Origin of the sequence: Heliomicrobium undosum, from assembly GCF_009877425.1 — a bacterium.
Taxonomy (GTDB): Bacteria; Bacillota; Desulfitobacteriia; order Heliobacteriales; family Heliobacteriaceae; genus Heliomicrobium; species Heliomicrobium undosum.
The window spans coordinates 1-57,671 of record NZ_WXEY01000002.1; the positions used below are offsets into that span (position 1 = coordinate 1).

The 57,671-nt window shown below is 59.7% G+C and carries 56 protein-coding genes and 1 riboswitch (1 of these 57 running past the window's edge); of the genes, 52 read left to right on the forward strand and 4 right to left on the reverse strand.

Translation table 11 applies throughout. The features are described 5' to 3' along the window. Positions 1-125: 125 nt before the first annotated feature. Positions 126-1,151 carry a polysaccharide deacetylase family protein gene (locus GTO91_RS02025; protein ID WP_161254144.1) on the forward strand — a complete coding sequence of 342 codons (1,026 nt, stop codon included), beginning with the start codon at positions 126-128 and terminating at the stop codon, positions 1,149-1,151. 65 nt (positions 1,152-1,216) lie between these two features. Further along, positions 1,217-1,438 (forward strand): hypothetical protein, encoded by a 222-nt coding sequence (locus GTO91_RS02030; RefSeq protein ID WP_161254147.1) that lies wholly within the window; start codon positions 1,217-1,219, stop codon positions 1,436-1,438. A 48-nt stretch (positions 1,439-1,486) separates the two neighbouring features. On the opposite strand, the gene GTO91_RS02035 is transcribed toward GTO91_RS02030, so the two are convergent. After that, on the reverse strand, positions 1,487-3,073 hold the full coding sequence (locus GTO91_RS02035; protein WP_161254150.1) for an S-layer homology domain-containing protein: 1,587 nt from the start codon (positions 3,071-3,073) through the stop codon (positions 1,487-1,489). Between the two features lie 64 nt (positions 3,074-3,137). Between GTO91_RS02035 and GTO91_RS02040 the strand changes: the two genes are divergently transcribed. Continuing rightward, a complete protein-coding gene (locus GTO91_RS02040) occupies positions 3,138-4,322 on the forward strand; it encodes a PP2C family protein-serine/threonine phosphatase (RefSeq protein WP_161254152.1) in 1,185 nt (394 codons plus the stop codon). Positions 4,323-4,494: 172 nt separating this feature from the next. Here the strand turns inward: GTO91_RS02040 and GTO91_RS02045 are convergent, their stop codons facing one another. Then, complete coding sequence (locus GTO91_RS02045; protein WP_161254155.1) at positions 4,495-5,244, reverse strand: hypothetical protein; 750 nt, start codon at positions 5,242-5,244, stop codon at positions 4,495-4,497. 196 nt (positions 5,245-5,440) lie between these two features. On the opposite strand from GTO91_RS02045, the gene GTO91_RS02050 reads away from it, so the two are divergent. The 31 genes from GTO91_RS02050 to GTO91_RS02205 all read left to right on the forward strand — a co-directional run bounded on the left by GTO91_RS02050 (position 5,441) and on the right by GTO91_RS02205 (position 37,045). Continuing rightward, positions 5,441-6,079: a GNAT family N-acetyltransferase gene (locus GTO91_RS02050; protein WP_235918929.1), complete on the forward strand. Its 639-nt coding sequence runs from the start codon at positions 5,441-5,443 to the stop codon at positions 6,077-6,079. A 17-nt stretch (positions 6,080-6,096) separates the two neighbouring features. Continuing rightward, positions 6,097-6,735, forward strand: a complete 639-nt coding sequence (locus GTO91_RS02055) for a CBS and ACT domain-containing protein (RefSeq protein ID WP_161254162.1) — start codon at positions 6,097-6,099, stop codon at positions 6,733-6,735. 2 nt (positions 6,736-6,737) lie between these two features. Continuing rightward, positions 6,738-7,910 (forward strand): acetoin utilization protein AcuC, encoded by a 1,173-nt coding sequence (locus tag GTO91_RS02060; protein WP_161254165.1) that lies wholly within the window; start codon positions 6,738-6,740, stop codon positions 7,908-7,910. A 103-nt stretch (positions 7,911-8,013) separates the two neighbouring features. Then, positions 8,014-10,041, forward strand: a complete 2,028-nt coding sequence (locus tag GTO91_RS02065) for a YgiQ family radical SAM protein (protein ID WP_161254168.1) — start codon at positions 8,014-8,016, stop codon at positions 10,039-10,041. A gap of 116 nt (positions 10,042-10,157) precedes the next feature. After that, positions 10,158-11,540 carry a 30S ribosomal protein S12 methylthiotransferase RimO gene (gene rimO / locus GTO91_RS02070; protein ID WP_161254171.1) on the forward strand — a complete coding sequence of 461 codons (1,383 nt, stop codon included), beginning with the start codon at positions 10,158-10,160 and terminating at the stop codon, positions 11,538-11,540. Continuing rightward, positions 11,524-12,075, forward strand: a complete 552-nt coding sequence (gene pgsA / locus GTO91_RS02075) for a CDP-diacylglycerol--glycerol-3-phosphate 3-phosphatidyltransferase (protein ID WP_161254174.1) — start codon at positions 11,524-11,526, stop codon at positions 12,073-12,075. The genes rimO and pgsA overlap by 17 nt, the downstream gene beginning before the upstream one ends. Before the next feature lie 160 nt (positions 12,076-12,235). Then, positions 12,236-12,760, forward strand: a complete 525-nt coding sequence (locus tag GTO91_RS02080) for a hypothetical protein (protein WP_161254179.1) — start codon at positions 12,236-12,238, stop codon at positions 12,758-12,760. Beyond that, positions 12,757-14,262: an AAA family ATPase gene (locus GTO91_RS02085; protein ID WP_161254182.1), complete on the forward strand. Its 1,506-nt coding sequence runs from the start codon at positions 12,757-12,759 to the stop codon at positions 14,260-14,262. The genes GTO91_RS02080 and GTO91_RS02085 overlap by 4 nt, the downstream gene beginning before the upstream one ends. A gap of 827 nt (positions 14,263-15,089) precedes the next feature. After that, the gene (locus GTO91_RS02095) at positions 15,090-16,364 is read left to right on the forward strand and encodes a competence/damage-inducible protein A (RefSeq protein WP_161254185.1); all 1,275 of its coding nucleotides are present in this window, start codon (positions 15,090-15,092) and stop codon (positions 16,362-16,364) included. Positions 16,365-16,472: 108 nt separating this feature from the next. Further along, positions 16,473-18,095 carry a DEAD/DEAH box helicase gene (locus GTO91_RS02100; protein WP_161254188.1) on the forward strand — a complete coding sequence of 541 codons (1,623 nt, stop codon included), beginning with the start codon at positions 16,473-16,475 and terminating at the stop codon, positions 18,093-18,095. Between the two features lie 62 nt (positions 18,096-18,157). Further along, on the forward strand, positions 18,158-18,916 hold the full coding sequence (locus GTO91_RS02105) for a DUF881 domain-containing protein (RefSeq protein ID WP_161254191.1): 759 nt from the start codon (positions 18,158-18,160) through the stop codon (positions 18,914-18,916). Then, a complete protein-coding gene (locus GTO91_RS18325) occupies positions 18,913-19,959 on the forward strand; it encodes a DUF881 domain-containing protein (RefSeq protein WP_161254194.1) in 1,047 nt (348 codons plus the stop codon). The genes GTO91_RS02105 and GTO91_RS18325 overlap by 4 nt, the downstream gene beginning before the upstream one ends. A gap of 51 nt (positions 19,960-20,010) precedes the next feature. Beyond that, complete coding sequence (thpR, locus tag GTO91_RS02115; protein WP_161254197.1) at positions 20,011-20,409, forward strand: RNA 2',3'-cyclic phosphodiesterase; 399 nt, start codon at positions 20,011-20,013, stop codon at positions 20,407-20,409. Between the two features lie 102 nt (positions 20,410-20,511). Then, a complete protein-coding gene (gene recA / locus GTO91_RS02120) occupies positions 20,512-21,552 on the forward strand; it encodes a recombinase RecA (RefSeq protein WP_161254200.1) in 1,041 nt (346 codons plus the stop codon). After that, a complete protein-coding gene (locus GTO91_RS02125; protein ID WP_161254202.1) occupies positions 21,549-22,154 on the forward strand; it encodes a regulatory protein RecX in 606 nt (201 codons plus the stop codon). Before recA ends, GTO91_RS02125 begins: the two co-directional genes overlap by 4 nt. A gap of 370 nt (positions 22,155-22,524) precedes the next feature. Then, entirely contained in the window at positions 22,525-24,054 is a 1,530-nt protein-coding gene (gene rny / locus GTO91_RS02130; RefSeq protein WP_161254206.1) for a ribonuclease Y, read from the forward strand. 146 nt (positions 24,055-24,200) lie between these two features. Continuing rightward, positions 24,201-24,722, forward strand: a complete 522-nt coding sequence (locus GTO91_RS02135; RefSeq protein ID WP_161254209.1) for a hypothetical protein — start codon at positions 24,201-24,203, stop codon at positions 24,720-24,722. Positions 24,723-24,851: 129 nt separating this feature from the next. Next, positions 24,852-25,634 carry a TIGR00282 family metallophosphoesterase gene (locus tag GTO91_RS02140; RefSeq protein ID WP_161254212.1) on the forward strand — a complete coding sequence of 261 codons (783 nt, stop codon included), beginning with the start codon at positions 24,852-24,854 and terminating at the stop codon, positions 25,632-25,634. A 215-nt stretch (positions 25,635-25,849) separates the two neighbouring features. Beyond that, positions 25,850-26,110, forward strand: a complete 261-nt coding sequence (gene spoVS, locus GTO91_RS02145) for a stage V sporulation protein SpoVS (protein ID WP_012283429.1) — start codon at positions 25,850-25,852, stop codon at positions 26,108-26,110. 146 nt (positions 26,111-26,256) lie between these two features. Further along, a complete protein-coding gene (locus GTO91_RS02150) occupies positions 26,257-27,219 on the forward strand; it encodes a dipeptidase (RefSeq protein ID WP_161254215.1) in 963 nt (320 codons plus the stop codon). 309 nt (positions 27,220-27,528) lie between these two features. Beyond that, positions 27,529-28,710: an LL-diaminopimelate aminotransferase gene (locus GTO91_RS02155; RefSeq protein ID WP_161254218.1), complete on the forward strand. Its 1,182-nt coding sequence runs from the start codon at positions 27,529-27,531 to the stop codon at positions 28,708-28,710. Between the two features lie 101 nt (positions 28,711-28,811). After that, positions 28,812-29,087 (forward strand): hypothetical protein, encoded by a 276-nt coding sequence (locus GTO91_RS02160; RefSeq protein WP_161254221.1) that lies wholly within the window; start codon positions 28,812-28,814, stop codon positions 29,085-29,087. Positions 29,088-29,100: 13 nt separating this feature from the next. After that, a riboswitch (cobalamin riboswitch) is annotated at positions 29,101-29,272 on the forward strand. A gap of 106 nt (positions 29,273-29,378) precedes the next feature. Beyond that, the gene (gene cbiD / locus GTO91_RS02165; protein WP_161254224.1) at positions 29,379-30,590 is read left to right on the forward strand and encodes a cobalt-precorrin-5B (C(1))-methyltransferase CbiD; all 1,212 of its coding nucleotides are present in this window, start codon (positions 29,379-29,381) and stop codon (positions 30,588-30,590) included. After that, entirely contained in the window at positions 30,503-31,837 is a 1,335-nt protein-coding gene (cbiE, locus tag GTO91_RS02170) for a precorrin-6y C5,15-methyltransferase (decarboxylating) subunit CbiE (RefSeq protein WP_161254227.1), read from the forward strand. Before cbiD ends, cbiE begins: the two co-directional genes overlap by 88 nt. Beyond that, positions 31,838-32,554 (forward strand): precorrin-2 C(20)-methyltransferase, encoded by a 717-nt coding sequence (cobI, locus tag GTO91_RS02175; RefSeq protein WP_161254230.1) that lies wholly within the window; start codon positions 31,838-31,840, stop codon positions 32,552-32,554. Beyond that, positions 32,551-33,318: a precorrin-4 C(11)-methyltransferase gene (gene cobM, locus GTO91_RS02180; protein ID WP_161254231.1), complete on the forward strand. Its 768-nt coding sequence runs from the start codon at positions 32,551-32,553 to the stop codon at positions 33,316-33,318. The genes cobI and cobM overlap by 4 nt, the downstream gene beginning before the upstream one ends. Then, complete coding sequence (locus GTO91_RS02185; protein ID WP_161254233.1) at positions 33,315-34,478, forward strand: cobalt-precorrin 5A hydrolase; 1,164 nt, start codon at positions 33,315-33,317, stop codon at positions 34,476-34,478. The genes cobM and GTO91_RS02185 overlap by 4 nt, the downstream gene beginning before the upstream one ends. Beyond that, positions 34,475-35,164 (forward strand): precorrin-3B C(17)-methyltransferase, encoded by a 690-nt coding sequence (cobJ, locus tag GTO91_RS02190; protein WP_235919002.1) that lies wholly within the window; start codon positions 34,475-34,477, stop codon positions 35,162-35,164. Before GTO91_RS02185 ends, cobJ begins: the two co-directional genes overlap by 4 nt. Continuing rightward, a complete protein-coding gene (cobK, locus tag GTO91_RS02195) occupies positions 35,161-36,012 on the forward strand; it encodes a precorrin-6A reductase (protein WP_161254237.1) in 852 nt (283 codons plus the stop codon). Before cobJ ends, cobK begins: the two co-directional genes overlap by 4 nt. A 47-nt stretch (positions 36,013-36,059) precedes the next feature. Further along, positions 36,060-36,425: a sirohydrochlorin chelatase gene (locus GTO91_RS02200; protein WP_161254240.1), complete on the forward strand. Its 366-nt coding sequence runs from the start codon at positions 36,060-36,062 to the stop codon at positions 36,423-36,425. Further along, a complete protein-coding gene (locus GTO91_RS02205) occupies positions 36,425-37,045 on the forward strand; it encodes a precorrin-8X methylmutase (protein ID WP_161254242.1) in 621 nt (206 codons plus the stop codon). Before GTO91_RS02200 ends, GTO91_RS02205 begins: the two co-directional genes overlap by 1 nt. Positions 37,046-37,080: 35 nt before the next feature. On the opposite strand, the gene GTO91_RS02210 is transcribed toward GTO91_RS02205, so the two are convergent. Further along, entirely contained in the window at positions 37,081-37,641 is a 561-nt protein-coding gene (locus GTO91_RS02210; RefSeq protein ID WP_161254245.1) for an HDIG domain-containing metalloprotein, read from the reverse strand. A gap of 34 nt (positions 37,642-37,675) precedes the next feature. Between GTO91_RS02210 and cobU the strand changes: the two genes are divergently transcribed. The 12 genes from cobU (at position 37,676) to GTO91_RS02270 (ending at position 49,211) form a co-directional block, all read left to right on the forward strand. Further along, positions 37,676-38,251, forward strand: a complete 576-nt coding sequence (cobU, locus tag GTO91_RS02215) for a bifunctional adenosylcobinamide kinase/adenosylcobinamide-phosphate guanylyltransferase (RefSeq protein WP_161254248.1) — start codon at positions 37,676-37,678, stop codon at positions 38,249-38,251. Positions 38,252-38,371: 120 nt separating this feature from the next. After that, positions 38,372-40,000 carry a cobyric acid synthase gene (locus GTO91_RS02220; RefSeq protein WP_161254251.1) on the forward strand — a complete coding sequence of 543 codons (1,629 nt, stop codon included), beginning with the start codon at positions 38,372-38,374 and terminating at the stop codon, positions 39,998-40,000. 7 nt (positions 40,001-40,007) lie between these two features. Then, positions 40,008-41,093, forward strand: a complete 1,086-nt coding sequence (cbiB, locus tag GTO91_RS02225) for an adenosylcobinamide-phosphate synthase CbiB (protein ID WP_161254254.1) — start codon at positions 40,008-40,010, stop codon at positions 41,091-41,093. Beyond that, a complete protein-coding gene (locus tag GTO91_RS02230) occupies positions 41,093-42,637 on the forward strand; it encodes a cobyrinate a,c-diamide synthase (RefSeq protein ID WP_161254258.1) in 1,545 nt (514 codons plus the stop codon). Before cbiB ends, GTO91_RS02230 begins: the two co-directional genes overlap by 1 nt. Further along, positions 42,634-43,206, forward strand: coding sequence for a cob(I)yrinic acid a,c-diamide adenosyltransferase (locus tag GTO91_RS02235; RefSeq protein ID WP_161254262.1), 573 nt, complete (start codon positions 42,634-42,636; stop codon positions 43,204-43,206). Before GTO91_RS02230 ends, GTO91_RS02235 begins: the two co-directional genes overlap by 4 nt. Positions 43,207-43,269: 63 nt before the next feature. Next, positions 43,270-44,325, forward strand: a complete 1,056-nt coding sequence (cobT, locus tag GTO91_RS02240; RefSeq protein WP_161254265.1) for a nicotinate-nucleotide--dimethylbenzimidazole phosphoribosyltransferase — start codon at positions 43,270-43,272, stop codon at positions 44,323-44,325. A 1-nt stretch (position 44,326) separates the two neighbouring features. Beyond that, on the forward strand, positions 44,327-45,196 hold the full coding sequence (locus GTO91_RS02245) for an adenosylcobinamide-GDP ribazoletransferase (RefSeq protein ID WP_161254268.1): 870 nt from the start codon (positions 44,327-44,329) through the stop codon (positions 45,194-45,196). Positions 45,197-45,322: 126 nt separating this feature from the next. Beyond that, the gene (locus tag GTO91_RS02250) at positions 45,323-46,240 is read left to right on the forward strand and encodes a GHMP family kinase ATP-binding protein (RefSeq protein WP_161254271.1); all 918 of its coding nucleotides are present in this window, start codon (positions 45,323-45,325) and stop codon (positions 46,238-46,240) included. After that, positions 46,237-47,361 (forward strand): pyridoxal phosphate-dependent aminotransferase, encoded by a 1,125-nt coding sequence (locus GTO91_RS02255; RefSeq protein WP_161254274.1) that lies wholly within the window; start codon positions 46,237-46,239, stop codon positions 47,359-47,361. The genes GTO91_RS02250 and GTO91_RS02255 overlap by 4 nt, the downstream gene beginning before the upstream one ends. Then, positions 47,358-47,999 (forward strand): alpha-ribazole phosphatase, encoded by a 642-nt coding sequence (gene cobC / locus GTO91_RS02260; RefSeq protein WP_161254278.1) that lies wholly within the window; start codon positions 47,358-47,360, stop codon positions 47,997-47,999. The genes GTO91_RS02255 and cobC overlap by 4 nt, the downstream gene beginning before the upstream one ends. A 31-nt stretch (positions 48,000-48,030) precedes the next feature. Next, positions 48,031-48,327, forward strand: coding sequence for a DUF1232 domain-containing protein (locus GTO91_RS18330; RefSeq protein ID WP_161254282.1), 297 nt, complete (start codon positions 48,031-48,033; stop codon positions 48,325-48,327). Positions 48,328-48,455: 128 nt separating this feature from the next. Then, positions 48,456-49,211 carry an AAA family ATPase gene (locus tag GTO91_RS02270; RefSeq protein WP_161254283.1) on the forward strand — a complete coding sequence of 252 codons (756 nt, stop codon included), beginning with the start codon at positions 48,456-48,458 and terminating at the stop codon, positions 49,209-49,211. A 16-nt stretch (positions 49,212-49,227) separates the two neighbouring features. Here the strand turns inward: GTO91_RS02270 and GTO91_RS02275 are convergent, their stop codons facing one another. After that, the gene (locus GTO91_RS02275) at positions 49,228-51,540 is read right to left on the reverse strand and encodes a copper amine oxidase N-terminal domain-containing protein (protein WP_161254286.1); all 2,313 of its coding nucleotides are present in this window, start codon (positions 51,538-51,540) and stop codon (positions 49,228-49,230) included. A 444-nt stretch (positions 51,541-51,984) separates the two neighbouring features. On the opposite strand from GTO91_RS02275, the gene guaB reads away from it, so the two are divergent. The 6 genes from guaB to GTO91_RS02305 form a co-directional block, all read left to right on the forward strand. Further along, the gene (gene guaB, locus GTO91_RS02280) at positions 51,985-53,442 is read left to right on the forward strand and encodes an IMP dehydrogenase (protein WP_161254289.1); all 1,458 of its coding nucleotides are present in this window, start codon (positions 51,985-51,987) and stop codon (positions 53,440-53,442) included. Positions 53,443-53,467: 25 nt separating this feature from the next. Further along, on the forward strand, positions 53,468-53,920 hold the full coding sequence (locus GTO91_RS02285; protein WP_161254293.1) for a hypothetical protein: 453 nt from the start codon (positions 53,468-53,470) through the stop codon (positions 53,918-53,920). After that, positions 53,917-54,732 (forward strand): Cof-type HAD-IIB family hydrolase, encoded by an 816-nt coding sequence (locus tag GTO91_RS02290; protein ID WP_161254297.1) that lies wholly within the window; start codon positions 53,917-53,919, stop codon positions 54,730-54,732. Before GTO91_RS02285 ends, GTO91_RS02290 begins: the two co-directional genes overlap by 4 nt. A gap of 202 nt (positions 54,733-54,934) precedes the next feature. Further along, positions 54,935-56,044: a ParM/StbA family protein gene (locus tag GTO91_RS02295; protein ID WP_161254300.1), complete on the forward strand. Its 1,110-nt coding sequence runs from the start codon at positions 54,935-54,937 to the stop codon at positions 56,042-56,044. Then, entirely contained in the window at positions 56,041-56,397 is a 357-nt protein-coding gene (locus GTO91_RS02300; protein ID WP_161254303.1) for a hypothetical protein, read from the forward strand. The genes GTO91_RS02295 and GTO91_RS02300 overlap by 4 nt, the downstream gene beginning before the upstream one ends. 12 nt (positions 56,398-56,409) lie before the next feature. Continuing rightward, positions 56,410-57,671 carry the 5' portion of a ribonuclease J gene (locus tag GTO91_RS02305; RefSeq protein ID WP_235918934.1) on the forward strand. The gene runs 706 nt beyond the window's last position, so 1,262 of the gene's 1,968 nt are visible here — the first part of the coding sequence; its start codon is at positions 56,410-56,412; the stop codon falls past the right edge of the window.

Sequence of the window (57,671 nt, forward strand, 5' to 3'; positions counted from 1 at the left end):
GTAGATGAACAGGTGTTGAAAGAGACACCTGTTTTTGTTTTTTATGGCAATATCATACCGTAAGGTTGAGTGGAATTATCGAGCAGAATAAACTATAATCAGTGATGGGGAAAGGGGTCGAATTTGTGGAGCATAAAATGCGGGATTTAGGGATTCCGCTCATGAAATTATTCATGTTGTCTTTTGCCTTTTTCTTCCTCATTCAAACAGGGATGTATATTAGTCAATTGTCCCCCGAGAAAAGAAGTCAACTGGCGATGAACATATTTCCCTGGCTCTTTGCCGATGAGGTTGTAGCCATGGCTGGTGAAGTGAATTACCCCATTGATGATGTGGGTTTGACACAGGGCATCATCTTTGCGGAGCAACAGCACCCCCCTGAAAGTTACCAATCTGTCGCTCCCCCTTCCGGAGCGCCTATGACCACACAGTCGGAGGATGTAACTGAAAAAGGGGAGCAGAAACCCGGCGGCGAAAGGCTTTTGTCTACTATTGCGCCGGTGACTCCCATTTCTGCTTCTGTGGCGGGGGCCAAGCAATCAGGCAAGGTAGCGTACTTGACTTTCGATGATGGCCCGAGTGACATTACACCGCAGGTCCTCGATATTTTGGACAAATATAAGGTACAAGCCACCTTCTTTGTCATCGGCGGCCAAGCGGATGCCCGCCCTGATCTCATCCGTAGGATTCGATCGGAAGGGCATCTGATCGGGAATCACACCTACTCCCATCGGTATCGCCAGATCTATTCCAGTCCAACGGCCTTTATCCAGGACTTGCAGCAAGCGGAAGAGGTTCTTAACCGGTTGCTTGACGAACGCCCAAAACATGTTCGAGCCCCCGGTGGCACAAGAGGCAACATGTCTGCCGAATTGATCAAACGGTTGACGGAGCAAGGCTATGTGCTTCATGATTGGAATGTCGACTCCAGGGATACAGCGGCGCCTGTGGTCAGCGCAGAGTCCATCCATGGGCAGGTTATGCGGCAAGTGGTCGACAAGGAAAACGCCGTCATCCTCTTCCACGACGGCCCCGGAAAAATCACGTTGCCGGTGGCTCTCCCCGCTATTATTGAAGAACTGAAGAAGCAAGGCTTTGCCTTCAAATCGCTGGAACATATTGCAAGACCGGTCGTCATGTATCAACACTGATAGGTAAGGAATGCAGGGACCTTTGCGAGGGATAATAGACAAAAGAAGCAGAGGGGGCTGTGATGTTGGAAAAGGAACCTGTCGGTAAAAGGTTTGGAAAAAGGGAATCTGACGTCTGGAACGAAGTGAGCCATGAGCTGTCAGCTAAGGATGATCGAAAAGCGGAAGCCTACTGGCGCGAGGTGGCGGAGAACGGTCCCTCGACAGATGTCGCGCCTTTTGTGCAGGGAACCAACACGGGTAGCCCCAAGCGCCTTCATCCGGACAGAAAAACAGGAGACCACTAAGAACAAGCTGGAAGCGTCGAGAGGAAAATGACGCTTCCAGCTTGTTTCTTAGTATAAACTGATCACCGGCTGGGTTCGCTGGATTAAGACAGCCAGTTGAGCCCGTGTCATCGATTGATCCGGTTGGAACGATCCATCATTGAAACCGGTCAACCAGCCGCGGGAGGTCAGGGCGGCGATGGCCTGCGCTGCATAGTGTTGTGACGGCACATCCCAAAAGCGGGAGGACGAGGAGACGTTTTGAATCGAATAAGCTCGTTGCAGCAGGAGCGCCAGTTCGGCACGTGTCATCGTTTCATTGGGGGCAAAGAGACCATCTCCGCGTCCCTTGATCAGGCCGGCTTTCACAGCGCGGGCGATGGCGTCCTTGGCCCAGTAATCGTTGGGTATATCGCGGAAAGAGACGGATGATCCGGCTGGCAATTTCAGGTGGCGGGCGATCAGTTGCACTGCTTCCGCCCGGGTGATCTTCCGTTCCGGGTCAAAAGTACCGTCGGGAGAGCCGGAGAGCAGGCCTTGCTTGACCAGTTCACTGATTTCCTTGGCGGCCCAATGATTCCGCGTGTCCGAGAATTTCAATTCCTGTAGCCATGGTTGAAAGCTGTCCCAGAGTTGAGTGTCTTCCAGGCCGAGGCGCCAGGCGGCTACACCAGCCAGGTCATAGACATGGACAAGCCGCATCTTGGCCTGCAACGACGCTGTGTTATCCAGCCAGAGCTCGTTTTGACCGTTCGTTCCCGTATAACGCAGCCGAAAAGCGCCTTGCGCCGCAATCCATTCAATGGGCGCCCGATTTTCTGCCGAAAGGCGAAGGGCGCGATCATAGCCGACACCGTTGCCATTTTTCCCATTCACCCAATGGCGGCCATAGAAAGGGATACCAAGGATCAGTTTTTCCGGCGGGATCGTCGACACCATGTAGCGGGCTACATTATCCACCCAGCCGATGGACGCCACCGGACCCGGTTGGGACGTGGACCAGTGTTCGTCGTAGGCCATGACGATTACCTTGTCGACGATCGATCCGATGGCCCTGTAGTCATAGGCGTCCGCCCAGTCGCCCGTATTGGCCCGGGTGGCAGGGGCTACGGCCACGGAGAGCGTTTTGCCTTTTGCGTGGAGAGGACCGGCCAGGGCCTGTAAAAAAGACACATAGGCGCTTCGCTTTCCGACACTGAAATTTTCAAGGTCGATATTGAGACCGTCGGCGCCCGTCTGATTGACGAAGGCAACTAGTTCATTGACCAGAGAGGTCATCCGTTCCGGTGACAGCGCCGCATCTCCGGCAACCCAATCAAAGTTGTTGGTCAAAAAAGGAGCGCCCTTTAAGCCGCGGTCGTGGAGCCACTGCAGCAGTTCCGGATCTGCTTTTGTGGTTAAGCGGCCCTCCTTGTCCACCTCCAGCCACGGTAAAAAGACGCCGTTGATATTCCCCCGGCTCTTGGTCAACTGTTGCTGGTAGGCGGAGCGATTGCCGGCATAGAGGTAGACATATGCTTCTTTGGCCCCCTTCGGCGCCCACGATTCGTTTGCCAAAAGACGATCGGGTCCGACAAACGGCAGCAGGGGAGATAAAAAAGCGAGGAGCGTCAGGGAGAAACAGAGGAAGCCGATGAGCCAAGCGCGTGTTCTCATGGCGAACCTCCCGTAGAATGTGATATAATGCTAGAAGGAATTGCCTTTCAAGGAGGGCATATTGGTGTTTGAAGAAACCTGGGAATCGAGCGCCCAGATTCTGGTCGTGGATGATGTTGTGACCAACGTGGAACTGATGCGGTTGCAGTTGACCCGGGCCGGTTACCAGGTGCTTACCGCCTTTAACGGGGAGCAAGCGCTTGAATCCATAAAAAGGACATTGCCCGACCTGATCCTGCTGGACGTGATGATGCCGGGGATGAATGGCTTTGAGGTTTGCGCGAAGCTGAAAGAGGATCCCCATACGCAACTGATTCCCGTGGTTTTGGTCACCGCCCTTCATGAAGTGGAAGACCGGATTAAAGGGATCGAAGCCGGCGCCGACGATTTTATCAGCAAACCCTTTAACCGAGTGGAACTGCTGACGCGCGTCAAATCGCTGCTGCGCATTCGCAAGTTATACCGCCAATTGGAGAAGAGCTACCGGGAGATCGAATCGAAGAACGCGATTCTCACAGAAGAGTTGAGAATGGCTCGCCACGTTCAACAGCACCTCCTGCCGACGGGATATCCCTCCATGGAACGGTTGGCCTTTGAGGTGACCTATCGACCCACCATCGAGATCGGCGGCGATTTCTACGACTTTATCACCGTCAACAAAGACGAGGTTGGCGTTTTTGTTTCTGATGTTTCCGGTCACGGTGTTTCGGCGGCCATGTTGACCATGGTGATCAGCACGATGATGCGGTCCATCACCCAAGAAACCCTGGCGCCGGGACAGGTGCTTGACCGGTTGAACCTGCAGTTCGGGAAAATGGTGGAGGGCGAACTGACAGGCACCTTTGTCACGGCCTTCTCGCTGCTGGTCAATGAAGCGACCGGCAGGGTTCATTACGCCAACGCCGGCCATCCTAGCCCGCTCTTGTTGCGCGGTGACAGTGACGAAGTGGAAAAACTCGACACGGACGGTTTTCCTTTAGGCCTTTTTGATACGGCCGAGTATGAGTCGAGAGAGGTTGACATCCTGCCGGGCGACAAACTGGTCTTGTATACAGACGGCATCTATGACGTGGTCAACGAGCGCAAAGAGTGTTTCGGGTTCAGTCGCTTTGTGGCCCTCGTGAAAGAACTCCGTTATTTGCCGGCTAAAAAAATGGCTGAAGCGATCATGGCCCGTATCAGCGCTTTCGCCCAGCAGATGCCCCAACCGGACGACATCTGCCTCGTGGTCATTGAACATTTGAGGTGATGGACGATAAGGCCGGTCGGGTTGAACCGGACAGGATTGTATGTAGTACAGTTGATTCGTACAGGACTGCTTTTTTTTGACCTTTTTTTACACAGTAAAAAGTGGCAAACCCTTTGCTGGCGGGTATGCCACTTTCCTGTCAGGCCTGTCGATTGGTGATAACATAAGGGTTCTACCGGCTCGTTCCTCCTGGACTTTGACTGGAAACGCCCTGAGCCTGTCCTTTGGCAGCCGGGGCAGCCTTGGAAGTCGATCCTGTTCCTTTACTGCCGCCGGCAGCAGGGCTGGCGGTCGCAGGCGCCGATGCGCCGTTTCCCGAAGGTGTCGCCGATGGGGGAGCAGGAGATAGGTTGGCTGCCGGCGCGGCGAGGGCTTCAATGTGGCCCAGGGTCCGCGTTTTCTCGCCATACTGGAAGACGACGGGATCTTTCCACTGAAAGGACTTCCATTCTCCGCCCGCAGGCGAAGAGAATGCGACGATCTGATCGTTGATTTCCAGCCGGATTTCGACAGAATCGCCTGATTCCATGCCTTTCAGGTATTTTCCCTCCCCGAAGGCGGGGTAAGCGGCGTCGTAGTAGGCGTAATAGGCGTCCAACGACTTGACGGTGACCCCTGCAGTCTCCGCCAGGAAGAGGACGACGAGGCTGAGCAGGATCGCTTTTAACCGCCAGTACCCGCTGTCGTTCATGGGAGGACGCTCAGCCGCCAACTGATAGGTGACGCGAAAGGCCAGCACGGTGACAGAGGCGCTGAAGGCCAGGAAAAAGGCCCAGGTTAAATCCCGGTAGTAGCGTCCGGCGATGGTTTCCCAGTAGGTGGGAGGAGTGGATAGCTCCCAGTGGATATAGCCGTAGAAGCAAAGGGCGACAGCGGCGGCAAGGAGCCACCCGCCGGAAAGCAGCCCCAGGAGCAAACGCAAAGGATCTTTTACCTTTACCCGTCGCCGGGTACGATTTCGAGTCCCCGATGACCGAGTTCGACGATGCAGTCGAATTCACCCCCGTAACGATTTGGATTATCGACAATTGTCTTGTTATTCCTTCGCTACCCTGATAAAAACTCCTGCTTCGTGAGTCTATGACAGCGGGAGACGATGAATGTGGAAGGTGGGGGTTATGATTACGGCAGTCAATGTGCTGCGTACGCCGCGCATCATCCAGACGGAGCGGGGGAATGTGACCATATTTGGTCCCGTCACCGCCGAGGAGGTTCTACGTTATGCCTTGGATGAGGGGCTGAGCGCCTTTCGTCCGCCAAAGGAACAGCAGAAAGCGTTGGCGGAGATCGCGGTGTTGCCGGAGGGACAGGTGATCGTCGCCATTCATGATGAACGGATCATTGGCTATGTGACCTTTCACCGTCCGGAAGAGTTCGAGCGATGGGCCCATAATCAGGTTCCCGGCATGCTCGAATTGGGCGCCATTGAGACGAGCAAGCAGTGGCGGGGCCTGCATATCAGCAGCCACCTGCTGGAGGTCGCCTTCGGCGGAGGCGCCCTGGATGCCTATGTGATCATTGCTACGGAGTATTACTGGCACTGGGACTTGAAAGGCACCGGTCTTTCGGTGTGGGAATATCAGAAGTTTCTTGAAAGTCTCTTCAACCGGGTTGGTCTGCGCCGGGTGGGCACCGATGAACCGGATATCCTCGCCCATCCGGCCAACATGCTGATGGCCCGCGTCGGCCCGTTGGTTCCCCAGGATACGGTGCTGCTGTTCGAGGAATCGCTCTATCAAAACCGGTGGATGTTTTGACGGGAGGCGTTGTTCAGATGCTCGTTGAGGATATCATGATCCGTCAGGTCCATGTGGTCGGGCCGGAAACGACGGTCCTGGAGGCGCTGACTCTGGCGGAGCGAAAGCGTGTGCGCCATCTGCCGGTTGTGGACGAGGGCCGGTTGCTCGGGATCATTTCCGATCGGGACCTGCGGGATGTGAAGCCCTCAATTTTGGAAGCGGATAATCTGGAGATTCTCTCTACCACCCGGGTCAAGGATATCGTACATACATCCATCATCACCGTCCACCCTCTCGATGCCATTGAAGACGCAGCGAAAATGCTCTATGACCACCGGATCGGTTGTCTGCCTGTTGTGCAGGCCGGGAAACTGGTGGGGATCATCACCACCACCGATCTGCTGCATGCCATCGTCGATATGATGGGCATGGGGCAACCTGGATCGTATCTGGAGGTCGAGGTGCCCGATCGCCCCGGCGCGCTGCTCGATATCGCCAGGATCATGAAAGCCCACGGCGTGAACATCATCAGTACTTTTGTGAACCCTGCTCGGCAGCGGAGCAGCCGGGTCATCGCCCTGCGCATCGCCACCTTTGATCCCCGGCAAATCATTCAGGAGATTGGAGAGGCCGGTTATGCCGTGGTATTCCCGATGGCGTTAAAGGGGGAATAGGCATGGGAAGACCGCCTCTTTTGATTTACTCGCCGGATTTCCACACCTACCGGTTTGGGCCCGAACACCCTTTCAACCCCTTACGGATCGAGGTGACCGTCGATCTGATCCGCCGTTGCGGGCTGATCACGCCTACGCAGATCGTGCCGCCGGAAGCTTGCACCCGTGAGGAATTGCGTCCGGTCCATTCGGAAGCCTTGCTGGACGCCATCGAAGGCGCCGGGGAAGGCAGGCTTCTTCCGGAGCAACTGCGTCCCTTCGGCTTAGGCGATGACGATACACCTGCCTTTCCCGGCATGGGAGAGGCCACCCGCCTTGTGGCCGGTGCGACCCTGCAAGGGGCGAGGCTGATCATGGAAGGGAAAGCGGACCATGTCTTCCAGATCGCCGGGGGACTGCATCACGGTCACCGCAACCGGGCCTCCGGGTTTTGTGTCGTCAATGACGCCGCCGTTGCCATCTCCTTTTTGCAGCGGCGCTATGGCATAAAAGTGGCTTACATCGATACCGATGCCCACCACGGTGACGGTGTCCAGTCGATCTTTTACGATGATCCGACGGTGCTGACCATCTCGATCCATGAGACGGGCCGCTACCTTTTCCCGGGAACAGGCCACGTGGAGGAGCGGGGACGTTTTGACGGCTACGGTTTTTCCATCAACCTTCCCCTGGAGGCATACACGGAGGACGATTCCTTCATCGATCTCTACGAGCGCGCCGTAGCGCCGCTGATCGAGGCGTTTCAGCCGGACCTGCTGATCACCCAGAACGGCTGTGACGCCCATTACCTCGATCCCCTGACCCATCTGGCGCTGACGACGCGCAGTTTTGAAGCCGTGCCCCGGCTGGCCCACCGCCTCGCCCATACCTACTGTCAGGGACGCTGGCTGGCGCTGGGCGGCGGCGGCTACGACCACTGGCGGGTCGTTCCCCGGGCTTGGTCGTTGCTTTGGGCCGAGATGAACGAATGTTCGCCGGCAGAAGAGATCCCCAAGGACTGGCAGATGCGCTGGCAGTCGCAAAGCCCCGTATCCTTGCCGTCTCGGATGCGCGATGAGCCGGGCGAGTATCCGCCTATCCCGCGTCGGGCGATCATTGAGGACAAAAATCGGGTCACTTTGCAGCGGGCGATGCGGGACGCCGTGGATCTGATCCGCGCGCATAACGTGCCGTGAGACCCCTTGCATTGAAAAGGGTTTCATAGTTTTTGCTCGCCTTTTCAGACAGGCGATAATACCCTTTGGGTAGACTACCAGGGAAGGGAGGTTGTTGGTTCCTATGGCAGCGCCTTTTTTACCGCTTTCCAAAGCAGAGATGAACGAACTCGGTTGGGACGCCTGCGACTTCATCCTGGTTACCGGTGACGCCTATGTCGATCACCCCAGCTTCGGGGCAGCCATCATCGGTCGAGTCCTCGAGAACCGGGGATACCGGATCGGCATCATCAGCCAGCCTGACTGGCGGGACGCCCGGTCCTTCAAGGTCTTGGGACGCCCGCGGCTGGCCTGGCTGGTGACGGCTGGCAACCTCGATTCCATGGTCAATCACTACACAGCGGCAAAGAAGCGCCGCTCTGAAGACGCCTACTCGCCGGGCGGCCGCGCCGGTTTGCGGCCTGACCGGGCTAGCCTGGTCTACGCCCACCGTTGCCGGGAGGCTTACAAAGAACCGCCGATCATCCTCGGCGGGATTGAGGCCAGCCTGCGCCGCTTTGCCCACTACGACTACTGGGAAGACAAGGTCCGCCGTTCCGTGCTGGTTGACGCCAAAGCCGACCTGCTCGTCTTCGGCATGGGTGAGGAGCCGATCACAGCCTTAGCGGAAGAACTGTCCCGGCGGCGCTCAGGGGAGGAATTCGCGCACCCTCTGGGCGCCAAGACGACGGGCGTCTGCTACCTTACATCTGATCTTGCCGCTATCCCGGGCGAAGAGCCGATCGTGCTCCCCAGCTTCGACGAGGTGGCCGGCGATAAATGGGCCTATGCAAAGGCTTTTCAGGTCCAGGAGCGGGAGCAAAACCCTGTCGACGGGAAGACGCTCGCGCAGCCCCATGGGGAACTGTTCCTGGTACAGAACCGCCCCGCCCGCCCGCTGACGACCCAAGAGATGGACGCCACCTACGATCTTCCCTTCGCGCGGCAGCCCCATCCGACATATAAAGGTATGGGAGGCGTACCTGCGCTGGAAGAGGTGGAATTCAGCCTCACCGCCCAGCGGGGCTGTTTTGGCGGCTGCTCCTTCTGCGCCCTCACCTTCCACCAGGGGCGGATCATCCAGGGGCGCAGCCACGAATCCCTCGTTCGCGAGGCCCGGCAGTTGCTCCGATCCCCCCGCTTCAAGGGCTATATCCACGATGTGGGCGGTCCGACAGCCAACTTCCGCCGCCCTGCCTGCAAGAAGCAGGGGAAGGCCGGCGCCTGTCGCGACCGCCAGTGCCTCCATCCTAAACCCTGCCCCAATCTGGAGGTCGATCACAGCGACCTGCTCGACCTGTTGCGCAAGTTGCGCGCACTGGAAGGGGTCAAGAAGGTATTCATCCGTTCGGGTTTGCGTTTTGACTACCTGATGGCCGACAAGCCGGCCCGCCGGCGCGAGTTTTTAAAAGAGCTCTGTGAGCACCATGTGAGCGGCCAACTGAAGGTGGCGCCGGAGCACGCCTCTCCAAAAGTGCTCCGACAGATGGGAAAGCCCGGCATCGATGTCTATGAGGCTTTTAAAAAGGAATATGAACAGGCCAACAAGGAACTGGGCAAGGAGCAATACCTGGTCCCCTATCTGGTGTCGAGCCATCCCGGTTCCGATATCCATGAGGCCATCGAACTGGCCGAGCGGCTTCGCGACTGGGGCTGCCATCCCGAGCAGGTGCAGGACTTCATTCCCACGCCGGGCAGCCTGTCCACCTGCATCTACTACACGGGCATCGACCCGCGGACGATGGAACCGGTCTATGTGCCCCGTTCGCCGAAGGAAAAAGCCCGCCAGCGGGCGCTCCTGCAGTACCGCCGTCCCGAGAACTATCCCCAGATTTACCAGGCGCTGCGCGCCGCCGGGAGGATGGACCTGGTCGGACACGGCCCGGGCGCCCTGATCCGGCCGCCCCGCCCTGGTATGAGCGATGGGCGGGAAGACGACAGGGGCCCGGCGCGCAAAGGGAGGCGTGAACCGGCAGGGAAAAAGGGGCCGGCCGGCGCTGTTCAAGGGACCGGCAGAGCGGTGGGCAAGACCGCCGGTAAACCAGCCGGCAAGAGGACTGGAAAAGCGACTGGCGGCGTGTCCGGAAAAAGCCGCCGGCAAGGGCGCCAGTAAAATGCGCAGGAATGGGTAGCGGATAGGCGGCAGGCGAAAGGGCGCTCGTTTTGACATCGCTGCTGCCTTCCGTTATACTAATAAATTAGCGAGCGAGCATCATCTTCAGCGCGGGGATGGATGGCGCGCTATTTCTTTTGCGGGGAAGGACGGAAGCGATTTTGATGATGAAGGTACACATCACCAGCTTGGGCTGCGCAAAAAACCGTGTCGACACGGAAGTGATGATGGGGTTGCTGCGTGAGGCCGGCTATGAATTGACACAACGGGAAGAAGACGCCCACGTCCTGCTGGTCAACACCTGCGGCTTCATCCTCCCCGCCAAGGAAGAGTCGATCCAGACCATCCTTGAACTGGCCCGGTACAAAGAGACGGGCCGGTGCCGGGCGTTGCTGGTGGCGGGCTGCCTGCCCCAGGGTTATGCGGGCGAACTGGCGGCAGAACTGCCTGAGGTGGACGCCTTTTTCGGCCCCGGCGACGTGCCGCGCGTGACGTCCATCGTCGCCGATGCGTTACAGGGCAAGCGCTCTCTTGAAGTGGGAAAACCAGAGTTTCTCTATGACCATACGATGCCTCGGGTGCTCTCGACCCCTTTTCATTACGCCTATGTGAAGATCGCCGACGGCTGCGACAACCGCTGCGGCTATTGCGCCATACCGGACTTGCGCGGCCGCTTTCGTTCGCGCAGCGAGGAATCGATCATCGAGGAAACGCGATCCCTCGCCGATCGGGGTATCCAGGAGGCATTGCTGATCGCCCAGGATACGACTCGCTACGGCGTCGACCGCTATGGCGAGTTCCGCCTGCCGCAACTGATCGGCAAATTGGCGCCTATCGAAGGCTTGCGCTGGATCCGGCTGATGTACTGCTATCCCTCGCACTTTACGCCCGAACTGATCGAGGCGATGGCTGCCGAGCCCAAGGTCTGCCGCTATGTGGATTTGCCGCTGCAGCATGCTGACGACGAACTTCTGCGGTCCATGAACCGTCACGCCAGCGTCGGCGAGATCCGCCGGCTGATTCTGACCCTGCGGGAGCGCCTCCCAGGGCTGGCCATCCGCTCCTCCTTTATCGTCGGCCTGCCTGGGGAGACGGAGGAGAAGTTTCAGCACCTCCTCGATTTCCTGGCCGAGATGCGCTTCGACCGGGTCGGTGTATTTACATACTCCCGGGAAGAGAATACGCCGGCAGGGAAGCTCGCCGATCAGGTGCCCGAAGAGGTCAAAGAGGAACGCTATCACCGGGCCATGGCCTTGCAACAGGAGATTTCCTTGTCGATTCAACAGGAGTGGGTAGGTAAAACGCTGGAGGTTCTCGTCGAGGAAGAGGTCGCTCCCGGGCTCTACCGGGGACGCAGCGAGCGGGAGGCGCCGGAGGTCGACGGTCACATCGAGTTCAAAGGGCGCTACCGGATGATAGGTGAGTGGGCGAACGTCCGAATCACTGCCGCCAGCCACTACGACCTGATGGGGGAAGCGATCGATGAACCTGGCGAATAAGGTTACCTTGACAAGGATCCTCTTTGTCCCCCTCTTCATGGTCATCCTATTCATCCCAGAGGTGCCCTACCGGGAGTTTGTGGCTGCTGCCGTATTCATCCTGGCCGCTGTCACCGACGGTTTAGACGGCTATATCGCCCGGTCGAGAAAACAGATCACCCGTCTCGGCACTTTTCTCGATCCCTTGGCCGACAAGCTGCTGGTCACAGCGGCGTTGATCTCCCTTGTGCAGTTGGGAAAGCTGTCGGCCTGGGTGGCCGTGATCATCATTGGCCGGGAATTCGCTGTCACTGGGCTGCGGGCCATCGTGGCGGCGGAAGGCCATACCGTCGCGGCCAGCAAGCTGGGCAAGCTAAAGACCGTCTTTCAGATCATCACCATCGTGGCCATGTTGATCGATGAGGTGCTCAGCTTCGTCGTACCGTTGCCCATTACAGATATCATCCTCTATTTGACCGTCTTCTTTACCCTCTGGTCGGGCGTCGATTATTTCGTAAAAGCGAAGAAGTATCTGAAAAACCGCATGGAAGCGTAAGTTTCCAGCGGTTTTCGTGTATCTGCCCGTCCGCTTCGCGTTCCCACCCGTTCCCTAATGAAAAGGCCAAACAAAAAGCGTATAATCATCATACGAATGGTGCAAATAGGGGCCTGAAAAGGGTCCCTTGTTTTTTCTGGGGGAAGGGGAGGATGCGAGGATGAAAGGGATTAAACCGCTGTGGGTGGCGGTTTTTGCTGCCGTCGCCCTGGCGCTGCTCTGGGGCGCCGAATCGGCGTACAGCCGTTTTGGCGTGGAACAGCCGTTGAAACAAGCGATCGCCGCTGTGGCGCCAGGCGCTGTCGTAGAAAACCACAGCGAAGACACTGGAAAAAGGGTCGTCGAGGTCTCTCCGGTGCTGGTCAGCGACCTGGGAGAGGCTCATCGCCAGTTGAACAAGGTCGTCCGGCAGCACCTGGGGCCGCAGGCGCAGGTTCGGTTGACTGACAACCCTGACGAGGCGAGCCGGAAACTCTGGGAACAGTTGCAGTTCCCTCTCTTTCAGGGGATTGACACGGGCAACTATACGGAGATGAAAAAACAGGTCGACGCGATCGGAGCTGGAGCTGCCCCGGTTCAGGCAGACATTACGATTGACGACGAGAATGTGTACCTACGGATCGTCAACGGCGATCATTACCTCTACCGGATCGTGCCGCGGGAAAAGGGAGGTGACCGGCGATGAACCGATCCGACATCCTGCAGTACTGGAAAGAAGCGCTCCTCGGTTTCGGCGTCGCCCTGGCCGTCTTCCTTTCCTATCGTTTGATGAACCCGTTGCCGCTGTTCATCGCTTTGTCGAGCGGGTTTTTGGCTTACTTTCTCCTGGAACGACAGGGGATGGGGCAGGGCGGCGGGCTAGGCGATTACGTTGCGCCATCGGCCTTCTCTTTTGATGACATCGGCGGACAAGCCGTGGCCAAGCGTGAATTGATCGAGGCCCTCGATTTTATGGTTCACAGCGCCGCCACGGCAGAGTTGGGCATCCGTCCCTTGAAAGGCATCCTGCTCTGCGGACCGCCAGGCACGGGGAAAACCCTGCTGGCGAAGGCGGCCGCCGCCTATACCGATAGTGTGTACCTCACCTGCTCCGGCAGCGACTTCATCGAAGTCTACGCGGGTGTCGGCGCCGGCCGTGTCCGCAGCCTCTTCAAGCGGGCGCGGGAACAGGCGAAAAAGCTGGGAAAAAGCGGCGCCATCATCTTCATCGATGAGATCGATGTTCTCGGGGCCAAGCGCGGCGGCGACCGGGGCCACCTGGAGTATGAACAGACCTTGAACGCCCTGCTCGTCGAAATGGACGGGCTGAAAGCGGACGACCCGATCCGGGTGCTTCTGATGGGCGCCACCAACCGGCCCGACCTGCTTGACGCTGCCCTGATGCGGCCGGGCCGTTTTGACCGCCAGATCCAGGTGGACCTGCCTGACCGGGAGGGGCGCAAGCATATCCTGCAGATTCACATGCGCAACAAGCCGATGGCGACTGATGTCGATCTGGAAGCTGTCGCCCGGGAGACGATCGGCTTTTCCGGCGCCCAGTTGGAGAGCGTGGCCAACGAAGCGGCCATCCTCGCCCTGCGGGCCGGGGACAAGGAGATCAACGGCGACCAGTTGAAGAATTCCATCGAAAAGGTGCTCATCGGCGAAGCGGGCGACCGCAAGGCCATTGAGGAAGAACTGTGGCGCGTCTCCGTTCACGAGACGGCCCATGCCCTCTTGAGCGAGTGGGAACGGCCCGGTTCTGTCGCCCGCCTGACCATCTCGCCGCGGGGACGCGCCCTTGGCTATCTGCGCCAGGTGCCGCCGGAAGAGAAGGTGCTGGACACCTACAGCGACATGATCGGCGGCATCCGTGTCGCCCTGGCCGGTCTGGCGGCGGAGCAGTTGGTCTTCGGCGAAGGCTCCTCCGGCGCCCGCCAGGACCTGCACAACGCTTCCCAGTTGGCCCTCCGGATCATCCTGTCCGGCCTCTCTGACTTGGGGCCGGTCGACGGCAACGAGATCCCGGAGACGGTCCGTTTCCGCGAACTCGGCCGGATCATGAAGCAGGAGCAGGAGTTCGTCGCCGAGGCGCTGCGTCTGCACCGGGACCTCCTGGAGGGCATTGCCCGCCGCTTGCGCGAGAAGGAGACCTTCTCCGGAGAGGAGTTCCGGAATCAGATGAGCGAACTGGCGAAGACGGCGTAGAAACCAAGATAAGCCCGATCCGGCTGACGGATCGGGCTTTTTTCTGCGCTCACAGCATGGGGGACTAGGGCTAGTCGTTTCTCGCTCGAACTATATTCCAGATATCCCGGGTCAGGAAGCTTTCTTCCACATGACCCTCCATCTCCAGAAACATCTTGTAGGGGACGCTGAACGAGAGAATATCCTTGTCCACCTGTTTTCTGGCCGAAACGTCTAAAAGACCGAGTAATTGGCCAACACGACCAAGGCGGTGAGTTGATCCGGCGTGATCAGAAAGACGACCACCGCTGGCGTCTCGCCGGCTTTGAGGTTTTCTAAGGGCTTAATGTAATATATTCCGTAGGTGTGTCGTAATAGGGGAGATTGTCGGCAAAAGATTTCGCGAATTCCGGGCTTTGCTTATAGGCTTCGCCATGAAGGAGGGCAGGCATATTTTTCACCATGTTTTTTGCCAACTCGGTGTTGCAAAACGACGGGTTTCCCACAGATAAAAAATTTTCGATGCCGCCGGGAAACCGGGTATAGGTGTTGCCGAAACCCAGTCCTGCGCCACCGCCGATACACCCGTAGCATAGCGCCTGTCCATGTCAACATATTTGTTTTTCGGGAGGGATTACGTATGGGGCGTGGAATTGACAAGGGCCGCAGGCTCATCCCAGGCACTCTTCCCCAAAGCGTGTGAAAAAGATATAATTGGAAAAGGAACGGGTAAATAATAAAGGAAGCGTTCAGGATCGCCTTATTCCAGCAGAAAAAGGCTCGGAACGCCTCCTTAAACGTTCCTTTTTCGCGCCCCTCCGTTGAAAAAGCTTGATGGGGGTGTTATCATGATAAGCGCCGAAATCGTGTCCACTGGAACGGAACTGCTGCTGGGTCAATCGTTAAACACCAATGCCCAGTACTTGGCCGAGCGTCTGGCCGGGCTGGGCGTTTATTGCTTTTTCCAGACGACGGTGGGAGATAACCCCGTGCGGATCCGGAGTGTCATCGAAAAGGCCCTCGAACGGGCTGATCTGGTCATCACCACGGGGGGTCTGGGCCCAACCCTGGATGACCTGACCAAGGAAGTGGTCGCCGAGATTTTCGGCTTGCCCATGGAAAGGGACCCCGAGGTGCTGGCGCGCATCGAGGCTTTTTTCCGGCGCCGGGGACGCCCCATGCCGGAGAACAACATCAAGCAGGCGCTGATCCCGGCGGGCGCCCGGATTATCCCGAACCACCTGGGAACGGCGCCGGGGATCATCGTCGAAGCCGAGGGCAAGACGGTCATCCTGCTGCCGGGACCGCCCTTTGAGATGAAGCCCATGTTTGAGGAGACAGTGGCCCCCTATTTGGCCGATCGGACGCAGGTCAGCCCCGGTGTCCTGCACTCGAAGACGTTGAAGGTGATCGGACCTGGCGAATCGGTGGTGGAGGACCACCTGCGCGACCTGCTGCAGGCTTCGAACCCAACCATTGCGCTCCTGGCGAAGACGGCGGAGGTTCATGTGCGCCTGACGGCGCGGGCAACCTCAGTGAAGGAAGCCGAGGCGATGATCGCCGGCGAGGAGGCTGAAATCCGCCGCCGCCTCCATCCCTTCGTCTATGGGGCTGATGAGGAGAGCATCGCCTCTGTGGCGGGGCGTCTGCTAGCCGAGCAAAAACGGACATTGGCGGCGGCAGAGTCTTGCACTGGCGGCTTGATCAGCCACCTGCTCACCAATGTGGCGGGATCGTCGGCCTACTTTCTCCTCGGCGTCACCTCTTATTCGAATGAGGCCAAAGCGCAGGTGCTCGGTGTCGATGAGGCGATCCTCCGCCGTCATGGCGCCGTCAGCCCTGAGACAGCGCTGGCCATGGCGCGCGGCGCGCGCCGCCTTGCCGGCGCCGATGTCGCCTTGGCCGTCACCGGCATCGCCGGACCGGGCGGAGGGAGCGAGGAAAAGCCAGTCGGCCTCGTCTATATGGCACTGGCTTCCCAGGACAAAGAAGAGGTGGAGAAGCTGCAGTTCTTTGGTGACCGGGTGACGATCAAGGAAAAGACAGCCTTCACCGTCCTCAACCGGTTGCGGTTGTACCTGACCGGGGAGGGAGGGAATGCCGACCGGCCAGGGGAACCGTAAGGGCAACACACAATCTGCCCCTCCGGATAAGAGGGTAAAGGCGCACCCTACAAGAAGAGTACACCTCTTTTAATAACTGTTGTGAGAAAAAAATGAAGGAGAGCAAAAATGGTAGAAAACAAGAACATAGTAAACGATCAGGACAAGGCCAAGGATAAGGTGAAATTCGGCGAGATCGAGTTGAGCCCGAAGGTAGCCAAGGCCATCTTCGACATGGGCTTTGAAGAGCCCTCTCCCATCCAGGCCAAGGCGATTCCCGTTATCATGCAGGGCAAGGACCTGATCGGCCAAGCTCAGACCGGCACCGGCAAGACGGCTACCTTCGGCATCCCCATGGCCGAAACGCTCAACCCCCGCGACGGGCGCGTCCAGGCCCTCGTGCTGTGCCCCACCCGGGAATTGGCCATCCAGGTCGCCCAGGAGATCAGCAAAATCGGCCGCCAAAGCGATCTGAAGGCCCTCCCTGTCTACGGCGGTCAGTCCATCGACCGCCAGATCCGGGCGCTCCGCTACGGCGTCCAGGTCGTCATCGGCACGCCGGGCCGGATCCTCGATCACCTGAGCCGCAAGACGCTGCGCCTGAACAATGTGCGCATGGTCGTCCTCGATGAGGCCGATGAGATGCTCGACATGGGCTTCGTCGAAGACATCGAAGCCATCCTCAAGGAAACGCCGGAGGAACGGCAGACGCTGCTCTTCTCGGCCACCATGCCGGGGCCGATCCAGCAACTGGCCCGCCAGTACATGAAAGAGCCCGAGTTTGTCACCATCTCCCGGGATAAGCTGACGGTTCCTCTGATCGAACAGGTTTACTACGAGTGCAAGGAGTCCCAGAAGGTGGACGCCCTCTGCCGCATCCTCGATATGGAGGAGATCGGCTCGTCGATCATCTTCTGCCGCACCAAGCGGGGCGTCGACGAACTGGTGGCCGCCCTGGAGACGCGGGGCTATTTCGCCGAAGGTCTCCACGGTGACCTGACCCAGGCCCAGCGGGACCGGGTGATGAAGAAGTTCCGTGACGGCAAGGCCGAACTGCTCATCGCCACCGATGTGGTCGCCCGCGGCCTCGACGTGGAGAACGTGACCCACGTCATCAACTACGACATCCCGCAGGATCCCGAGTCCTATGTTCACCGCATCGGCCGGACCGGCCGGGCTGGTCGCAAGGGTATCGCCATCACCCTGATCAACTACCGCGAATACCGCCAGTTGAAGCTCATCGAGCGGGTGACCAAAGCCCGCATCCAGCGGCGTGATCTGCCCTCCATGGCCGACATTGTCGAGCGGCAGAAGGAAGCTCACAAGATGAAGATCGTCAAGCTCCTCGACGGCGGCCACTTTGGCGAGTACAAGAGCATCATCAGCGAACTGGCCGAGGACTACGATCCGATGGAAATCGCCGCAGCCACCCTCAAATTGCTCGTCGAAGGCCCTGAGGCGGAAGTGGAGAAGGATGAAGCCCCCGAATTCGGCAACACCGGCGCTGAACCGGGTATGGTCCGCCTGTTCATGAACATCGGTCGCGCCCAGGGCATCCGTCCCCAGGACATCGTCCGCGCCGTCGCCGAAGAGGCCGGCATCCCTGGCAACGTGATCGGCGTCATCAACATCTACGACAAGTTTACCTTTGTGGAGGTGCCCGAGGACGTGGCCGGCCGCGTCATGGGCGTCATGCACCAGAACATGATCAAAGGCCGCAAGATCAGCGTCGAACCGGCCAAAGCCCGCTAGAACCGGAATATAGGTCGGCTTGTCCGGCCTTTCCTGGTTTAGGGGGAGAGGGGGAGCAAAGCATGCAATGGAATCGGCGCAACCAGGCCATCGCCGTGGTGACCCTTGTCTGCTTTTTCATCGGCCTCTCCACGACGGTCCAGTGGCGGACCCAGACGGAGATCGTCCGCCAGTCCTCGGCCGCTTCGGTCGATGAACTGACAGCGACGCTGATTCAAACGGAACGCTCCAAAGAGGCGCTAGCGGCGCAGCTTATGGAACTGAAAGGCCAGTTGGCAAAATACCGCGAAGGGGAGAATTCCAAGCAGGCGCTCCAGCAGTCCCTGGAAAAGACGCGGATCACCGCCGGATTGACGCGCGTCGAGGGCCCGGGAATCGTTATCACCCTCAACGACAGCCCCAGGGCGCAGCAACTGGAGACGATCCGCAAGGACGACCCGAATAACTACTACATCCACGACGCCTACCTGCGCGAACTGGTCAACACCCTCTGGACGGGTGGCGCCGAGGCAATCAGCATCAACGACCAGCGGCTGATCAGCACCTCGGAGATCTTCTGCGGCGGAACGACCATCTTCGTCAACGGCGAGTACATCACGCCGCCCTTTGTCATCAGCGCTGTCGGCGACCCGAAAACGCTGACAGCCTCCGTCAATATGGCGATGACGACGCTCTTCTTGAAAAACCTGCGCCAACAGTACGGTATCGTTTTTGACGTTGTTCCCAGCGACCGCATCGACCTCCCCCCTTACCGGGGAGAGGTAAAGTTTCAATACGCCAAAGCGGTGCAGGACGACCAGGCGGCGGGGACACAGCCATGAATGTGATAAACGTGAAGATGCAGTGGAAAAAATGGCAGGTGGCGGCCACCATTGTGGCCCTGGCCCTCGGTATCCTGCTGGTGACCCAGTTTAACACGGCCACCCTGATCGCCAAGGGGCGTTCCGAGATCCAGGAGCGGCGCAACTCCCTGATGGGGATCCTGGAAAAAATGGATAACGACAACGCCAGTTTGGAAAAAGAGGTGGCCCGGACCAAGGCGGAGATCGCTAAGTACGAAGAAGTGGCCAAAGGGGTTGTCGGCGCCGGCTTGTCCGATGAGATCGACCGGCTGCGCATCCTCACCGGCTACTATCCTGTCAAAGGTCCCGGCATTCGCCTGACCTTGGATGATCACCTCGTCCCCAACCTGTCGCTGGATATCTTTGATCTGATGGACCTTGTTAACATCCTCCGCTACGGCGGGGCCGAAGCCATCGCCATCAATGGCCAGCGCATTGTGGCCAACTCGGAAATCTACGTTTCCGGCAACAACATCCTGGTGAACAAAACGCCGATCAGCAGCGGCCGCAATCATGTTTTTGTCATCGACGCGATCGGCAACGCTGATGAGTTGTCCCGTTACCTCCAGGTCACAGACGGAAAAATCGCCAGCCTGAAAGAAAACAAGATCGATGTGAAGATCCTCAAGCAATCTGAGGTGGAAATCCCAGCCTACTCAGATACGCTGAAGTTCCGCTATGCCAAACCTGTGCTTGAAAAAACGCCCCCGGCGGGTGTAGGCGCCGGCGGAAACGTAGGCAGCGATTCCGGGGCGGCAAGGGCGATCCAACCGGGGACGAACCCACCGGCCATCCAACCGGCGGCCCAGGGAGCAACGGGCCGGACCGGGGGTGCGACTGGCAACGCCAAAGCGACCGGGGTTTCCGGCGCCGGCGCGGGAGCAGCAGGTGCGAACGCCGCGGGATCCGGAATCGCCGGCTCATCGAGAACCACCACGGGCGGCGCGGCCAACGGCGCAACCGGCCAGCGGTCCAATCAGCCGAGTGGCGCCAGTGGCAACACCGGCGGGAACGGCGGATAAGCTCATTGAGCGCTGGGAGGCGCCAGCGGCCTCGCGTAAGGGGGAAACATTGTGCGCGCATTTTTTGCCGTCGACCTAGCGGAGCCGGTCCGGCAAGCCTGCCGCGAGGCCCAGAGTGCACTGCTGCAGGCCGGCGTCAAGGCGAATTGGGTGAAGCCGCTGCTGATGCACATCACCATCAAGTTTCTCGGTGATGTTGCGCCTTCTCTTGCTAAGGTCCTTGCTGACGACGCAGCTGGGCGGCTGGCCGGATTCAAGCCCTTCCCGATCGGTTTTGGCGGCTTCGGCGCTTTTCCCCGCTGGAACGCGCCCCGTGTGCTCTGGTTGGGCGTCAAAGATCCCGACGGACAGTTGGGGCAATTGCAGACCTTGGTGCAGCAGAACACGGAAAGTCGCTTGACATCCCGGGGTCCGCAATACAGCACATACCGGGAAATCCTTTTTGATTGAAAAAAATGTCCATATTGACAATCTGTGCCAAATAACGGTATATTCATATCAAATCGACAGGGTTGGAAAGGGTTCCTAATCGAAAAAGGGGGACACGGACAGATGGCTGCTGGAGACAACAAACTGCAGGCGCTGCAACAAGCCTTGAACTCGATCGAAAAGGCCTTTGGCAAGGGCTCCATCATGCGGCTCGGCGAAGCGACGGCAAAGCTCTCGGTGGAGGTCATCCCCACCGGTTCCATCGCCCTGGACATGGCCCTGGGCATCGGCGGCGTCCCGCGCGGACGGATCGTCGAGGTCTACGGTCCCGAATCATCCGGTAAGACGACAGTGGCGCTACATATCATCGCCGAGGCCCAGAAGTTGGGCGGCATGGCGGCCTTCATCGACGCTGAACACGCCCTCGATCCGGCCTATGCCCGCAATCTCGGCGTCGATATCGACAACCTGCTCGTCTCCCAACCCGATACGGGCGAACAGGCCCTGGAGATCTGCGAGGCCCTGGTCCGCTCCGGCGCCATCGACGTGGTCGTCATCGACTCCGTCGCTGCCCTCGTTCCCAAGGCGGAGATTGACGGCGAGATGGGCGACGCCCATGTGGGCTTGCAAGCGCGCCTTATGTCCCAGGCGCTGCGCAAACTGACCGGCGTTGTCTCCAAATCGAAGACCTGCTGCCTCTTCATCAACCAGATCCGCGAAAAGGTTGGCGTCATGTTCGGCAACCCCGAGACGACACCGGGCGGACGGGCGCTCAAGTTTTACAGTTCCGTCCGGCTGGAGGTCCGCAAGGTGGACACCCTCAAGCAGGGTTCTGACATGATCGGATCCCGCACGCGGGTGAAGGTTGTCAAGAATAAGGTGGCCCCGCCCTTCAAGGTGGCCGATTTCGATATCATGTACGGCGAAGGCATCTCCCGCGAAGGCAGTCTTGTTGACCTGGCTGTCGACATGGGCATCGTCGAGAAGAGCGGCGCTTGGTACTCCTACAAAGGCGACCGGCTCGGTCAGGGCCGGGAGAACGTCAAGGAATTCCTGCGCAACCATCCTGCGCTGGCGGCGGAGATTGAAAGCATGATCCGGGGACGCACCGAAAGCGCACGCTTGGCCGCTGTCGCCGCCCCTGCCGCAGGAGACGCTGAATGAGCGCAGCCATGGGTCCTTCGGGATTCGGCGGCATGCGTGGAAAAGGGAAAACGCCTACAGAGCCGGTAACGCCGGAGGAGGCCTGGACAAAGGCCCTCCTCTGGCTTTCTCGTCGTTCCCTGAGTCGTCGTGAGGTGGAGACCCGGTTGCGCCGCCTCGGCCTTGCCGAAGAGAGCGCCGAGGAGGTTATCGAAGATATCATTGAGCGGCTTCTGGAGCGGGGATACCTCGATGATAGCCGCTTCGCCCGCTCCTTTGCCCGTTACCGTGTCGAAACCTCCTCCACAGGCTCCCAGCGGTTGATACGGGACCTTGCCGTCCGGGGCATCGAGGAAGAGGCGGCGAAAACCGTCATCGACGAGTTCCTCCCGGAAGCGGAAGAGGAGGCGCGGGCGCGCAGGCTCGCCGAAAAAAAGCTGGCCGAGTGGGCGCGCTCAAGACGATTTTCTCATGCTGACGCCGGCGCTGTTGAGCCGGGCCTGCGGCGGGAACTGGCCGCCCGCCTGGGACGTCACCTGCAGCAGAAGGGATTCCCTCTTTCGCTGATCTACCGGCTTCTTGACAGCCTGGAGGCCGAAGGGCGGTTCACTTTTGATGTTTAGGCAACGTGCCGTTGATGCTGGTGAGGACGTGGACAACTTGACACAATATCTGAAAAATATTAAAATAGTCAAAGGGAAGTAAAGGTTTTCGTGGAGTTTTTCACGCCGCTTGTGACGGGCGTTTCTTATATATTACATTCAACAGCGTTCCCTACGTGTGAGGATATAGGAGCATCTCGACCCTCTCCGGGTGCTGTGATGGGCATATAAGAAAATAGGCGTCACAGCCTCCTTTTGGCAGGCTGTGAGTCATTCGCCATAGATACAGGTGGAATGAATCCTCCCAAAACCGAGTTTCTTCTCGGTTTTTTCTATTTTGCCAACTACTTTATTTATCGTTAAGTGGAAAAGCGAGGAGGTGAAAATATAAGTGGAATGGATTATTGCCGGCTTATTGGCCGTCATCGCTTTTGTGGGCGGGATTTTTTACCGCAAGTCCATCGCTGAGGGGAAAATCGGCTCTGCTGAAGACCGGGCGCGCCAGATCGTGGATGACGCCGTGAAAGAGGCGGAAGCGAAACGCCGCGAAGCGGTCCTGGCGGCCAAGGACGAGGTTCACCAGATGCGCACCGAGGCCGAACGGGAAAACCGGGAACGGCGCAACGAGTTGCAGCGTCTGGAACGTCGCCTGCTGCAAAAGGAAGAGTCCCTGGATCGGAAGATGGAATCGATGGAGCGCAAGGAAGACAACCTGCAGCGCCGTGAAGATGAAATCGAAAAACTCCGGGCCGGGCTGGCGGAAACGCTGCAAAAGCAGGTGGCGGAACTGGAACGGCTGTCCGGCTTGACCTCGGAAGAGGCGCGGACGCTGCTCCTGTCCAACATTGAAGACGAAGTCAAGCATGAAGCGGCCATGATGATCAAGACGATTGAGAACCAGGCCAAGGAAGAGGCGGAAAAGCGCGCTCGCGAGATCATCTCGCTGGCCATTCAGCGTTGCGCCGCCGACCATGTGGCTGAATCGACCGTCTCCGTTGTGGCTTTGCCCAATGACGAGATGAAGGGCCGCATCATCGGCCGTGAAGGACGGAACATCCGGACCCTGGAGACGCTGACGGGCATCGATCTGATCATCGATGATACGCCGGAAGCGGTCATTCTCTCCGGTTTCGATCCCATCCGCCGCGAGGTGGCGCGGATCGCCCTGGAGAAGCTGATCCTGGACGGGCGGATTCACCCGGCTCGGATCGAAGAGATGGTCGAGAAGGCTCAAAAAGAGGTGGAAACACGCATCCGCGAGGAAGGCGAACAGGCCACTTTTGAGACGGGCATTCACGGTCTCCATCCCGAACTCATCAAGCTCCTGGGCAGGTTGCGCTGGCGCACCTCCTATGGGCAGAACGTGCTCAAACACTCCATCGAGGTGGCTCACCTGGCTGGCCTGATGGCTGCCGAATTGGGCGTCGATCCTGTCCTGGCTCGCCGAGCCGGTCTGTTGCATGACATCGGCAAGGCCGTCGACCATGAGATGGAAGGCAACCACGTCAGCATCGGCATCGACCTGGCCAAGAAGTACCGCGAATCGCGGGAGGTCATTCACTGTATCGCCGCTCACCATGGCGACGAAGAGGCGCGCACCATCGAGGCCGTCCTTGTGGCGGCGGCGGACGCCGTATCGGCTGCCCGGCCGGGCGCCCGCAGAGAGACCCTCGAATCTTACATCAAGCGTTTGCAAAAGCTTGAGGAGATCGCCGACTCCTTCGAAGGCGTTGAAAAAGCCTTCGCTATCCAGGCCGGACGTGAGATCCGCATCATGGTCAAACCGGACAAGGTGGATGATGCCGAGTCGCTCCGTGTCGCCCGGGAAATTGTCAAAAGGATTGAATCTGAACTGGAATATCCCGGTCAAATCAAAGTCGTCGTCATCCGCGAAACCAGAGCGGTTGACTACGCCAAGTAAACCGTTGTCGAGCGAAGGCCGATCCGCTGCGGGTCGGCCTTCCTGTTTTGCCAGCAGCTTTCCCCAGGTTCGCGGACGAATAGGGAAGGATTTTGCCATCCTATGTAGAAACAGTTCACATTCGATAGCCGCGAGGAGTGACCCTTTTGAGCTTACGTTTTAAGCAGGGACCGGAAGTAAACGGCAGCATGGGACTGCTCATCTCGATCCTGGTCCGTTATCCGGAAGTAGGCACCGTCAATTACGACCCGGCGCGCCGGGTTTTAAAGTTCACCTTTCTCCTGCAGCGCGAGAGCAGCAAGGACAAACTGCCTGCCATCGCCCAGGGTGTCAAAACAGCCCTGGAGGTCTTTCACGAACTGGAGGGTCTCTCTCCGTCGGTTACATCGGTCGAACCGCGCCTCGGCGATGGCCTGGCCAGCCTGGAGGTCTACCGCGATGTGGAAAGCCTCTCATTGAACGAGATTGCCCTTCTGATCGACCTGCTGAACCAGCAGGCCGGCCAGGTGATCCTCTCGGAAGATGAGGGGGAAGCATTGCAGGAAGAGGAGCGATTGTGGCAGGAAGAACTCATTTCTCATATGCTGGACAGCTTGAAGAGCGGCGGCTATGACCAACAGGTCTATGCTTTCCGGGAAGAGGGCCGGGTCATGGTCTACAATAAGTGAGTAAAGTGATCGCTTCGGACATAGCCCAATCGGGATCAAGGGAAACTGTGGTTGACATCAGCCACAGTTTCCTGCATAGTGGGAAAATACAGCAGAGAGAAAAAAGACTACGTTGGAGGCCGAAGGGATTTGCGCATTCTGTTTATCGGCGATATCGTCGGCAAGCCGGGACGGCGGGCCGTGGAATTGATGGTGCCCAAGTTGGTGCGGGAGCGAGCGATTGATTTCGTCATCGCCAACGGTGAAAACGCCGCCGGTGGCAACGGCATCACCCGGGAGATCACCCATGAACTGCTCGACCGGGGGATCCATGTGCTGACAATGGGCAACCACGTCTGGGACAAACGGGAGATCATGGACTTCATCGACAGCGAGCCGCGCCTCATCCGTCCGGCCAACTACCCCATGGGTGCGCCAGGGCGGGGGTGGGGCTTGTTCACGTTGCCGAATGGAAAACGGATCGCCGTGGGCAACTTTTGCGGCCGTGTCTTCCTCGATAACCTGGACTGCCCCTTTTACGGTGTGGGCCGAATGCTTGAATCGCTGCACGGTCAGACCGATTATGTGTTCGTTGACTTTCACGCCGAGGCTACGTCGGAAAAGGTCGCCTTTGGCTGGCACCTGGATGGGCGCGCTGCAGCGGTGGTGGGCACCCATACGCATGTGCAGACAGCCGATGAGCGTATCCTGCCCGGCGGGACTGCCTATATCAGCGATGTAGGGATGACGGGCCCCCACGACTCCGTGTTGGGCGTGAAAAAAGAAGCGATCCTGCGGAAGTTTATCACCGGCTTGCCGGTCCGCTTCGAGACGGCCACAGGACCCTTGCAGTTTTGCGCCGTCATCATCACCCTGGGCGATAAGGGGAAAGCAACGAAGATTGAGCGTGTTTTCGAGAGGTTTGACGGTTAAGAGAAATCGTAATGGCAGTGGGATACAAGCAGACGATATAGGCAAAGGAGAACGAGGGGCGCCCGGCAAGCAGCGGGCGCCCTTGTCCATTCTGGATCGATATTAACAGGATAAAAATGGAGAAAAAATAGATTGAAAAAAAACAATTTTCGGTGTACTCTAGAAACACACATTAGTGGAAATTACAAGAAAATAACAACAGGGAGGCCGTTGACATGGAAGTGCTCAAAGTATCAGCCAAATCCAGCCCGAACCGAGTGGCAGGCGCCTTGGCCGGCGTGTTAAGAGAGAGAGGCGGCGCCGAGATTCAAGCCATCGGGGCGGGCGCCCTGAACCAGGCAGTTAAAGCGGTCGCAATCGCACGCGGCTTTGAAGCTCCCCGGGGGGTAGACCTCATCTGCATCCCCGCCTTCACAGATATCCAAATCGATGGGGAAGAGCGGACAGCGATCAAACTGATCGTGGAACCGCGCTGACGCGAACGCGAAGCGCCACGTACATAAGCAATCGGATACCTGCCTCTCGTGGGCAGGTCTCTTACTTTCTGGGGGCTTGTTTATCTGTTCGGTATCCCTTATCTTCCGATGTTAACCCTTGTATGTCAGTGAAAGGGGGAATCCCCTTGTTCCAGGCTGTAGACGCCCATTGTGACACCTTGCTAAAAGTCCGTGATGACGGTTTCTCATTTTCCGACGATGGTGCTGCCGCCGTAAGCGCCGGTTCCTTACGGCGGGGAGGAGTAGTCCTGCAGTTTTTAGCCGCCTATATCGGCGAGGCTTATAAACCTTACGGCAGCCTCCGGCGTACACTGGAGTTGATCGAAGCGTACCACCGGATGGTCAATGGGCATCGCCGGTTCCTTTTTCCGCTTCGGTGGAAGGAGGAAATGACTCAAGTCGGAAATCGCTGCGGCGCCCTGCTGGCGATTGAGGGAGGCGAGGCGCTTGCCGGATCCCTCGCCTTGTTGGACATATTCTTTCGTCTCGGCGTCCGCTCCATCGGTTTGACCTGGAACCAGCGCAACCTCTTGGCAGACGGAAGTTGGGAGGAAGGGAGCAGGGGCGGTTTGACTCGATTTGGACGACAGGTGGTCGACCGAATGGAGGCTCTCGGCATGGTTGTAGACGCAGCCCATATCGCGCCAGCCGGCTTCTGGGATCTCGTCGCCCTCTGCCGCCGGCCCTGGCTCGTCTCCCACACCTGCTGCCGCAGTTTGCAGGATCATCCCCGCAACATCGATGATCGCCAGATCGCGGCGTTGGCAGAGAAGGGCGGCATCATGGGGATCACCTTCTACCCCGAATTTCTCGGTGAGTCACGGGGGGATGTAGAGGGTGTGGCGGATCATATCGAGCAGGCGTGCCAGGCGGGCGGCGGTGTTGAACACGTCGGTATCGGCAGTGATTTTGATGGCGCTGACCGCTTCGCTCACGGTTTGGAAGGGGCCTGTTGCCTGCCGCGGTTGTGGGAAGCATTGGGGAGAAGGGGTTTTTTAGACGACCAGATCCGTGCCGTTGCTGGCGGCAATCTCATACGACTGCTCGCCCAATCCCTGCCGGAGCGACCGGGTGAAATACCGGAATGATTTAAGAAAATGGTAAAATATGAAGATTTCGTGTATGGGTAACGGAGGCGGAAGCAAAGAATAGGGACAAGGAACGGGACAAAGGGGGAGGCCGCATGGAGCGTCGAGACCTCCATTGTGAAACTTGCTTGTATGCCGATCGTGTCGGGGATTGTCTTCCCTGCAATGAATGCACCGACGGAAGCGAATACGAGTCGTCGATAGAAAAGGAAATGGACTGAGGGAGAAAGTAAGGAAACCTTGAAACATCCCCCGTGATAGGACTAGAATGAGAGTTGGCAATATGTGAATACGGGGGAGATACATAGCATGTTTGAATGGAAACCGGCTCGCCGGATGGCTAGCCTATCATCTGCCATGTTTTCGCGCATGGATGCGCTCCGGCAAGAGGTAGAGTCAGGCGGCGTTGATGTCATCAACCTCGGTATCGGCAGCCCTGATCGCCCCCCGGCTCCCCATGTCCGGCAAGCGCTCATGGATGCGCTGGCCCGAGACGACGCCTACGGCTATGCTTTAACGGACGGGCTGATCGAGTTCAAAAGCGCCGTCGCCGATTGGTACCGGGAACGGTTCAGCGTCAACCTCGATCCGAAGACAGAGGTCCTCTCCCTGATGGGCTCCCAGGACGGCCTCGGCCATCTTGGTCTCGCGCTGCTCGATCCCGGTGATATCGCCCTTGTCCCTGATCCGGGATACCCGATCTATACGGCGGGCGTCCTTCTCGCCGAAGGTGTCCCCTATCCGCTTCCGTTGGAACGGGAGCGTGACTATCTGCCCGATCTGGACGCCGTTCCGGAAGACATCCTCCGCCGGGCCAAACTGATGATCCTGAATTACCCGAGCAACCCCGTCGCAGCGACGGCGGAGCTAGACTTTTTTACCCGTGTTGTCAATTTCGCCCGCCGCAACAACATCATTGTGCTCCACGACATCGCCTATTCGGAATTGGCCTATGATGGCTACCGACCAGTCAGCTTCCTGCAGGCGCCTGGCGCCAAAGAGGTGGGTATCGAGTTCCATTCTGTATCCAAGTCCTATAACCTGGCTGGGTGTCGTCTGGGTATGGCGGTCGGCAACCGGGAGGTTCTGGCCGTTTTGGCCAATCTGAAGTCCAATATTGACTATGGCGTCTTCAAGGCGGTCCAATGGGCGGCCGTGGCGGCCTTGCGGGGACCCCAGGCGATCGTCGAGGAAAACGCCGGGGCCTACCAGCGCCGGCGCGATGTTCTCGTCGACGGCTTGGCCCGCATCGGCTGGCAGATGGATAAGCCGAAGGCCTCCATGTTCGTCTGGGCGCCTGTGCCCGAAGGGTTTGCCTCCTCCTTCGCCTTTGCCGAGGAACTCTTGCGTGAAACGGGTGTGCTCGTCGTCCCAGGCAACGCCTTTGGGGAGCGCGGCGAGGGGTATGTGCGCATCGCCCTGGTTGTCCCTGAAGCGCGATTGGAAAAGGCCGTCGAACGGATCGCCAAGCGATATCGTTTCGGCGGTTGAGCCAAGTCTATCTTTACGATCGATCGACGTCTCTCTTGTGGGATAGTTCGCCTGCCTTTGACATAAAATGGTGATAAGACACAGGCAGGAGGGCGGGACCCATGGGAGAAGGAAATCGCGAATCGCTGGAAGCGCTGAAGGACGAAGTGGATTACCTGCGCTCACGGCTGAATCAGTTGAGACTCAGTCGCCGTGTGTTGATGGCATTGCTGGAGACGGTGGACAGTGAACGGCGGGATGCGATCGCACGCCTCGAGGCGGAAAACCGCCGCCTGCGGCGATCTCGGCGAAGTGATGTCGAAAAACTGTCCCTGATCCGCAGTGACGACAGAAAAGTTCTTTGGATTTGCAGGAATGATTCAAAAGACGGCGAATAATTTTATGTATCACATTACGCATATTCGGGGCAGGCGTCACGTATGACGCAGGGAAGTCGGTGCGAATCCGACGCGGTGCCGCCACTGTGACGGGGAGGGCGCTTCTAAGGCCACCGGGGAACCGGGAAGGCGAAGCGTTCCGATGAGCCTGAGCCAGGAGACCTGACTGCCCCCACCGCGAGAACCCGCGCGCTACGGGGGAGGTGACCGGACCGGGGAATGGTCTTTTGATTCCCCAGGTTTGCATTTGTGTCAAATCCCACACCTTGCTGAGGGGGTGGGATTTTTTATGTGCGGGGAGAGTGGGAACAACTGCGAAAAGGCTATACGACGGGATCCTGCGCCGCCGCTGCGGCCAAGGCGGCGACAGGTTTCCTCTATGGAACACTTGGAACACTCGCCGAGACACCAAACGAAGCAACAGAGATTCCCGCTGCTTCAACGTTGCAAGAATCACTGCCGGTGGATATCCCGCTGCCCTATGACGGACGGCTGATCGTCAAGGCGGAACGCATCGATGAGCACGAGCCCTCTGTCAATGGAAACGGGGGAGTTACCTACCAGGTAATCAAGGATGGGGGCGATGACCCCGATGCGACCCACGGCATGGCGATCCGCGTCACTGCCCTGCCTGCGCCGGAAGGGATCCACATCGACGGGGGGCTGGGCGTCGGCCGGGTGACCAAGCCTGGCTTGGCCGTGCCGGTGGGGGAAGCGGCCATCAATCCGACGCCCCGCGCCATGATCACAGCCGCCGTCAAGGAAGCGCTGCCGCCCGGCAAGGGGGTTCGCCTCACCGTCTGGGCGCCGGAAGGAGAGCGGGTCGGACCTTCGACATTGAACCCTCACCTGGGCGTCGTCGGCGGCATCTCCATTCTTGGAACAACAGGCATCGTCAATCCCATGTCAGAAGAGGCGTTCAAACATAGCCTTGAGCCGCAGATCGATATCGCGCTGGCTGCCGGACACCGGACCCTCCTGCTGACACCAGGTCACATGGGCCGGCGAGGGTTGGAGCAGCGGGGAGCGCCCGCTGACGCCATCGTGCTGACGAGCAACTTCATCGGCCATATGCTCGACGCCTGCGCCAAAAAAGGTGTCCAGGAGATCCTGCTCTGGGGCCATGTGGGGAAGCTGGTCAAAGTCGCCGGCGGCATCTTCCACACCCACAGCAAGGTTGCCGACGGGCGCAGGGAGATCATCGCCGCCCACGCAGCCGTCTGCGGCTTGCCCTTGGAACTCGTCCAAGCGGTGCTGGAGGCCAACACAGCGGAAGCGGCGGTGGAACTGCTGCATCGAGCTGGCCGTCTTGACTTGTTCGACCACCTGGCCGAGGTGGCCGCCGAAAAAGCAGCCCAACGTTTTCGCGGAACTGTTTCGGTCATATTCACAGATTTGAAGGGAGAACCGCTAGGGTGGAGTCGCCATGCAACGCTTCCGGGATTCGACCGGGATTTCCGGTCACTGTCATCGGCATCGGTCCCGGCACAGAAGAATATTTGACACCAGCGGCGCTGCGGGCGGTGGAGGAGGCCGATGTTCTCGTCGGGGGGCCTCGCGCGCTGGCGCTCTTCGCCGGTTACAACAAGCCGGGACGGATCATCGACCGTCGTCTCGATAACCTTATCGACTATATCGCCTCCGAACGGCTATCGCGGCGTCTTGCCGTTCTCGTCTCCGGAGACCCCGGCTATTACAGCCTGTTGCCCCGTCTGATCCGTTCTCTCGGCGACGAACCGATCAAGGTCATCCCCGGTTTGAGTTCCCTGCAGATGGCCTTTGCCCGCCTCAAGCTCCCTTGGCAGGAGGCTGCCTGGAAGAGCATGCATGGCCGTCCTATGGAGGATGCCCTCGAAGCTCTCCGGCATCCGGGGTGGGTAGCCTTCCTGACCGATCCCGACCACACGCCGGAAGCGGTGGCCGCCTACCTGGATGCACAGGGGGAGGGGGAACGGCGCGCCTATGTGACGCGCAACCTTGGTTATGACGATGAGTCGGTCGAGGCTGGCACTGTACATACATTTGCACTTGTGAAAACAGGAGCGTATCAGCCGTCCCTGTTGATCGTCGAGGGGGGCTTTGACGTCGAATCGCACGGCAAAGAGAATGCCGGATCGAACAGCCAGACAGAGACGATTCTGGGCGTCCAGCCGGCGAAGGGTCCACTTTTAATGACAAATGTCGGCTTGCCGGATGATGCCTTCATCCGCGGCCAGGTCCCCATGACCAAGTCGGATATCCGGGCGCTCACCCTGGTCCGGGCGCAGGTCGGTCCGGGGGACATCGTCTGGGACATTGGCGCAGGCACCGGTTCGATCAGCGTGGAAGCGGCCCTCTTGTCAAGGGGCGGACGAGTCTTCGCCGTGGAACGCGGCCAGGCTGGCTGCGATCTAATCGAAGCCAATGCGCGAAAGCAGGGCGTAGACAATCTGGTTCCAGTGCTGGGTGAAGCGCCGGAAGCGCTCGTCCACCTGCCGGCGCCGGATGCGGTGATCATCGGCGGTTCCGGCGGAAAACTTCCGGAGATCTTGCAGAATGTGTGGGGTTGCTTGAAGGCGGGCGGCCGGTTGGTCCTCAACGCCGTCACCGTCGAGACGGTGGCCGTTGCTACCCAATGGCTGCGGGAACGGGGAATCTCTTTTCAGGCCAGTCAGATCCAGGTGAACCGGCTGGAGCCTGCCGGAACGGTTCACCTGTGGAAAAGCCAGAATCCCGTCGTCATCATCTGGACCCGAAAGGAGAGTGGCTGAATGCTGGGACGTTTTTACGGCATCGGTGTCGGACCGGGCGATCCGGCGCTGCTGACGCGGCGGGCCGTCGCCCTGTTGGAGACGACGCCGGTGATCTTTACGCCCCGTGGCAAAGGGGGCGGCGAGGGTGTGGCGCTGACTATCATTCGCGACATCCTGCCTGAATCAGCAGAGATTGTTCCGCTGCACCTACCCATGATCCAGGATGACCGCCTCCTCCGGGATGCCTGGGAGGAAGCGGCGCGGCAGATTTACGACAGGTTGGCCGCCGGGAAGGATGCGGCTTTCGTCACCATCGGCGACTGCCTGCTCTTTTCCACCTATGGATACCTGTTAAAAGCGCTCCGGGAGATCGACCCTGACCTATCCGTCGAGAGTGTGCCGGGTGTCACCTCTTTTTCGGCCAGCGCATCGCGGCTCAACCTTCCCCTCGCCGAGGGCGAGGAGCCGCTGCTCGTCGTCCCGGCGCTGCGCGACCCGGAGGAACTGCGCCCGCTGCTGCGGCAGTTTCCCAATCTGGTCCTGATGAAGGTGGCTTCTCGCTTTGACGAGATTTACCGGGTGTTGCAAGAGGAGGGACGGGCCGAATCAGCCGCCTTTGTGGCCCGCTGCGGGACGCCGGAGGAGCGGATCGTCTGTGACCTGGCTTCTCTGGTCGGACAAAAGCTCGATTATCTCAGCCTGTTGATTGTCAAACCAAAGGGGGTGTCGATTTGATCAGTTTTATTGGAGCGGGACCGGGTGATCCCGATTTGATCACCGTCAAGGGGCAGAAGCGCCTCGCAGAGGCCGATGTGGTCATCTACGCCGGATCGCTCGTTAACCCAGCTGTCCTTCACGTCTGCCGGCCTGAGGCCGAGATCCACAACAGCGCCTCAATGACCCTGGAGGCGGTGCTGGACGTCATGGAGCGGGCGGTGGGAGAGGGTAAAAAAGTGGCCCGCGTGCATACGGGCGATCCCAGCATCTACGGCGCGATCCGGGAACAGATGGACGCCCTCGACGATATGGGCATCCCCTATGAGGTCATTCCCGGCGTCAGTTCCTTCCTGGCCGCCGCCGCGAGCCTGCGCAAGGAGTTTACACTCCCCGACGTCTCCCAGACGGTGATCATCACCCGATTGGCCGGACGGACGCCGGTGCCGGAAAAGGAATCCCTGGCCGGCCTGGCGCAGCATAAGGCGTCGCTGTGCATTTTCCTCAGCACCCACCTGCTGGATCAGGTGACGGCCGATTTGATCGCCGGCGGCTATCCTGAGGATACACCGGCTGCTGTCGTCTACAAGGCCTCCTGGCCCGACGAAAAGGCGGTCCAGGGAACCTTGCGCGACATCGCCGGCAAGGTGGCAGAGGCCGGGATTTCCCGCACTGCCATGATCATGGTGGGCCAGTTTCTTGAAGGCCCTTACCAACGTTCCCTCCTCTATCACCCTGAGTTTGCCCACGGATACCGGGAGGCTGAACGGGGGAGCGGCGAGTGAACGTGCTGGCGCTGACGCCGGGCGGGAGCGCCCTGGCCCGGCGCATCGGCAATGTTTTTCCGGAGGCGCGGCTGTGGCTGCCTGCGGATGGAGACGGTGGTGTCCCTGAGGGTGGCCGTTCAGACGTGACCGATCATCCCAACAGCGCTGGTAGAATAGACGCGGCTATCGTCAATGGCGCTGTTAAAACTGCGATTTCCCACTGGCGCCCCCCTCTGCGGGACACCTTCGGACCGATTTTTTCATCGGGTAAGCCGATTCTCTTTATCGGCGCGCTCGGGATCCTCGTTCGCCTGCTAGCGCCTCGGATCGCCGACAAGCGCACCGACCCACCGGTGATCGCCCTAGATGAAGGCGGACGTTTTGTCATCAGCGTTCTGGCCGGTCACTGGGGCGGCGCCAACGAACTGGCCGAAGAGGTGGGCCGGCGCATCGGGGCCATCCCGGTGATCACGACTGCCACCGATGTGGCCGGGTTGCCGGCTGTCGACACCTTCGCCCGCCGCTGGGGCGCCCGCATCGAACCATGGGCGGCTGTAAAAAAAATCGCCTCAGCCCAACTGCGGGGGGACGCGATCAAGTGGCTGGCCGACGAACGGTTCCTGCCTGTTTTGAAGGAACTGGAAGCAGACTTTCCCTGGCAGCCCTTGCGGGAACCCATAGGGGAACCAACGATAAGCCGGGTGCTGTTCTCATCACGCTGGGTGGAGCCGCCGGTCGACCTCCGGCTCTTTCCCTGCTGTCTCGTCGCCGGGATCGGCTGCCGCCGGGGCGTGTCGCTGGAACAGGTGCATGTAGCCTTCCAGGAAGCCTGCCGGATCGCTGATGTTCATCCCCGGTGCCTGACTGCTATCGCCAGCGCCTGGGTGAAGGCCGAAGAACCGGCCCTCATCGCCCTGGCGAAAACCTATGATGTTCCCTTCCGCACCTTTTCCGCCGATGAAATACAAGCCTGCTGTGACAGCCACCGGGAGATCGGCGGTTCCTCTTTTGTGGCTGATACGATTGGAGTGAAAGCTGTATGCGAACCGACTGCGCTGTTGACACATCCTCAAGCGCGGCTCCTGTTGAAGAAACGGGCTGCCGGCCCGGTGACCGTGGCCTTGGCCGAGGTTCCCTGGCCGTCATCGGATTGGGACCAGGCAACCGGGACCAGATGACGGGGCGGGCGTTACAAGCCATCGCCCAAGCCGATGTGATCGTCGGCTACAGCACCTATGTGAGGTTAATCGAGGACCTGATCGAGGGAAAAGATGTGCAGGCCTCGGGCATGCGCAAGGAGATTGACCGGGCCTGCCTGGCCGTCGATCTGGCACTGGAAGGAAAAGCGGTTGTCGTCGTCTCCAGCGGCGACCCCGGTGTCTACGGCATGGCCGGCGTGGTCCTGGAAGCGGTGCAGCAGCGGGAGGCGCAAGGACAGGTCACCGTGGAGGTGATCCCCGGCGTCACGTCCGCCACCGCCGCCGCCGCCGTCTTGGGCGCGCCGCTGATGCACGACTTTGCCGTCATCTCCCTTAGCGACCTGCTCACCCCCTGGGATCTGATCCGGCGGCGCGTCGAGAACGCCGCTGCCGGCGACTTCATCATCACTCTCTATAACCCGAAAAGCACCAAGCGGGTGCACCAGATCGAAGAGGTGCGGGAACTGCTGCTCCAGCACCGTCCGCCTTCCACGCCGGTGGGCATCGTCCGCAACGCCCGGCGTGAGGGCGAGGAGAGGGTATTGACCACCCTGGGAGAGTTTTTAGAGCACCCCATCGACATGTTCACCATCCTGGTCATCGGCAACTCGCAGACCTATGTCCGTGACGGCTGGATGATCACCCCGCGGGGATACCGCTGGTGATTTGGGTCGTCGCCGGAACGCGGGACGCCCGCCGGTTGATCGAAGGGATATGGCGGGCCGGACTGCCGGTCATCGCCAGTGTCGTCAGCGAATACGGCGCCCAACTCCTCCAGGAGGCTTTTTCCGGGAAGGTGCCTGTCCATCAGGGGGCGATGGACCCTCCGGCGATGCGGTCCTTTGTCCGGGAAAAAGGGATCATTGCCGTGATCGACGCCACCCATCCCTTCGCCCGCGTGGTGTCGGAAAATCTGCTGAAACTGGCTGCCGGAGAGGGTGTCGCCTATCTCCGGTATGAGCGGCCTTCCGTAGATACGACAGATTTCCCGAACTTGATCGCCGTGAGGAATTGGGAAGAGGCGCTGGATGCGCTGGGAGAGGCTGAGGAAGGGGAGACGGTCTTTCTCGCCACCGGCAGCCGGGCGCTGCCACAGGTCGTGCCGCCTCTGCTGCAAAAGAAGCTCCGCCCCATCGCACGTGTCCTGCCCGACCTGGATTCGCTGCGGCAATGCCTTGATTTGGGCCTCCAGGCCGATCAGATCATCGCCATGCAGGGTCCCTTCAGTGAGGAAATGAACCGGGCCATGTTCGCGCAAACAAAGGCGCGCTGGCTGGTCACCAAGGAGAGCGGCGCTGTCGGCGGCGCCGACGCCAAGCTCCGCGCCGCCGCCGGAATGGGACTGAAGACGATCCTGCTCTGCCGGCCCGCTTTGCCTTATCCCTGTGCAACGACTGACTTTGACGAAGCAGTCGCCTGGGCCGGGGAGAGGCTGCAATGGTCGGATAAGGAGCGTCTTTTCCCGAATCAGAATATGAAATTGGAACATGAAACCAGCACCAGTGAAATCTGAACAAGTGGTCTGTAAAGGTCGCCGGATAGGGAAAAGGAGAGGTAATCATGAAAACGGGGATTTTGATGATCGCCCACGGCAGCCGCCTGCAAGAGGCGAACAACCATGCCGTGGCCATCGGCCGCATGGTCCAGGAAAAACACGGGGTGGAGCCCCTCGTCGTCTCTTTTATGGAACTGGCTAAGCCGAGCATGGCCGAAGGGCTTGCCCAACTGGTCGCCGCCGGCGTCGACGATGTCAAGGTGATCCCGCTCTTTTTGTACAATGGCGTTCATATTCAAAAGGATATCCCGGAAGAACTGGAGGAACTGCAAAAGAGCTATCCGAACATTCAGATCACCGTGGGACGACCGCTCGGCGCCGATGAACGCATCGCCCAGTTGATTTTCGAGCGCATCCAGGAGGTCAGTTGATGGACTACATCACCGATCCCCGCGCCATTGAGACAAAAAGCATGGAGATCATCGACGGGCTGATCGGTCCGCTGCCTGTATCGGAAGAGGAGCGCAAGGTGATCAAGCGCGTCGTCCACACGACAGGCGATCCGGAGTTTGCCAAGCTGGTCCGCTGGAGCCCCGGCGCTGTCCCTATCGGCATCGCCGCCTTGGCCCGGGGGGCATCGGTCTTCACGGATGTGAACATGGTCCGCGTGGGCGTCAACAGCCGTCTCCTCTCTGTCAAGGGGGGCAATGCTGTCTGCGCGATCAGTGAGCCCCGCGTTGTCGCCGAGGCGGAGCGGACCGGCAAGACGCGGGCGATGACCGCCTTCGACCTGCTTGCCCCGGAGATGAACGGCGCCGTCATCGCTATCGGCAACGCGCCCACCGCGCTGTTTCACCTGCTGTCGCTGGTGGAGGCGGGCCGCTGCCGCCCAGCTTTGATCGTCGGCACACCGGTCGGCTTCGTCGGCGCAGCCGAATCGAAGGAAGCGCTGACCCAGGCTGATGTGCCCTACATTACGGTCACGGGAAACAAAGGCGGCAGCAATATTGCCGCCGCCATCGTCAATGCCATGTTGTTGCAGATGCCCTAGCTGCTGATGTGATGTCGGCTGATGGCAACCGGAGGCTAACAGCGGTTGTCGGCCTCCTGCAGCAGCGACAATAATTTGCCCATTTCCGGGTGCTCCGGTTCCGTTAACTTACGTTCACCCTGGCAACCGCCATGGTGACGCCGGATCAGTTCCACCAGCGCCGGCGTCCAGTGGCGTCGCGCCGCTTCCTGCGCGCCCAGGGACGCGTGATCAGCAAGGACGGAAAGCGGTTTGCCCAGCAGGGGCCAGCCGTAGAAGGCTTGACTTTTCTCAGGCCGCGAGCCGAGAAGAACATAGAGGATGCGGTGAACCAGGCCGATGCTGGCGTTGCGCTTGCCCATGTCATGAAGCAGGGCGGCTTTGAGCAGCAGTTGCTGCGCCTCCGGCGATAGTTCGCCAGACGCCCTGTGGCAGAGATGGGCCACATCGAGGGCGTGGCGACGGTCGGCGGGGGCCATCTCCAGGAAGACCGCCCGTTCCTCTGGAGTGAGGAACGCGTCGGCCCAAACCAGTTCTTCCTTCGAAAAGCGCGGTTGCCAGGCTTGCAGGACTTGCCGGCAACGGTATAGGATTCTGGAAAAAAGCTCTGTCTTCATGCAATCAGTATATCACGAAGAGGCGTTGACGTAGATGCACATTCAGTCTGGAGAATTGGTGCTGGTCACCGGCGGCGCCCGGAGCGGAAAAAGCGCCTGGGCGGAACAACTGGCTGCCGAAGCGGCGGGCACAGCGCCGCAGCAGGTGGTCTATGTGGCCACGGCTGGCGTTTTTGATGAAGAGATGCGTCGCCGCGTCGATACGCACCGGCAGCGCCGCCCCGCCGCCTGGCAGACCGTCGAAGAGCCACTCGATTTGTTGCGGGTGATCGATGAGTGGGACGAGGAAGGACGGGTGATCCTGATCGATTGCCTGACCTTGTGGACGACCAACCTGCTGCTGCCGCAATACCGGGAAGAAGATTGGAACAACCAAAAAGAACAGGATCTCGTCGACATGGCCCGGCGCACGGCCAAGCAGGCCAGCGCCTCCCGGGCAACGGTGATCGCCGTCGGCAACGAGGTCGGTTGGGGGATCGTCCCGCCTGATCCGCTCAGCCGCGCCTTCCGCGACGCGGCAGGCCGGGTGCAGCAAGCCTTTGCTGCCGAAGCCCACCGGGTGTATCTGGCTGTCGCCGGCTGCCCGCTGCAGGTCAAAGGACCCGCTTAAAGAACGTGCCCGTTTCAAAGGTAAGCAGCGTCCGAAAAAGCCCCCAGTCAAAGGCAGACTGCTGACGAGTTTAATCCCTGACAGCAAGGCCCCGTTTAGGGGAAGGGAGCGGAGCAACCCATGGCCAAAGCCATTATGATGCAAGGAACCAGTTCCAACGTCGGCAAGAGCGTGCTGGCGGCGGCCCTTTGTCGCATCTTTTATCGCGACGGGCACAAGGTGGCGCCCTTTAAGTCCCAGAACATGGCCCTTAACTCCTATGTCACCCGCGACGGCGGTGAGATGGGGCGCGCCCAGGTTGTCCAGGCGGAAGCGGCGGGGCTCGAACCGCAGGTGGAGATGAACCCGATCCTGCTGAAGCCGACGGGACAGGCGTCATCCCAGGTGATCGTCCTGGGCCGCCCCATCGGCAACATCAGCGCCCGCGAGTACCATTTAGAATATGCTACGTCGGCCCTCGACACGATCCAGGCCTGTCTCGACAAGTTTCACGCGGAGTATGACGTCATCGTCATCGAAGGCGCCGGTTCGCCCGCCGAGGTCAACTTAAAGGCCCGCGATATCGCCAACATGCGGGTGGCCAAGATGGCTGACGCGCCGGTGCTCCTCGTGGCCGACATCGACCGGGGCGGCGCACTGGCCTCCGTCGTCGGGACCCTGGCGCTCCTCGACCCGGACGAGCGGGAACGGGTAAAAGGGATCGTCATCAACAAGTTTCGCGGCGACATCTCGCTTCTCCAGCCGGCCATTGACTTTTTGGAGGAGTACACGAAGATCCCTGTGCTCGGCGTCATCCCCTACTTCCGGGGTTTGAACATCCAGGAGGAGGACTTGGTGGCCCTGGAAAAAGCGGAACGGCAGGTTCCCTCCGGCGAAATGCTGGACATCGCCGTCATCCGCTTGCCCCGCATCTCCAATTTTACCGATCTGGACGCGCTGGAGGCGGAAGGCGTGGCTCGGGTCCGCTATGTAGAAGGGGCCGGTGAACTGGGCAAGCCGGATCTGGTCATTATCCCCGGCACGAAAAACACGATTGAAGACATGCGCTGGCTTCGTCAGATGGGGATCGACATGGAGATTCAAGCGCTGGCCGCTAACGGCGCGCCGGTTTGGGGGATTTGCGGCGGCTACCAGATGCTCGGCCGGGAGATCGCCGATCCGGCCGGGGTCGAAAGCTCCCTGCCCTCCATCGCCGGATTGGGCCTGCTCGACATGGTGACGACGATGGAAGCGGAAAAGGTGACCCGCCTGGCCACGGCCACCCTCTGCGGTCCGGGGCCCTTCCTTTCGCCCCTACAGGGGTTGACCGTCCAGGGCTACGAGATCCACATGGGCCAGAGTTGTCCCACTGGTGATCAGCCGTTCTTCTGCCGGATCCGGCAACGCGGCGATGAGACGGTGGATGTCGTCGACGGCCTTGTCGGCGGCGACGGCCTGGTCATCGGCTCCTACCTGCACGGCATCTTCGACAACGAACCGCTCCGCCATCACCTGTTGAACACGCTGCGCCGAAAAAAGGGCCTTCCGGAGATCGATTTTGCCGGCATCCCCTCCATACGGGAGCGGCGCGAGCAGGATTATGATCGCCTGGGCGAGATCGTCCGCCAGAGCCTGCGCATGGATCTGCTCTACGAGATCGTCGGGCTTCCGAGACCTGTTCGTGAAAGCGAATCGGCCGGTGTGAATGGGTCTTCCGGTTCTCAGGAAACTACCGGTCAGCAGGGGCCTACCGATCCACAGGTCGGGTGACTCTTACATGAACGTAATTGCACCCTTATTGGTGAAGGACCTGCCGCTTTTTCTCGATTTCGGACTCTCCATCGGCGCCGTCACCTTGCTCTTGGCGCTCCTCTATGACAGCCTGGTGGGAGACCCCCGTTGGCTTCCCCATCCGGTCATCGGCATCGGCAGGTTGATCACTTTTTTGGAAAAAAAGCTCTACCCGGCCTCAGCCGGGAGCACATACGTCACGACCGGCGCAGGGAATCGCTCCGCCTTCCTAAGAGGAACGGTCCTGTCGGTTGCAACCGTCGCCGTTACCTTCGCCATCGCCGCGCTCGTGATGTCGGTTATCCATCTGACCGGCTTCGGCGAGCTGGCGGGCAGCGCCCCGACCTTGCCGGCCCTCCTGGGGAAATTGGCCGCCGCCATCCTGCTGGGGATCGCCTTCGCCGGGCGCTGCCTGGCCGAGGCCGCCCTGGAGATCAAAGGGCTATTGGAGCAGGGAGACCTAGCGGAGGCGCGGCGGAAGCTTTCCTGGATCGTGGGTCGAGACACAATGAACCTCGGTGAAGGCGAAATTGTTCGGGCGACCGTTGAAACAGTGGCGGAAAACACCGTCGACGGCATCACGAGCCCGCTCTTTTACGCCTTATTGCTGGGCGTCCCTGGCGCCTATGCCTATAAGGCGGTCAACACCCTCGATTCCATGATCGGCTACCGGAACGACCGTTACCTCTGGTTCGGCCGCTTCGCCGCCCGCCTTGATGACGCGGCCAATTACATCCCCGCCCGGCTGACAGGCCTCTCCATGGTCCTGGCGGCGACACTGATGGGCTTTCCCTTCAAACGCATGATCGCCACCTGGCGGGAAGACGCCCGCCGCCACCCCAGCCCGAACAGCGGCATCCCCGAGTCGGTCATGGCCGGCGCGCTCGGGGTGCAGTTGGGCGGCCTCAATACCTACCAGGGACGGCCTTCCCACCGGGCCACCATGGGCCAGCCGCTCGTCACCCTGGAGGCCCGCCACATCGGCCAAGCCGTGCAGGTGATGGCGCTGACGACAGCAATTTTTGCCTTCGCCGGTTCCGCAATTCTCATCGGATTAGGAAAGTGGTTGTGATGATCCCTTCTGTCGTGATCGCCGGCGCCCACAGCGGCGCAGGAAAAACCACCGTCACCATGGGCCTCCTGGCGGCATTGCGGCGGCGAGGGTTGACGGTGCAGAGTTTCAAGACGGGACCTGATTACATCGACCCCACCTTCCATCGCCTGATCACGGGACGGACCTGTTCCAACCTGGATACGTGGATGATGGAGGCGGGCACGATCGAGCGCCTGTTCCGGCGCGCCGTCGAGGGGGCGCAGGTCGCCTTGATTGAGGGGGTCATGGGTCTCTTCGACGGCGCCGCCGGGGAACCGCCGGGGGGGGCCGGGAGCACAGCCGCCCTGGCTGCGTTGTTGCAGGCCCCCATCGTCCTGGTGGTGGACGCCCGTTCCGCCGCCCAAAGCATCGCCGCTGTCGTCTACGGCTTTTGCCGCCTGAACCCGGCGTTGCCGGTAGCCGGTGTGGTCCTCAACCGGATCGGCTCGGCGCGCCACGGCCGCATGGTCCGCCAGGCGGTGGAGCAGACCTGCCGGATTCCTGTTCTCGGCTGCCTCCCCCGCGATGCCGTTCAGCCCATGCCGGAGCGTCACTTAGGGCTCGTATCGGCTGTGGAAAAGACGGCTTCCCTGGAAACCTACTGGCGGTCTCTGGCCGATGTGATCGAGGAACACCTGGATGTGGATTTACTGTTAGAGCGGATGACGGTGTATGCCGCCAAAAGCTCGCCACGGGAAGGTGAACCTACGGGGAACGAGAAAAATGCGGCGGGTAAGCTCAAAAGCCCGGCGGCTCGCGTTGCTATCGCCCGTGACGAGGCTTTTCATTTTTACTATGAAGACGGGCTGCGCGATCTGGCCGAGCGCGGCATCGAGTGGGTTCCCTTCCGGCCGGTGGCAGGCGATCCGATTCCGGCGGGGATCGACGGGCTCTACCTGGGCGGGGGTTATCCGGAACTCTACCTGGAGCAAATTGTGGCCAACAGCGCCTTTTTGCAGGAACTGGCTTACCTGCATCGGAACGATATGCCCATCTACGCCGAGTGCGGCGGTTTCATGACCCTCTGCCGGTCGATCCGCGACAGCAACGGCCGCGAGTATCCGCTGGCCGGCCTTGTGCCCGCCACCTGTGTGATGGGCAAAAAACGGCGCGCCCTGGGCTATGTGACCGCCGAAATCGCGGGAGACAGCCTGCTCGGCCGCCGGGGAGATCGGTTGCGCGGCCATGAGTTTCACTACTCTGACGCCGCCTTTGCGCCGGAAGCCGCGCCGAGTCCCGCCTTTATCCTCACCAAGACGAGCACGGCCGGGGAAAACCCGGAGAGCCGCCCAGACGGCTACAGCCGGGGCGCCTTGACGGCCTCGTACTTTCATTTTCACTTTTCCGCCTTTCCGGCGACCATGGATCATTTTGTCGATCGACTCTGCGGCGGCAGTCATAACGGCGGCAGTTTAAACGGTGGCAGCCGTAACGGTGACCGCCTTAGCGCCGCCGAACCCACCACGAGGCCTGCGGAGAGCCGGCAGGGCCGCTCCGTTCCAGAAGGGGGAAGCGGACCATGACGCCGGGGCTAATTCAGGTCTATACGGGCGACGGCAAAGGGAAGACGACAGCCGCTCTCGGGCTCTGCCTGCGTGCCGCCGGCCACGGCAAGCGCTGCGAGATCATCCAGTTTCAAAAAGGCAGCGCCTATATGGGGGAACTGTACGCGATCCAACGCGTGCCGGAGATCGCCATCACCCAGTTCGGCTGGGGCTGTCCCCGGTCGGCGCTGATCCGTTCCGGCTTCGCCCATTGTGTCAACTGCGGTGATTGTTTTCGTCGCAACCGGGCGCCGGAGAATCCCTGGCCGCGCCTCGGCCTTGCCTATGCTAGCGAGGTGCTGCGGGAGGGTCGGGCCGAACTGGTCGTCCTCGATGAGGTGAGCTACATCATGAACCGGGGCTATGTGACCGTCGATGAGGTGCTGTCCCTGCTGCGCAGCCGCCCGGCGGGGATGGAAGTGGTTCTTACCGGTCGACGCATGCCGCCGGAGATCATCGAACAGGCCCACCTGGTTACCGAATTGTTTCCCCAAAAACACCCCCTTGCCGACGGGGTCAGCCCTTCCCGGCGGGGGATTGAGTATTAGCCATCATACATTCGACGGAGAATGATTTCATTATTGATGGAGAATGTAAGGGAGGATTCGACGATGACACTGGAAGCTCTGATCGAACAGATCAAACCCTTGAACGCCGAAGCGATGGAAAAAGCGCAAGACCACCTGGATGACCTGACCAAGCCCCGGGGTAGCCTGGGTGTGCTCGAAGACATGGTCAAACGTTTGGCCGGCATCTTTGGCGAGATCCCGAAGGAGCCCCTGCAAAAAGCGATCATCCTGATGGCCGGCGACCATGGCGTCATGGAAGAGGGGGTCAGCGCCTTCCCGCAGGAAGTGACGCCTCAGATGGTCATCAACTTCTCCAACGGCGGCGCCGGCATCAACGTCCTGGCCCGCCACGCCGGGGCGGACCTGATCTGTGTCGATATGGGCATCGCCGTCGACATGCCCGACCTTCCCGGCCTGATTCGGCGCAAAGTAGCCTATGGGACGAAAAACATGACAAAGGGTCCGGCTATGACCCGCGAAGAGGCGATCCAGGCCATCCTTATCGGGGCCGAGGTGGTCGACGACGCCGTACAGCGCGGGGTGCGCATCGTCGGCACCGGGGAAATGGGCATCGGCAACACGACGCCGTCGGCCGCCATCATCGCCGCCCTGGGCGGTTTCGCCGTTGAGGATGTGGTCGGACGGGGGACCGGTGTCAACGACAAGCAATTGCAAATCAAGATCGACGCCATTAAACGCGCCCTGGAAGTGAACCAACCCAACCTCGCCGACGGCCTGGATGTGCTTGCCAAGGTGGGCGGTCTGGAGATCGCCGGCCTCGCCGGTGTCTGCCTCGGCGCAGCCGCCCAGGGGATCCCGGTCGTTATCGACGGCTTCATCTCCGGCGCGGCGGCGGTGATCGCCGGAACCATCTGCCCGCAGGCCCGCGACTATATGATCGGTTCCCACCTCTCCGAGGAGCCTGGCCACAAGTTTATGCTCGATTACCTCGGCCTCAAACCGATGCTGATGATGAACTTCCGCCTCGGCGAGGGCACCGGCGCGGCCTTGGGCATGACCATGATCGACGCGGCCGTCAAGATCTCCAATGAAATGGCCACCTTCTCCAGCGCCGGCGTCAGCGAATCGATCGACTGATATGTTTGTCCGGCCATGGCTGCGTTTTCGCCTCGCCCTCTCCTTTTTCACCCGCCTGCCGGTGGGGGCGATGGGGGAGAGCGGCGACGAAGACTTCGGCCGTTCCTTCGTCTACCTTCCCCTCGTTGGGTTGCTGCTTGGCCTGCTCCTGAGCGGGGCGTCTGTGATCATCGGCGTTCTCTTTCCGCCGGTCATCCTTCCGCCGCTCTTGCTGGCGCTGCATCTCTACCTGACCGGCGGGATTCATCTCGACGGGTTCATGGACACCTTTGACGGGATTTTTTCGGCCCGCAAGCCGGAACGGGTGCTGGAAATCATGCGCGATTCCCGCGTGGGCGCTCATTCCGTGCTGGCAGTGACGGTGTTGTTGATGACCAAGGCCGCCGCCATCTATGCCCTCTGGGAGTGGGGTGGCTCCGTCCACCTTTCCGACCAGTGGCAGCTAAGCGGCCTCAATCAAATCCTCGATTGGTGGCCGGCCTGGAACGTGATCTCCGGTTTATATGGTCAGGGCTTAAGCCCCCTCTGGATCACACTGCTGTGGATGCCCATGGCGGGGCGCTGGGCCGTCGTCTTTATGGTCAGTGGCTTCCCCTACGCTCGGAGCCAGGGGATGGCGTCGCTGTTCAACCGCTATATCGACGGATCGGTGCTTGCGGCAGGGACCCTTTTTGCCGTAGCGGTGGCCGGTCTTGTAGCCGGTCTCGCCGGATGGGTGTCCCTGGCGCTCCTTTGGCTCTTCTTTCGCTGGTGGGGCGGGAAACTCACCCGCTTTCTCGGCGGACTGACCGGCGACATCTACGGCGCTAGTTGTGAGATCGGTGAGGTGCTCCTTCTCTTGACGGCGTTGCTCTTGTTGAGGTCTCTTTAAGTAAAGCGCCTCTATCTGTATCGCTTGGTTTAGGTTCTGCAGCGGTTTCACTTGTGACGATTCTCTAGTCGTTCCAAAGGAAGTATAGTCGTTCCCAAAGAAGATGTCTGAAAGGAGGCATTTGGCGTGTTCGGTCAGGCGCAACTGCCAGCTACTTGCGGCGAGTTGGCCCAGGGATTGATCGGGGGCCGGTTCCTGCACCTCACCTGTCCCATTGACGCCTGGGTCATGGCCAGTGCCTCCCTGACGCAGGGAAGCGGCTGCATCGAGGGCCTGGCCGATCGGCCCAAGGCGGCCCGGGCCGTTTCGACCTTGCTGGAATTTTGGAATCTGGCAGGACGATTCGACGTCCGGATCGACGTGGACAATCCTCTGCCTTCCGGCAAAGGGCTGGCGACGAGCACCGCTGACATCTGCGCCGCCGCCTTTGCCGTCGCCCGGGCGCTGGGAAGAGAATTGGCCCCTGCGGAGATGGGCCGCATCGCCATCGCCGTCGAACCCTCGGACGGCCTGTTTTTCCCGGGGATTGCCGTCTTCGATCACCGCAGCGGCGCCTGGGGCAAGACGGTCGGGATGCCGCCTATCCCTCCGCTGCATATCCTGGCCTACGACCTCGGCGGCGAGGTGGACACCATCGAGTTCAACAGCCGGACTGACCTGCTGGAAGCGAACCGCCAAAAAGAGGTTGCCGTTCGCCGGGCCTTTGCCCTGATCACCCAGGGCTTAAGGATCGGCGATCCGGGGCGGATCGGGGAAGGGGCCACCGTGAGCGCCCGGGCCAACCAGTCGATCCTGCCCAAAGAAGCCCTCGACGAGATCATCGGCGGCATCAGCGCCCTCGGCGCCGTCGGGGTGAATGTGGCCCATAGCGGAACCGCCCTGGGGGTGCTTGTGCCGGACAGCAGGCGCCACCGCATCGGCGCCATCGCCGCATGGGTGGAGGCGCGTTTTCCCCAATGGAGCCCGCTGGGCCATTTCCGTCTCGTCGGCGGCGGTCCCCGGTTTACCGAAACAAGCCGGTGGGGGAGGGATGCAGCGTTATGACAGCGAAAAAAGCAGAATCGACGCCCTACCGGCACGGCGGCGATGTGTGGAGCGCCGCCCAGGATGGAAGCGTTCCGATGGGGGAGATCCTGGACCTGAGCGCCAACATCAACTTTTTGGGCCTCTCGCCGCAGGTGAGACAAGCGATAGTGGAAGGTATCGATCAGGTCGTCCACTATCCCGACCCCAAATGCCGTCGCTTGATCGATGCATTGGCCGATCACCTGGCGGTTCCGCCGGAATCGATTTGCGCCGGCAACGGCGCCGTCGACCTTCTCGATCACTGGCTCCATGCCGTGCAGGCCCGGCGTGTGCTCATCCCTGAACCGGGCTTCGGCCAGTATGAGCGGGCTGTGGCCGCCCAGGGCGGTGTGGCGGTGCGCTTGCCGCTCGACGAAAAGCGCCAATTCCGCATCGATGTGGAGGCATGGAAAAAAGCCCTCCATGCGGAGGGCTGTGATACGGCGATCCTCTGTACACCCCACAACCCGGCAGGCTGGGTTTGGACAGAGAAGGAAAAACAGGCCGTCCTGGCCCATATCGAATCATCGCCGGTCCGCCTGCTGGTGGACGAATCTTTTCTCGATTTTCTGCCTGACGGTCGCGCCTTGAGTTGTTGTCCCCAAGCTGCCGGGAACGACCGGTTGGCTGTCCTCTATTCTCTGACAAAGTTTTTTGCCATCCCCGGACTTCGCCTGGGCGCCTTGATCACCGACAGCGACATCATCAAGGGGATCGTCAGCCGGCGCGATCCCTGGGTCGTCAACCACCTGGCCCAGGCGGCGGGCGTTGCCGCGTTAGCGGACCACGACTATCACCGAAAAACGTGGGAACGGCTGCCCCAGGAGCGGAATTACCTCTTTCAGCAACTGTCAGAACTGCCTGGATTGTCGCCACTATCGTCGGACTCCAATTTTTCCCTGCTTAATGTCGCCGAAAGCGGGATCTCATCGACAGGTTGGACGGAACGGTTACGAGGCCGGGGCATTTTGGTTCGAAACTGCAATACCTTTTTATCATTGGGAGAACGCTATCTGAGACTGGCCGTCCGCGACAAGGCGGCCACCGACCGGCTGATAGAAGCCATGCGGGCGGTGCTCGCAGAGGAGGGAATGCTTTGACCCGTGTCTACTTGATCCGCCATGGCGAGACGGAGTGGAACCTGGCCCGGCGTTACCAGGGACACAGCGACGTGCAACTGAGCGAGAAGGGGCGTGAGCAGGCCCGCTTGCTGGTGCGGCGCCTGGCCGGAGAAAAAATCGACCGTGTCTTCGCCAGCGACCTGAGCCGTGCCGTTGAAACGGCGCGCGCCATCGCGGAAGGGCACAACACCGCGTTGATCCTTGAACCGCGCTTCCGGGAGTGCAACTTCGGCGCCTGGGAAGGGATGACCTTTACAGAGATCGAGAAGGCCTACCCGGAGGAGATCAAAACCTGGCACACGGCGCCGGGTCGGTTGCAACTGCCGGGCGGCGAGAGTTTTGCCATCGTCCAGTGCCGCGCCCATGAGGCGATGATGGAGTTGGTGAAAAAGCACGAAGGGGAGGGGATCGCCATCGTCGCCCACGGGGGGACAATCCGGACCCTGCTCTGCGCCATCTTGGAAGTGGACCTGGACCGGGCATGGCAGATCCGTCAGGAAAACACGGCGCTGAACATCATCGAGTTTTACGACGGCAAGGGCATCATCGAGCGGATCAATGACGTGACCCACCTGATTCCGGGGGCTTTTCCCGGCGGCAAAAGCGGGGTAGAATAGTACTGGAAATGATGTGGATGGGGGGATTCATGTGCCGTCCCTTCAGTCGCCCGGTTTTTGGCAACGGATGCGGCTGCTGCTCAACCTGCCCCGCTCGACCCGGCTTCTCTACGCCCTGCTGCGGGACAACCGGGTGCCGCTGGTGAATAAAGCGCTTTTTCTCGGCCTGAGCCTGATGTACTTGCTCTGGCCCCTTGACCTGCTTCCGGACCTGGTTCCCCTGTTGGGGGAGTTGGATGATATCACGGTCATCCTGTTTTTGATCGACCGGTTCGTCGCCTCTGCACCGAATTATGTGGTGTATGAGTATTTGGACCGGTTTGAGTAGGTTGGAACCTGCTGCGCTGACCGTTATTACGTTAAAAAAACAAACCTTCTATCTTTCTTACTGAAGATCGGAAGGTTTTTACTTTTTCATCACATTTTTCGGGTTATTAACGCTCGGATGGTGCAGATATGATTGCGGAAAATCAAGGACAATATATTCGGAGTGTCCGACTCCGTCAAAGTGAAGTACCCACATTTTCGGAATATCCGTTTTCACTGCCTGCTGTAAGAGAATTAAAGGAATTGAAGCTCCACCCCAAGGTTACTTTTTTCGTAGGTGAAAACGGAACAGGTAAGTCAACACTTCTGGAGGCTATTGCTGTCGCTGTCGGTTTTAATCCCGAAGGTGGCACAATCAACTTCAATTTTTCAACCCGCGATTCTCATTCCGAATTGCACCGTTACCTTACAATCGTTCGTAATCACAAAAAGCCGAAAGATGGGTTCTTTTTAAGAGCAGAAAGTTTTTATAACCTGTCTACGAATATTGAAGAGCTTGATAGCGCACCATTCGGAGGCTCAAAAGTCATTGATTCATTTGGCGGGAAGTCGCTCCATAGTCAATCCCACGGGGAGGCTTTTTTCTCTACTTTTATGAATCGTTTTGGCGGACGTGGAATTTACATACTGGATGAACCGGAGGCAGCCCTTTCTCCTACCCGCCAGATGGCAATGGTTTCTCGAATCCATGATTTGGTTCAACAGAGTTCCCAGTTTATTATCGCTACCCACTCGCCGATTATCATGGCCTATCCGGATGCAATAATCTTTCACTTTTCAGAAAATGGCATTGAAGTGGTTGAATACGAACAGACGGAACATTACCGGGTGACAAGAGAGTTTCTGATGAATAGAAAAAAGATGTTGGGAATTTTGATGGAGTAAACCCTTACAGGAACCATCATGTCGTGCTGCGCAATATCGCCGTCCGCGTCTCACCAACCCAAACAGCCTCGACCGCCAGCGCCTTCGCCAACCAGCCCACCGGAACCATCACCCGATCGCTGACGATTTCCGGCGCCGTGTCCATTTCCACAGCGACACCGTTCACCAGCAACTGGTTGCTGCCGACGCGAAACTGGATGACCCGGTTTCCTTTAAACAATGTAGCTGTCCGGCTGTAGCCGTCCCAAGTCATGTCCGTGCCGTCAACGCCAACGCCTTCAGCGGCAAAGCGGACCGGCATGAAGGTGCGGTCGCTGTGGATGTAGGGGGCCACGTCCATCGTCTTGGCGGTTCCGTTTACTTGGTAGGTCCGGCTGCCGATAACAAAACGGGCCTCGTATGAAGGAGCAGGCTGAAGCAGGGCGGCTTTGGCGATGGCGAGACGAGGCGCCTGACCGGGCCAGAGGCGGCTGACCGGGTCATCCATGAGTCCGCCGCCGTCGACGGTTAGCGTCACGTCGCCATCGGGAACGGTGCGGTCGACCGATAGGGTGTAGCCATCAATGCGGATCCGCCCGGATACAGCCGAGCTTTGCCCGGTCACGGTCACCGATAGGGCGCTATCGGATGGTTCAAGGGAAACCTGGCCGATCTGCAGATCGCCCCGGTCGACAGAGACAGTCGGAAAGGAATCGAAACGGACGCCGGCAGGGAGGGAGAAGCGGAGCGTCCCCTTCTGCAAGGCGCCGGGAACCGGTTCGCTGATCGTGATGGCGCCCCCCTTTTGACCGCCTTTGCCCACAGCAACATTGGGGACATCGGCCCCCAGCGTGGCCTGCGGGACGACATCGGCGATGACGAGCGAACCGGTCACGTCGGCTGTTCCACCCACCGCCACAGATAAGGGACCGGAAAAACCGGGTTTGATCGCTACGGCGAGGTCGGACAAGCGGACGGTGGCGGCTCGTGTCGAGGACTGCAACACCTGAAAGCGGGCGGTGCGGTTGTCAGCGCCGGAAAAGGAGACGAAGCGGACGCGCAGGCCCCCGTCAGACGTAAAATCGGGCAGGCTGAAGTTGCCGTTCAGTGGACTTTGGGGTGGGTTGACGCAAAGCGCCTGAAACACCGGTTCCCAGTGCGCGCCTTCCGGCAGTGTCAGGGTGAGCGACCGGCCCATCACCAGGCTGCCAGCTACGGTTTCTTTCAATTGTATATCGCCGGCGGATTGGTTGCTCCGCCCGGCAATGATCGTAGGAACACGCAGCGACGACGCTGACGCGCCGAAATCGCGGTATTGACCGACAACGATCCGGTCCGGCTCCACCTTCGATGCGCCCGATAGGGTGGCCACGATATCGCCGCTTTGCGCTTGGCTTCGATCAGAAACCTCATAGGTCAGCCCTGACAGGTCCCAGGCAGAGGGTTGTCTGGTGGGCCGTCCAGGGCTGCCCGGCAGACCGTGTACGGTGAGGGAGAGTTCCTCCCGGTTGACGGCGATGTCAAAGAGGAGATTGTCCCCCCAGAGGAGAGAACCATAGGCGCTGGCACGATAGCCCTCTGAAGCGGCCATAACCACGTTTTGCTCGGCCATCCGGCTTGACCAGACATACCCTTTAGGCAAACGGATTTTTAACGCGCCTTCGCCAGGGCGCAGGCTGGCGGCGATCTCTTCCTTGATGCGCAGGTTGAGGCGAAAGGTATCGTTCGAAGGGGCGATGTCGCCGACGGTCACTTGCACCGATCCTTCGGAAAGCACCGTGGCTACGGTCACAGCGCCTTTGGGGAATCCGCTGAAGCTGGAGCCGGAAAAGGTGACGATGACCGCTTCGGTGACGGACGTCTCGATGTCGACGTCACCCAAAAAAACATAGAAAAGAAACTCATTCACAAAAGACTGTCCCTTGTTTGCCGTCATTTTGAACTCATTGGCCCGGCCGGTAGACGAAAGGGTGATGTCGCTGGCAGCCAGGCCGTTTACGTTGCCGCCGTTATTGGGCGGAACATAGACCCCGTTGACCACCTCCGGATCGTCGGGCGTTCCGGTGAGAAAGGGGTGTGTGGATGAATAGACGACGCCGGGGGAAAGGGTAATCAAGGTGCTGTCACCGGCTTTCACGGCGCCGGCAGGCACACGGACAGCGACTGTGCCGAGACGCTGGCCCGATGCCGGCGAGAGGGAGGGCATAAAAAGCGCAGACAAGGTTCCTGCACTGCCATAACTGAAGGACCCGCCAATGGCAATGCTTGGCATGGCCGCGAAGGTGAGGGCGAAGACAACCAGCCAGATAATGAATTTTTGGTTCCCTATGTGGCCACCCTTGGCGTTCATCGCCCGCACCTCCCCCATGCATCCGCGTAAACCGCGGTACAATCACACATCCAAGTTAAATCCGACACATCCAGCGCACAATTCTGAGAACCCGCGCAATCCTGAGAATCCGGCGCAATCCCAAAGATACCGGAACAAACCTGCACACCCCGGTGCATCCGGTGCTCCTCATAAACACTGTGATAAAAGGACATTTTCTCACTCTTCACCATACCATGGGGCAGACCGGGGGGAAACAAGGAACTGTTGCCAGCCCTGCCACCGGCTTGCGGGGGCAGAAATAATTTTCAAACCCCCGTCTTTTTGTGGTAAAATGAAGGATAAGAGTCTGGGGGCGGTTTCCACCGGCGGATGATGGTTTCTGCAACCTTGGATAATCCGAATAAATCGGAGTAGAGTAGAAGAGAGGGACAGGGGCTCCGGTCCTGGAAAGGAGATGGTCACGTGAGTGGCTTGCTAAACATTGTAGAAGGATTGACTTTTGATGACGTACTGCTCGTACCTGCCAAATCGGAGGTGCTTCCCCGGGATGTGGACACGCACACCTGGCTGACCCGGCGCATCCGTTTAAATATCCCGCTCATGTCTGCCGGCATGGACACGGTCACCGATTCGCGCATGGCGATCGCCATGGCTCGGGAGGGCGGCATCGGTGTCATCCACAAGAATATGACCATTGAGCAACAGGCGCACGAGGTTGATCGGGTGAAACGGTCGGAGCACGGCGTCATTACCGACCCGATTTACCTGTCGCCGCAACATAAAGTGACCGACGCGCTGGCGATCATGGAGCGGTACCACATCTCCGGCGTGCCCATCGCTAATGAAGAAGGGAAACTGGTCGGCATCCTGACCAACCGGGACCTGCGCTTTGAAACCAACTTCGAAAAGCCCATCGCCTCCGTCATGACCAAGGACAACCTGGTCACGGCCCCCGTGGGCACGTCCCTCGCCGAAGCGAAGGAGATTCTGCGCAACCACAAGGTGGAAAAGCTCTCCATTGTCGACAATGAAGGTCATCTTAAAGGCCTGATTACGATCAAGGACATCCAAAAGGCCCGCCAGTACCCCAACTCGACGAAGGATGAGCGCGGACGCCTGCGCGCCTGCGCCGCCGTCGGCGTGACGGCCGACACGATGGAACGGGCGAAGGCGCTCGTCTCCGTCGGCGTCGACGCCATCGTCGTCGACACGGCCCACGGTCATTCCCGGGGCGTCTTGAACACAGTGGAAAAAATCAAGGGCGAGTTCCCCCAGATCGACATAATCGCCGGCAACGTGGCCACCTATGAAGCGACAGCCGACCTGATCGCCGCCGGCGCTGACTGCGTCAAGGTGGGCATCGGCCCCGGCTCCATCTGCACGACCCGGGTCGTCGCCGGCATCGGCGTGCCCCAGATCACGGCCATCGCCGAATGCGCCCGCGCCGCCCGGGAACGGAACATTCCCATCATCGGCGACGGCGGCATCAAATTCTCCGGCGACGTCACCAAGGCCATCGCCGCAGGGGCCAACGTGGTCATGATCGGTAGCCTCCTGGCCGGCACCGAGGAAAGCCCCGGGGACATCGAGATCTACCAGGGACGGAGCTTTAAGGTCTACCGCGGCATGGGCTCTCTGGGCGCCATGAAGGAAGGCTCGAAAGACCGCTACTTCCAGGAAGACGACAAGAAACTGGTCCCCGAAGGCATCGAGGGCCGGGTTCCTTATAAAGGCCCCTTGGCTGACACGGTCTTCCAACTCGTCGGAGGTCTGCGCTCCGGCATGGGCTACTGTGGTTGCGTCAATATCGAAGACTTGATGACGAAGACCCGCTTTATCCGCATCACCGCCGCCGGTCTGCGGGAAAGCCATCCCCATGACGTGACTATCACGAAGGAAGCCCCCAACTACAGCCTCTAAACTACAGCCTCTAGGAGCGTGTCTCATGGGCAATTACCACTTGGCTGGCACGGAATACGTCACCTCCGACCCCCGGGAAACCATCCTGGGGGTCGCCCTCGCTTCCCTGATCGGCCAGCAGGGGATCCTCAGCCTGAAGACAGGCCAACATACCGCGATCTGGCGGAGCGCTTGCGCCATTGACGGCGTCATTCGGCGGGAAGAACGGATCGAAGAAGGCCACTTGACTGTGGAGCAAGTGGCCTTCCAATTGATTCCCCGGACCTTTACGGAAGAACCGGGGCTGAAAAGCGATGTGAAAGCGGAACCCGAAGCCGAAAGGGATGCAGAAGTAATAAAGGATGCTGAAGGGAAACCGCAGCGTAATCCGAATTGGGAAGTCACCCTGCCCGTCGATCAGTTTGTCGAGGTGGAGGTCTTCCCCCGGGAGACGAACCTGCATTTTCAAGGCTACACCTGGTCATGGAGGCCTCGATGAGCCCTATCCGGCTGGTGGCCATGGACCTGGACGGCACACTCCTTGACGAGAAGCGACGCATACCCGAACCGGTTACCCGGCGGATCGCCGAGCTTCGGAGCAAGGGCGTCATCTTTACCGTGGCGACGGGACGGATCTACCCTTCGGCGTTGCCCTATGCCAAGCAACTGGAATTGCAGGCGCCGGTGATCACCTGCAACGGCGCCATGATCCGCCACCCCGCAGACGGCCTCATCATCTGCCACCGGACAGTGGAGGCGAAACAGGCCCTAGCGGTGCTGCAATTTTTGAAAGAAAAAAACAGTGACGCCCTGCGCTATTCCTTTCACGGCGACGAGGTGTATACTGACACGCCGCATGAGTACACAACCAGCTATGAGCGTGGACTTGGCCTTTCTTTCACTTTTGTCGATGACCTGACCGCGCACCTTGGCAAGGAGCCGGAACGCCATCCGACCATGTTTGTCCTGATGACGGATCCGGCGACCACACCGGCGTTGACGCAAGAAATCTTGGCGCACCTCAACGGCGCCGTCACCATCACCAATTCCCACGACTACTTCATCGAAATCCTTCATCCTGAGGCGTCAAAAGGGGCGGCGCTGGCCCAACTGGCTGCGTCGTTCTCAATCGACCGGAGTGAAGTGCTTGCCATCGGCGACAACCAGAACGATCTGAGCATGATCCGTTGGGCCGGCCAGGGCGTTTTTGTGGCGAACGCGCCCAAGGCACTGCATCACGAGGCCGATTATGTCACCTCCGCTCGCAACTCTATGGGCGTATTGGAGGCCTTGAACCGCTTTTTCCCCTAAGTTTTTTCGGTAATGGATGATCTATTTTTGTTCGCGTGATTGTTTACGCGTAATGAACAAGTCGTATCAGCTATATATGGTTCTTTATGCGCCAATGTCCCTGTCGGTCCTTTGTGCCTTTGTTCGCCTTTTCTAAGAGGATTTGACAATCGATTTGTCGAAAGAAACGCTAAAGTACATGTACCGGAGGATTTGAAGCGCAATGAATATGCATGCGGCCCGAGTACGACAGTTGCCGGGATTTGAACCGGGCGAGGGAAAGAATCTGACCGTAGGGCTCGACATCGGTTTCGGCTATGTCAAGGTCGTTGCCGGAAACGGCCGCTGGGCGCTTTTTCCCAGCATCGTCGGCGAAGGCCGGGAACTGCACATCCTGTCCGGCTTTGGCTCCAACGATCCCATGGACAACCTTGTCGTTGACGTGGACGGACGGCGCTATTTTGTGGGCAATCTCGCCCTGCGCGAGACGGAAGCGGAACTCGACATCGACCCCGACAAGATCTTCAACATTGATTTTGAAGTGCTCGTCTACACGGCGTTGGCCCTGGTCAGTGACAAGCCTGATCAGGATGTAAACATCTACCTTGGTCTGCCGATCAACTTTTACCGTACCCAGAAAGCGCGCTTTGAGGACAAGCTCCGCGCCCACCAGATGTCCCGCTTCGTCAAAATCCTGGGACAGGACGTGCGGCTGATCCGCATCCGCAACTTCGAGATTTTCCCCCAGGCCGGGGGCGCCATCTTCAACCAAATCCTCGACTTCCGCTCCGAGGTCCGCACACCCCGGCTCGCCCGAGGCAAGATCGGCATCATCGACGGGGGAACGAAGACAACCGACTGCATCTACATGGAAGACCTGAAGTTCGTCGACCAGCGCAGCTATTCAGTCAATGATGGCGGCACCCACAAGATTCTTATGGATATTCGGGACTTTTTGATGAAAAACTTTGATCATTACTATCCCCGTCTCGCTGAAGTCGACCAGATGCTCCGGGAACGGAAGGTGGAGGTCAAAGGGAAGGTCTATGATCTCTCCTCGGTGATCGACGCGTCGGCCTCCCGTGTGGCGAGAAAAATCGTCCGGGAGATCGCGGCGAAATGGCCGAACCACATGGAATTCCGGGCCATGATCCTCGTCGGCGGCGGCGGCTATGTGATGCATCCCTTCCTAAAGGAGACCTTCCCCGATATCCTCCTCGTCCAGGACGAGTTTGAGGGTGAAGCGGTGGCTGGCGATTGGAACGTCATCCAGTTCGCCAATGCGCTCGGCTTCTTAAAACTGGCCGTCATGCGCTACGGAGAAAAGAAATGAGGCATTTCCGCATCGACCTTCGATTGGAAGAAGGCAATCCCCGGGAGGCCCAACTCATCTGGTGGCTTGATCAGTTGAAGGACCCCGCTGCCGTCATCCGGCAGGTTCTGCTCGGCAACGGCGTTCCCCCTTGGGTCGCTCAGCCGTACCCGGCCATTTTCACGCCCCAGCCTGCGACCCCGTCCACCCTGCTGACCTCGTCGATAAAGGGGAGCCAGAATGGCGTGTTCGTGGAGAATGAGGAGGAGGACGCCGAGTCGCTACTCGTGGGGCTGTCCGAACTGGATGAGGCGAATGAAGAGGAACTGGATCCTGAAACAATAAAAAAGGGACTCCAAAACGTATTCAGTTAAAAAGGAGATACCATGAGCATAGCACAGGAACCTAACGGCAAGGCAAGCGCCATTGCCAACGGCAATCCCAGCACGGCTGGCAACGGTCAAGGCAATGCCGGCGCTGGTGGCAAGGGGAGAGGCGGCGCGAATGCCCACGCTGACGGTAACGGCAAGGGGAAGGCCAGCGCCAAAGCCGTGCCGACTCCCATCGCCGTAGCGAACGGCGACGCCACGCCTGCCCCCGCAGTAGTTGCAAACGGCAACGCTAAGGCGCCCGTGAGCCGTCCGAAAAAGAACGGCTACCGTCCCCGCCGCGGCAAGACAAAACCGAAGCCCAAGTCGACCCTGCCGACAGTGAGCGTCATCCCCCTCGGCGGCGTTGGCGAAGTGGGCAAGAACATGCTCGTCATCGAGTATGGCGACGACATCATCGTCATTGACTCGGGCGTCAAGTTTCCCGGCGAAGAACTGCTGGGCATCGACCTGGTCATCCCCGATATCACCTATCTCGTCCAAAACGCGGACAAGGTGCGGGGGATCTTCCTCACCCATGGCCACGAAGACCACATCGGCGGTCTGCCCTTCACGCTTAAGCAAATCCAGGTGCCCGTCTACGGGACCCGGCTGACTCTGGGCCTCGTCAAAAACAAACTGACCGAACACGGCCTGATCCGCGACGCCAAGCTCCATGAGATCACCGCCGACGATGTGGTCAACGTGGGCGCGTTCCAGGTGGAGTTCTTCCGCGTCAACCACTCCATCCCTGACGGCATCGGCATCGCCGTCCGCACTCCGGCGGGGTTGATCGTCCACTCGGGCGACTTCAAGCTTGACCAGACGCCGGTCGACGATAAGGTCCTCGAATTCAGCAAACTTGCCCGTTACGGCGATGAGGGCGTCATGCTCTTCATCTGCGACTCCACCAATGTGGAGCGGCCGGGCTACACCCCGTCGGAACGGACCGTCGGCGACACCTTCCGCTCTGTCTTCGCCAAGACGGACAGCCGCATCATCATCGCCACCTTCGCCTCCAACGTTCACCGCATCCAGCAGGTGATCGACACGGCGGCCGAGTTCAACCGCAAGGTGGCTGTCGTGGGCCGCAGCATGGTGACCGTAGTCGACGTGTCCCAGCAGCTTGGCTACCTGAACATCCCGAAAGGCATGCTGATTGAGGCCGAGGAGATCGACCGCCTCCCCGACAACCAGGTCACCATCATCACCACCGGCTCCCAGGGTGAGCCGATGGCGGCGCTGACCCGCATGGCCACCAACAACCACCGCCAGGTGGC

Coding starts and splice junctions, on each gene's coding strand:
- GTO91_RS02050 (WP_235918929.1), top strand. CDS start 5,441: ATGATTACGGCAGTCAATGTGCTGCGTACGCCGCGCATCATCCAGACG.
- GTO91_RS02245 (WP_161254268.1), top strand. CDS start 44,327: ATGTTTGTCCGGCCATGGCTGCGTTTTCGCCTCGCCCTCTCCTTTTTC.
- GTO91_RS02035 (WP_161254150.1), bottom strand. CDS start 3,073: ATGAGAACACGCGCTTGGCTCATCGGCTTCCTCTGTTTCTCCCTGACG.
- GTO91_RS02300 (WP_161254303.1), top strand. CDS start 56,041: ATGAGGCATTTCCGCATCGACCTTCGATTGGAAGAAGGCAATCCCCGG.
- GTO91_RS02200 (WP_161254240.1), top strand. CDS start 36,060: ATGAAAACGGGGATTTTGATGATCGCCCACGGCAGCCGCCTGCAAGAG.
- GTO91_RS02065 (WP_161254168.1), top strand. CDS start 8,014: ATGGCAGCGCCTTTTTTACCGCTTTCCAAAGCAGAGATGAACGAACTC.
- GTO91_RS02220 (WP_161254251.1), top strand. CDS start 38,372: ATGGCCAAAGCCATTATGATGCAAGGAACCAGTTCCAACGTCGGCAAG.
- GTO91_RS02295 (WP_161254300.1), top strand. CDS start 54,935: ATGAATATGCATGCGGCCCGAGTACGACAGTTGCCGGGATTTGAACCG.
- GTO91_RS02055 (WP_161254162.1), top strand. CDS start 6,097: ATGCTCGTTGAGGATATCATGATCCGTCAGGTCCATGTGGTCGGGCCG.
- GTO91_RS02275 (WP_161254286.1), bottom strand. CDS start 51,540: ATGAACGCCAAGGGTGGCCACATAGGGAACCAAAAATTCATTATCTGG.
- rimO (WP_161254171.1), top strand. CDS start 10,158: ATGGATGGCGCGCTATTTCTTTTGCGGGGAAGGACGGAAGCGATTTTG.
- GTO91_RS02205 (WP_161254242.1), top strand. CDS start 36,425: ATGGACTACATCACCGATCCCCGCGCCATTGAGACAAAAAGCATGGAG.
- GTO91_RS02095 (WP_161254185.1), top strand. CDS start 15,090: ATGATAAGCGCCGAAATCGTGTCCACTGGAACGGAACTGCTGCTGGGT.
- GTO91_RS02105 (WP_161254191.1), top strand. CDS start 18,158: ATGCAATGGAATCGGCGCAACCAGGCCATCGCCGTGGTGACCCTTGTC.
- pgsA (WP_161254174.1), top strand. CDS start 11,524: ATGAACCTGGCGAATAAGGTTACCTTGACAAGGATCCTCTTTGTCCCC.
- spoVS (WP_012283429.1), top strand. CDS start 25,850: ATGGAAGTGCTCAAAGTATCAGCCAAATCCAGCCCGAACCGAGTGGCA.
- GTO91_RS02210 (WP_161254245.1), bottom strand. CDS start 37,641: ATGAAGACAGAGCTTTTTTCCAGAATCCTATACCGTTGCCGGCAAGTC.
- GTO91_RS02100 (WP_161254188.1), top strand. CDS start 16,473: ATGGTAGAAAACAAGAACATAGTAAACGATCAGGACAAGGCCAAGGAT.
- GTO91_RS02060 (WP_161254165.1), top strand. CDS start 6,738: ATGGGAAGACCGCCTCTTTTGATTTACTCGCCGGATTTCCACACCTAC.
- GTO91_RS02155 (WP_161254218.1), top strand. CDS start 27,529: ATGTTTGAATGGAAACCGGCTCGCCGGATGGCTAGCCTATCATCTGCC.
- GTO91_RS02160 (WP_161254221.1), top strand. CDS start 28,812: ATGGGAGAAGGAAATCGCGAATCGCTGGAAGCGCTGAAGGACGAAGTG.
- cobT (WP_161254265.1), top strand. CDS start 43,270: ATGACACTGGAAGCTCTGATCGAACAGATCAAACCCTTGAACGCCGAA.
- cbiB (WP_161254254.1), top strand. CDS start 40,008: ATGAACGTAATTGCACCCTTATTGGTGAAGGACCTGCCGCTTTTTCTC.
- cobJ (WP_235919002.1), top strand. CDS start 34,475: ATGACGGGGCGGGCGTTACAAGCCATCGCCCAAGCCGATGTGATCGTC.
- GTO91_RS02085 (WP_161254182.1), top strand. CDS start 12,757: ATGAACCGATCCGACATCCTGCAGTACTGGAAAGAAGCGCTCCTCGGT.
- cobI (WP_161254230.1), top strand. CDS start 31,838: ATGCTGGGACGTTTTTACGGCATCGGTGTCGGACCGGGCGATCCGGCG.
- GTO91_RS02285 (WP_161254293.1), top strand. CDS start 53,468: ATGGGCAATTACCACTTGGCTGGCACGGAATACGTCACCTCCGACCCC.
- GTO91_RS02235 (WP_161254262.1), top strand. CDS start 42,634: ATGACGCCGGGGCTAATTCAGGTCTATACGGGCGACGGCAAAGGGAAG.
- GTO91_RS02270 (WP_161254283.1), top strand. CDS start 48,456: ATGATTGCGGAAAATCAAGGACAATATATTCGGAGTGTCCGACTCCGT.
- GTO91_RS02255 (WP_161254274.1), top strand. CDS start 46,237: ATGACAGCGAAAAAAGCAGAATCGACGCCCTACCGGCACGGCGGCGAT.
- GTO91_RS02080 (WP_161254179.1), top strand. CDS start 12,236: ATGAAAGGGATTAAACCGCTGTGGGTGGCGGTTTTTGCTGCCGTCGCC.
- cobU (WP_161254248.1), top strand. CDS start 37,676: ATGCACATTCAGTCTGGAGAATTGGTGCTGGTCACCGGCGGCGCCCGG.
- GTO91_RS02290 (WP_161254297.1), top strand. CDS start 53,917: ATGAGCCCTATCCGGCTGGTGGCCATGGACCTGGACGGCACACTCCTT.
- recA (WP_161254200.1), top strand. CDS start 20,512: ATGGCTGCTGGAGACAACAAACTGCAGGCGCTGCAACAAGCCTTGAAC.
- GTO91_RS02125 (WP_161254202.1), top strand. CDS start 21,549: ATGAGCGCAGCCATGGGTCCTTCGGGATTCGGCGGCATGCGTGGAAAA.
- GTO91_RS18325 (WP_161254194.1), top strand. CDS start 18,913: ATGAATGTGATAAACGTGAAGATGCAGTGGAAAAAATGGCAGGTGGCG.
- GTO91_RS02230 (WP_161254258.1), top strand. CDS start 41,093: ATGATCCCTTCTGTCGTGATCGCCGGCGCCCACAGCGGCGCAGGAAAA.